Genomic DNA, 55,375 nt, shown 5'->3' on the forward strand with positions numbered 1-55,375 from the left:
GCCCATCCTTGATCAGCCCGCGGTCCTGGAGGAACGCCAAGACACTGGCCACCACCTTTTCGCCGCGGTAGTTATCCAGCACCTCCTTGCCCAGGCCGTTCGGGTGGGCGTGCAACAGGCGGGTGAGGACTTCTTTTTCAAGGTTTCTATCGACGTTCATGCGTACCTCTTCACTGGGAAATGATCGGGTGTTGGTGTTGCTATCGATCCATCAAGGCGCAGGCTGTTTCGGCGCGCCAGGCACGTTCGAGTCGTCGCCTTTGTTGATGTTGGGTTGATTGATCGCGGGGCCCATCTTGCCATTGCCGACGGCGGCCGGAGCCTGGCGTTGGGTGTCGTTGCCCTGGGTGCGCGGGTCTGCGCCTGGCTGGATGATCGCGCCGCCGTTGGTGTCCATGCCGGTGCCCATCGAGTCCTGGGACTCCTGGGTGGCAGGGTTTGGCGAGCTACCGGCCGGGTCAGTCTTGCCGGTGGACGAGGTGGCAGCGAAGGCGCCCAGCGATGTGGCAGACAACAGGCCGGTGAGGGCGAGGGCGGCAAACTTGGAATTCTTCATGAGGGTGTCTCCATATGATTAATGTCCTTACCCTCTATTGGTCCGCCCGGCTTCGGCGTTCGTGCCTTGATGGCGACGAACGGTATTAGCCCACCTGTAAGATTTTGTGTGTCGAGAGCCTGCGCGCGATCAGGCGTGCCACGGTGATCATCCAGTTCAGTGCGGCGATGGCCAGCACGCAGAGCATCAGGGTCGACAGGCCGTACTCGACGATGATCTTGCCCGCCAGCAGCGGAAAGCCAAACACGCCGACAAAGTACCCGAGGCTGAATAACAGCAGGGCCTGGGACGTGGTGCCGGGCGGTGCTTCATTGGCCACCAGCCCGTTGATTACCGAGTAGGTCAGGCCGTAACCCACGCCCAACGTGGCAGCCGCGAGCAGGTAGCTGAGGTTGCCGCTCACCCCAAAAGCAAACAGGGCGATCGACCCGAGCATCAACCCGGACAACACGCAGGCGGCGCGGTAGGCGTCACGCTTGACCACGAAGCCGGCGATCAACAGGCGGCTGGTAATGGCGGCACTCAGGAACCCGCCGAAGAACAGCGAATAGTCCAGGCCATGCGCGGCTGCGTAGCTGGTCTGGAAGGATGAAAGCCCACCAAATACGCACCCTCCCAAGCCGACCATCAGGATGGCGAACGCCGCCCTGGAAGACAGCACTCTGCGGCTGGCAGCCCAGGAAATACGGGCGGCAGGCACGTTCGCGTGATGCTTGAGCCGAGCGCCCATGCGCCAGAACATCACCACACCGGCGAGGCTGGCCAACCCGGCAATATAGAACGCGCTGGTCAGGGGCAGGTCCAGCGCGCTGGCGGCGCGCCCGAGCAGGGGGCCGGAGCCGATCCCACTCAGCATGCTGCCCGACAGCAGCGCAAAGTACTTGGCTCGCTGGCGTGGTTCTACCAGCAAGGTCACGATGATCGGACCCAGTGTGTAGAACACGCCCCAACCCAACCCCAGGGCCAGCCCGCACACCATCAAGCCTTGGCCAAACCCGGGCACTAGGGCAAAACCCAGGCACGCTACCACCAGCAACACGCCCATCCCGGCAATTGCCCGAGCCGCGCCCAGTGCATCGGCCAAATGCCCGGAGAGCACCACGGCCACGAAGGTGCTGAGCATCGCCATGGAAATCACGCTGCCGGCATCATGGTCGTTGCCGCCGCGCGCGTGAATCAGCAGCGACAGCAAAAACGTCGAACCGTAGGACAGGGACAGCAGGAAGCTGGCAAGGCAGAACAGCGCGAAAGTCTTCGCGCCCACCGGCGGAGTGGCGTGCATGGGCAAGTCTCGAATCGTTGGCGTTATGCCGACTGTTTACCATGGGCGGCCACGGCGATTGTTCTGTGGTTGGTGGTGCTCGGATCACTGCGCGACGGAGTAAAGCACCCGCACCCTCTCGAAATTGCACTGCAACTCGTCATGAAAGCGCCTTAGTATGTGTGCTTTGAAATTGCCCAAGGCTCGCCCATGACCATCGAGATTCGCCCCGCCGTGCCCAGCGATGCTGCGCAGATCCTGGCTTTCATCACCGAGCTTGCCGAGTACGAGAAGGCCCGGCATGAAGTGATCGCCAGTGTCGCGGACATCGAGCGCAGCCTGTTCAGCGAGGGCGCGACCGCCCATGGCCTGATCTGCTTGCGGGACGGCTTGCCGATCGGTTTTGCCGTGTTCTTTTTCAGTTACTCCACGTGGCTGGGCAGCAACTGCCTGTACCTCGAAGACCTGTACATCAACCCCGAGCAACGCGGCGGTGGCGCCGGCAAGAAGCTCTTGCGGCATTTGGCCAAGATCGCTTGCGACAACGGCTGCGGCCGTTTCGAGTGGAGCGTGCTGGACTGGAACGAGCCGGCGATTGCCTTCTACAAATCCATCGGCGCCCAGCCGCAGGAAGAGTGGGTTCGTTACCGCATGGAAGGCGATGCGCTGCGCGACTTTGCCCTCGGCTAGTCACCCAGCCTGTAGACACTGAAGATCAACAGGTGGGAGCGAGCTTGCTCGCGAATGCGCTGGATCAGTCAACTCATGTGTGACTGGCCACGGCATTCGCAAGCAAGCCTGCTCCCACATTTTTTTTGATTTTTGCTCGCTATATGGGATGCAAATTTATATATTGAGATATTTTAAAAGATGGGTTTATAGTCGCCTGCATCAGCACTCACTACCAAAAACAAAACAGGTGAAGCGATGCAGCCCCAACCGTTGTCGTTACCCGCTGTGCCCGAGCCCACCTATGGTGAACGGCTGAAGAACAAAGTGGTGATCATCACGGGCGCCGCCCAGGGCATTGGCGAGGCGATCGTCGCCTGTTTCCAGGCCCAGCAGGCATGCCTGGTGATTGCCGATATCCAGGGCGACAAGGTCGAGAAAGTCGCCGCCCATTGGCGCGAACGTGGCGCCGAGATCGTCGCGCAATCCATCGATATCACCTCCAAGACGCAGTGGCAGGCGTTGGTCCATGTCGCCATTGAACGCTTCGGTCGCGTCGATGTGCTGGTCAACTGCGCCGGGGTCAACGTGTTCCGCGACCCGCTGGAGATGACCGACGAGGACTGGCGCCGCTGCTTCGCCATCGACCTCGACGGCGCCTGGTACGGTTGCCGTACGGTGCTGCCGCACATGATCGAGCAGGGCATCGGCAACATCATCAACATCGCCTCCACCCATTCCAGCTACATCATTCCCGGTTGCTTCCCTTACCCGGTGGCCAAGCATGGCCTGCTCGGCCTCACCCGCGCGCTCGGCATCGAATACGCGCCCAAGGGCATCCGCGTGAATGCCATCGCGCCGGGCTACATCGAAACCCAGCTCAACGTCGATTACTGGAACGGTTTCCCCGACCCCCACGCCGAACGCCAGCGTGCGTTTGACCTGCACCCGCCCAAGCGCATCGGCCAGCCGATCGAAGTGGCGATGACTGCATTGTTCCTGGCGACTGACGAGGCGCCCTTCATCAATGCGACCTGCCTGATGATCGATGGCGGGCGCTCCGTGATGTACCACGACTAGAACTTGTAACGCTCAATAACAACAAGAGGTGGCTCATGTTCAAGAAGACACTAGGCACTCTGGCGCTCGCGATGGCGTTCAGCAGCGTGGCACTCGCCGAAGAAGTGAAGATCGGCTTCCTGGTCAAGCAGGCCGAAGAACCCTGGTTCCAGACCGAATGGGCCTTCGCCGAAAAGGCCGGCAAGGACCAGGGTTTCACCGTGATCAAGATCGCGGTGCCCGACGGTGAGAAGACCCTGTCGGCCATCGACACCCTCGCGGCCAACGGCGCCAAGGGCTTTGTGATCTGCCCGCCGGACGTATCCCTTGGCCCGGCGATCATGGCCAAGGCCAAGCTCAATAACCTCAAGGTGCTGGCGGTCGACGACCGTTTCGTCGACGCCAAGGGCAAGCCTATGGAAGACGTGCCCTACGTCGGCCTGGACGCTTACAAGATCGGCCAGAAGCAAGGCGAAGCCATGGCCACCGAAGCGAAAAAACGCGGCTGGGACTGGAAAGAAACCTACGCCGTGATCAACACCTTCGACGAGCTGGAAACCGGCAAGAAACGCACCGACGGCTCGGTGGAAGGTCTCAAGGCGGCGGGCCTGCCGGCTGACCATATCCTCTTCAGCGCGCAGAAAACCCTCGACGTCCCCGGCAGCATGGACGCCACCAACTCGGCGCTGGTGAAGCTGCCCAGTGGCGCGAAAAACCTGCTGATCGGCGGCATGAACGACAGCACCGTGCTGGGCGGCGTACGCGCCACGGAAAGCGCCGGCTTCAAGGCGGCCAACGTGATCGGCGTCGGCATCAACGGTACCGATGCAATCGAGGAATTGAAGAAATCCAATACCGGTTTCTACGGCTCGATGCTGCTGAGCCCGGATGCCTCGGGCTACAAAACCGCCAGCGCGATGTTCGAGTGGGTCACCAAAGGCACCGAGCCTGCCAAGTTCACCGCCCTGGACAATGTCACCCTGATCACCCGCGACAATTTCAAGCAAGAGTTGAGCAAAATCGGGCTGTGGAAATGAGCGGCGCGGCCCTGCGTTTCAATGGCATCGGCAAGGAGTTTCCCGGTGTGAAAGCCCTGGCGCAGATCAGCTTTGAAGCGCGGCCGCATTCGGTACATGCGCTGATGGGCGAGAACGGCGCCGGCAAGTCGACCCTGCTGAAGATTCTCGGCGGCGCCTACTTGCCGAGCAGCGGCACGCTGCAGATCGGCGAGCAGACCATGGACTTCAAATCCGCCGCCGACAGCATCGCCAACGGCGTCGCGGTGATCCACCAGGAACTGCACCTGGTGCCGGAAATGACGGTGGCGGAGAACCTGTTCCTCGGGCATTTGCCGACGCGTTTTGGCGTGGTCAATCGCGGGCTGTTGCGCCAGCAGGCGCTGGCCTGCCTCAAGGGCCTGGCCGATGAGATCGACCCCGACGAAAAGCTCGGGCGGCTGTCCCTCGGGCAGCGCCAACTGGTGGAAATCGCCAAGGCGCTGTCGCGGGGTGCGCATGTGATTGCTTTCGACGAGCCGACCAGCAGCCTGTCCGCCCGCGAGATCGACCGCTTGATGGCGATCATCACGCGGCTGCGCGACGAGGGCAAAGTGGTGCTCTACGTGTCCCATCGCATGGAAGAAGTGTTCCGCATCTGCAACGCCGTCACGGTGTTCAAGGATGGCCGCTACGTGCGCACCTTCGAGGACATGAGCACGCTGACCCACGATCAACTGGTGACCTGCATGGTCGGTCGCGACATCCAGGACATCTATGACTATCGCCCGCGCGAGCAGGGCGAGGTGGCGCTGAAGGTCGAGGGGCTGCTCGGCCCGGGCCTGCGTGAGGCGGTCAGCCTGCAAGTGCACAAGGGCGAGATCCTCGGGCTGTTTGGCCTGGTCGGTGCCGGGCGGACCGAGCTGTTCCGGTTGCTCAGCGGGTTGGAGCGCGCGACCGCCGGCCACCTGGAATTGAACGGGCAGGCGCTGCCCTTGCGCTCGCCCCGCGATGCCATCGCCGCTGGCGTGTTGCTGTGCCCGGAGGACCGCAAGAAGGAGGGCATCATTCCGCTGTCCAGCGTCGCCGAGAACATCAACATCAGCGCGCGTGGTGCGCATGCCACGTTTGGCTGGCTGCTGCGCGACGGTTGGGAGAAGGGCAACGCCGATAAGCAGATCAAGGCGATGAAGGTCAAGACGCCGAACGCCGAGCAGAAAATCATGTACCTGTCGGGGGGCAACCAGCAGAAGGCCATTCTCGGCCGCTGGCTGTCGATGCCGATGAAAGTACTGCTGCTGGACGAGCCGACGCGTGGCATCGATATCGGCGCCAAGTCGGAGATCTACCAGATCATCCACAACCTCGCCGCCAGCGGCATCGCGGTGATCGTGGTATCCAGCGACCTGATGGAAGTGATGGGCATCTCCGACCGCATCCTGGTGATGAGCGAAGGCGCCCTGACCGGCGAACTGACCCGCGATCAAGCGGATGAAGCACGGCTGCTGCAACTGGCGCTCCCGCGTTCGCGGGCTTGAAGAATAAGAGGGTTTGGCTATGTCTCAGGTAAAAACTGCAAAGGGCTTCTGGCCGGGTTTCAACCAGCGCAAGTTTCTCGATGACTGGGTGATGCTGCTGGCGGCACTCAGCATCTTTGTGCTCAGCGCGTTGTTTATCGACAACTTCCTCTCGCCGCTGAACATGCGCGGCCTGGGCCTGGCGATTTCCACCGTGGGCATCGCGGCGTGCACCATGTTGTTCTGCCTGGCGTCGGGGCACTTCGACTTGTCGGTGGGCTCGGTGATCGCCTGCGCCGGCGTGGTGGCGGGGATCGTGATCCGCGACACCGACAGCGTGGTGCTCGGTGTGTCCGCCGCCTTGGCCATGGGCCTGGTGGTGGGGCTGATCAACGGTATCGTCATCGCCAAGCTGCGCATCAACGCGTTGATCGCGACCCTGGCGACCATGCAGATTGTGCGCGGCCTGGCCTACATCTTTTCCAACGGCAAGGCCGTCGGGGTGATGGACGAAGGCTTCTTCGTGTTCGGCAACGGCCAACTGATGGGCGTGCCGGTGCCGATCATCATCACCGTGCTGTGCTTTGTGTTCTTCGGCTGGCTGCTCAACTACACCACCTACGGGCGCAACACCATGGCGATTGGTGGCAACCAGGAAGCGGCGCTGCTGGCCGGGGTGAACGTCGACCGCACCAAGATCATCATCTTCGCCGTGCACGGTTTGATCGGCGCGCTGGCCGGGGTGATCCTGGCCTCGCGCATGACCTCGGGCCAACCGATGATCGGCCAGGGTTTCGAGCTGACGGTGATCTCTGCCTGCGTCCTGGGCGGGGTCTCGTTGAGCGGTGGTATCGGCATGATCCGTCATGTGATTGCCGGGGTGCTGATCCTGGCGATCATCGAGAACGCGATGAACCTGAAGAACATCGACACCTTCTACCAGTACGTGATCCGTGGTTCGATCCTGTTGCTGGCGGTGATTATCGACCGCATGAAGCAACGCTAAAGTCGTGCCCTGTGAAGATCAAAATGTGGGAGCTGGCTTGCCTGCGATAGCGGTGTGTCAGCCTGCACATTTACTGGCTGACACGCCCTCATCGCAGGCAAGCCAGCTCCCACAGTGGATCTCCTCTGTTCAGGAGGGCTGCATTTGCCATAATGGCGCCGTTTTCGTACCACCACATAGGCCCGATATGCAGGAAAACGCCCACACTCCCGTCAAAGACGCTGCGCCTACCGGCACCCAGACCCTGCTGCGTGGCCTGGGCGTGGTGCAGGCGGTGGCGGCCGGTGCGCGGGATCTGAAAGAGATCGCCAAGCGCATCGGCACCACCCGCAGTACCACGCATCGCCTGGCCAGTTGCCTGGTGGAAGAGCGCTACCTGCGCGTGGTGCCGCAGGTCGGTTACCTGCTGGGGCCGAAGTTGATCGAGCTGGGGTTCCAGGCCCGCGAAGAGTTGCCGCTGGTGACCCTGGCCATCCCGTATCTGGATGAACTGTCGGCGCTGACCGGCGACACCATCCACCTGGCCATTCGCGAATACGATGACGTGCTCTACCTGCACAAGAATCCAGGCCGCAACGGTCCGGAAATGCGCTCGCGGGTGGGACATCGCATGCCTTTGGCGCGTACCGGAGTGGGCAAGGCGATGTTGCTGGATGACACCGCGCAGGAATGGCAGCGGCTGTACGAAGCCAGCCTGCCGGCGGGAGGCAAGAGCCTGCAATGGCCGCAGCACCCGGAACAGACCTGGGCGCAGTTCGAGCAGCGCATGCATGAATACGTGGTGGGGGGCTACGCGTTCGATCTGGAAGACAACGAACCGTCCATCCGTTGCGTGGCGGCACCGGTGCGCGATGCGAGCCGGCGAATCGTCGCCGGCATCAGCATCGCCAGTACCGTGCCCTACATGCCGCTGGAGAAAATGGCCGAGCTGATCCCTGTGATCAAACAGGTCGCGGCCCGGCTTTCCGCGGAGTTGGGCGCAAAGGCCTGATCAGGCCTTCAGGGTCGCCATGTCGATGACAAAGCGGTACTTCACATCACCGGCGATCATGCGGGCGTAAGCCTCGTTGATCTGGCGGATGTCGAGCATTTCGATGTCGCAGGTGATGCCATGCTCGGCACAGAAATCCAGGACTTCCTGGGTTTCGGCAATGCCACCAATCAACGAACCGGCCAGCACTTTACGCCCCAACACCAGCTTGGCCGCATTCACCGGCGGGTCTACCGGCTCGATCAGGCCGACCAGGATGTGCACGCCGTCAAAGCGCAGTACATCGAGGTAGGGGTTGAGGTCGTGTTGTACCGGGATGGTGTCCAGCAGGAAGTCGAAGCTGCCGGCGGCGGCCTTCATCTGCTCGGCATCGGTGGACACGATCACGTGATCGGCGCCCTGGCGACGGCCTTCTTCAGCCTTGCTCGCCGAACGGGTGAACAAGGTCACTTCCGCGCCCATGGCCTTGGCAAACTTGATGCCCATATGGCCCAGGCCGCCCATGCCCAGCACGCCGACCTTATCGCCGGCCTTGACGCCGTAGTGCTTGAGCGGCGAGTAGGTGGTGATGCCGGCGCAGAGGATCGGCGCGGCGCTGGCGAGGTCGAGCTTGGCTGGAATCTTGACCACGAAGTGCTCGCTGACCACGATGCTGTCGGAGTAGCCGCCCATGGTGTTGCTGCCGTCGACGCGGTCGGGGGTGGCGTAGGTCATGGTCGGGCCTTCGAGGCAGTATTGCTCCAGGTCCGATTTGCACGCGTCGCAGTGGCGGCAGGAGTCGACCATGCAGCCTACGCCGACCAGGTCGCCGACTTTGTGCGCGGTGACGCTGGCGCCGACGGCGGTGACTTTGCCGACGATCTCGTGGCCCGGCATCAGTGGGTACACGGCGATGCCCCACTCGTTGCGTGCCTGGTGGATGTCGGAGTGGCAGACGCCGCAGTAGAGAATCTCGATGGCCACGTCATCGGCACGTGGGCTGCGACGTTCAAACGACATGGGGGCGAGGGGAGTGGTGGCCGACTGGGCGGCATAACCGATAGCGGTGTACATGGATAAACCTCGCAAAAGCTTGGACTGGGGAGGTGGCGCATTCTGCGCGCCGACCCCGGGTGCGACCATGGCAAATGCTCCGAGTCTCATGCCTAAAGCTCCGGAGGAGCAGCTAAAAGCGGCAAGCTGCAAGCGGCACGCTATAAACTGCGGACATTCTTGCAGCCTGTGGCTTGAAGCCAGCTGGCCTGCACCAAGACGTATCTTTGCGAGAGCTGCTTTTATGTTGTTGACCCGCCATCTCGATGCCAACGCCACGCTGGTTTCCTTGATTGAGGGGCTCACGCCCTGCGACGGTTTCTCCCCGACCCACTTGCCCGGCGTGCAGGTCTTGCGCGCCAGTTGCGACGTGGCGCGCGGGCCGCAGATCTATGAACCGAGCCTGATGTTCGTGGCGCAGGGCAGCAAGGTCGCCTACCTGGGCCCGCGCACGCTGGAGTACGGCGCCGGTCACTACCTGATCCAGGCGATGCCGGTACCGTTCGAATGCGAGACCTTTGCCATGGCGCCCGACGCCCCGTTGTACGGGGTGACAGTGGGCATCGATCGGGTGGTATTGGGTGAGTTGGTCATGGCCATGGGCATGCAGGCCGGGCCGCCGCCGACGGCGCAGACCCTGGAATCGATGAGCTCGGTGGTGCTCGACGATGCGATGCGCGGCTGCGTCGAGCGGCTGTTGCAGTGCCTGCACGATCCGCTGGAAAGCCGGATCATGGGCCCGGCGCGGGTGCGCGAATTGTTGTTCACCGCCTTGCGCGGGCCCCAGGCCGATGTACTGCGCGCACTGGTGGAACAGCAGGGGCAGTTTTCGCGGATCGCTACCTCGTTGAATCACCTGCATGCCCATTACGCCGAGCCGCTGAATATCGAGACGTTGGCGGGGTATGCGCACATGAGTGCGTCGACGTTCCATGAGCATTTCAAGCGCTGCACCTTGCTGTCGCCGGTGCAATATCTGAAACGGCTGCGTCTGCTCAAGGCCCAGCAGTTGCTGCTGGTCGAAGGCATGGGCGTGGCGCAGGCGGCGCATAACGTGGGATACCAGAGCACGTCGCAGTTCAGTCGCGAGTACAAGCGCTACTTTTTGCGCAACCCCGGTGAAGAGCGGGCTGCATAATTCCATCAGGCACAACTGCGTAAATGTGGGAGCGGGCTTGCTCGCGAATACGCTGGGTCAGTTAACACATTCCTCAACAGACAGACCGCCTTCGCGAGCAAGCCCGCTCCCACATTTGACCGAGGTGACTGGTTTTTTTCGGGCCACAAAAAAGGCTCCCGATTGGGAGCCTTGTTTGTTCAAGCGACGGACTTACATGTTCGGGTAAGTCGGCCCGCCTGCGCCTTCCGGCGTGACCCAGGTGATGTTCTGCGAAGGGTCCTTGATGTCACAGGTCTTGCAGTGCACGCAGTTCTGGGCGTTGATCTGGAAGCGTTTTTCGCCGTCTTCCTTGGTCACCACTTCATACACGCCGGCCGGGCAGTAACGCTGTGCCGGTTCATCGTAGAGCGGCAGGTTGGTGCCGATCGGGATGCTCGCGTCTTTGAGCTTCAAGTGGCACGGCTGTTCTTCTTCGTGGTTGGTCCCGGAGATGAACACCGAGCTCAACTTGTCGAAGCTCAGCTTGCCGTCGGGTTTCGGGTAGTCGATCTTCTTGCTGTCCTTCGCGAGCTTGAGGCAGGCGTAGTCCGGCTTGGTGTCGTGCAGGGTGAACGGCATCTTGCCGCCGAGGATGTTCTGGTCGAACCAGTTGAAGCCGGCGCCGATGATCGGACCGAACTTGTGCATCGCCGGGCCGAAATTGCGGCTGGCGAACAGCTCTTCGTAGAGCCAGCTGGACTTGAAGCTGTCGACGTAGGCGGTCAGTTCATCACCGCCTTCGGACTCGGCAAACAGGCGGTCGGCCACGGCGTCGGCAGCGAGCATGCCGGACTTCATCGCCGTGTGGCTGCCTTTGATCTTGGCGAAGTTCAGGGTGCCGAGGTCGCAACCGATCAGCGCGCCACCTTTGAAGACCATCTTCGGCAGCGAGTTCAGGCCGCCTTTGCAGATGGCGCGGGCGCCGTAGCTGATGCGCTTGCCGCCTTCCAGGTACTGGGCCAGCACCGGGTGATGCTTGAGGCGCTGGAACTCGTCGAACGGCGACAGGAAGGTGTTGCTGTAGGACAGGTCGACGATCAGGCCGACGACCACCTGGTTGTTTTCCAGGTGATAAAGGAACGAGCCACCGGTGTTCTCGGCGCTCATGATGTCCAGCGGCCAACCGGCAGTGTGCACCACCAGGCCTGGCTGATGCTTGGCCGGGTCGATTTCCCAGATTTCCTTCAGGCCGATGCCGTAGTGCTGGGCGTCGGCGTCGCTGTCCAGGTTGAAACGCTGGATCAGTTGCTTGCCGATGTGGCCACGGCAACCTTCGGCGAACAGCGTGTACTTGCCACGCAGTTCCATGCCGGGGGTGTACAGGCCTTCTTTCGGATTGCCTTCGCGGTCGACGCCGAGGTCACCGGTGATGATCCCGCGGACCACGCCGTTTTCGTCGAACAGTGCTTCCTGGGCGGCGAAGCCTGGGTAGATTTCCACGCCCAGGTTCTCGGCCTGCTGGGCCAGCCAGCGGCACAGGTTGCCCAGGGAGATGATGTAGTTGCCCTCGTTGTGCATGGTCTTGGGCACAAAGAAGTCAGGCACCTTGGTGGAGGCGTCGGGGCTGCGCAGTACATAGATGTCATCGCGCACCACCGGGGTGTTGAGCGGGGCGCCGAGGGCTTTCCAGTCCGGGAACAGTTCGTTCAGGGCGCGGGGTTCAAACACGGCACCGGAGAGGATGTGGGCGCCGACTTCGGAGCCTTTCTCGACCACGCAGACGCTGATTTCCTTACCGGCTTCGGCGGCCTTCTGCTTCAGTCGGCAGGCGGCAGACAGTCCCGCCGGGCCAGCGCCGACGATGACCACGTCGAATTCCATGTATTCGCGTTCCACAGGCTATCTCCTACTCAAGGCTCAACAGGCTTTTTTTTCTAATGGGTGGAGGTTCGGTGTCGTATCCATCATCACTGTGCCAAATGGCAGGGGATGACCCACCTTTCTCTCTAGGTGGCGCATTATATCTACACCACTGTCAGCGTCCAATACAAACGTTTGTTTGAATTGCCCGCAGGCTAGGTAAATCAAAGAGGCGCGGCTTATGACTGGCTATTTTGCCGTATTGACCAGAATAGGTGTTCCGGTCAATATACGGTCGGTTTTGCGCTTACCGTAGGCAGACTGCAGGTTTCAAGAGCACGTCCAAAAGCAAGACAGGTGACGCGCGTCCAAACAATGGCGCTCAGTTTACACGCTGCGATAAAGAATGACCTCTCAGTCACCACTGACGAACGGTCGTCACTTCCCGTGAGCAAGGTCACTCGCCGAGGTTTTTGGAGGTGCCCTTGTGTGCCGATGAGCATCAACCGCCAGGTTCGCCTAGGCGACTTTCTTTTCACCGGAGAGTAACGAGGAATCCATGAAGGTTCTTGTAGCTGTCAAACGCGTTGTCGATTACAACGTGAAAGTTCGCGTCAAGGCGGACAATTCCGGCGTCGACCTCGCTAACGTCAAGATGTCGATGAACCCTTTCTGCGAAATCGCCGTGGAAGAAGCCGTACGCCTGAAAGAGAAGGGCGTGGCGACTGAAATCGTCGTGGTTTCCATCGGCCCTACCACTGCTCAAGAGCAGCTGCGTACCGCACTGGCACTGGGCGCCGACCGCGCCATCCTGGTTGAATCCGCTGAAGAGCTGACCTCCCTGGCCGTGGCCAAGTTGCTCAAAGCCGTTGTCGACAAGGAACAGCCTCAGCTGGTGATCCTTGGCAAACAGGCCATCGACAGCGACAACAACCAGACTGGCCAGATGCTGGCTGCACTGACCGGTTACGGCCAGGGCACCTTCGCCTCCAAAGTCGAAGTGAGCGGCGACAGCGTGGCTGTGACCCGTGAAATCGACGGCGGCGCACAGACCGTTTCGTTGAAACTGCCGGCCATCGTCACCACCGACCTGCGTTTGAACGAGCCGCGCTACGCGTCCCTGCCAAACATCATGAAAGCCAAGAAGAAGCCGCTTGAGTCGGTGACTCCAGACGCTTTGGGCGTTTCCACCGCCTCCACCAACAAGACCGTCAAAGTCGAAGCGCCGGCTGCACGCAGCGCGGGTATCAAGGTCAAGTCGGTGGCTGAACTGGTCGAGAAACTGAAAAACGAAGCGAAGGTAATCTAAACATGACTATCTTGGTAATCGCTGAACACGACAACAAGGTGCTGGCCCCGGCTACCCTGAACACTGTGGCTGCCGCTGCGAAAATCGGTGGCGACATTCACGTATTGGTAGCAGGTCAAGGCGCTGGCGCCGTGGCTGACGCCGCTGCGAAAGTGGCTGGCGTGAGCAAAGTACTGCTGGCCGACAACGCCGCCTACGCGCACCAACTGCCGGAAAACGTTGCCCCGCTGGTCGCGGAACTGGGCGCTGGCTACAGCCACATCCTGGCGGCCGCTACGTCCAACGGCAAAAACATCCTGCCACGCGTTGCTGCGCAGCTGGACGTTGACCAGATCTCCGAGATCATCTCGGTAGAAAGCGCTGATACCTTCAAGCGCCCGATCTACGCCGGTAACGCCATTGCCACCGTGCAATCGACCGCTGCCATTAAAGTGATCACCGTACGTGCCACCGGTTTCGACCCGGTTGCTGCTGAAGGGGGTTCGGCTGCGGTTGAAGCTGTTGCTGCTGCCCACGACGCTGGCACTTCGAGCTTCGTTGGCGAAGAGCTGGCCAAGTCCGATCGTCCTGAGCTGACCGCTGCCAAGATCGTCGTTTCCGGCGGCCGTGGCATGCAGAACGGTGACAACTTCAAACACCTGTACGCCCTGGCCGACAAGCTGGGCGCTGCGGTCGGCGCTTCCCGCGCTGCCGTCGACGCAGGTTTCGTACCCAACGACATGCAGGTCGGCCAGACCGGCAAGATCGTTGCGCCACAGCTGTACATCGCGGTCGGTATCTCCGGCGCGATCCAGCACTTGGCCGGTATGAAAGACTCCAAAGTGATCGTCGCGATCAACAAGGATGAAGAAGCACCGATCTTCCAGGTAGCTGATTACGGCCTGGTGGCGGACTTGTTCGAAGCCGTTCCCGAGTTGGAGAAGCTGGTCTAATCCAGTCGCTTCACTTATAAAGAGCCCGGTCCTTGTGACCGGGTTTTTTTTTGCCTTGGTAGATACCGACTTGCCGGCGCCTACAAGGGATGCGTTTGTGATGGGGAGAGTCTGTGATGGAATTGCGTCGTTGGGTGGTGCTGTTGCTGGGTGTGTCACTGCTTCCGAGCCTGACGCTGGCGGCGGGCAAATGTGAGCGCCTGGTCATCACCGGCAGCCCGGACGCACCGCCGTTGCTCTGGCGTGATCCCCAGGACCCCACGCACCTGATCGGCGCCACCGCCGATGTGTTGCAGCAAGTCGCCAAGGACCTCGGCTTGAAGGTCGACCTGCTCTACGGCGGCAAACGTTCCCTGGCCCTGGATGAAGTGCGCAGCGGGCGCATGGACATCCTCGCCGACGCACCGCTGAACCTGGGCGAGCTGGAGACCCTCGACTACATCCACCCGGCGCTGGTGCAGACCGACTATCTGGTGTGGACACGCAAGGACTCGGCACTGGTCTACAACACGGCCGCCGACTTGCACGGCCACAAGGGCGCAGTGTCGGAGCGGGCACGCTTGAGCCGTGAGTTCGAAACCCTCGCCGATCAGCAACTCACCCTGCAACGTCTACCGAGCCTGACCCCGGCCTTCCAGAAACTGCTGCTGGGCGAGGTGGATTATGTGCTGGCCGGGCGTTACTCCGGCATGGCCATGGCCCAGACATTGGGCATGAGCAACGACCTGGTCGCTCGCGAAACGCCGATCGATCAGCCCGGCCTGTACCTGGCGATTTCCCACAACTCGGCATGCAATGATCCGTGGTTGCGCGGACAGCTCGCCAAAAAGATGACAGAATTGCCCGGGTCTGGTGTGGCGGAAGCCGCGCTGCAGCGCAATCTCGAGCGTTGGAAAGCGCAATTGCAACAACCCGTCGGCACCCCAACAAAGTAGGGATTTTCAGTGACTCTTCGACCTCTTTTCGCGGCCCTCGCCGTTGTCGCTCTGGCGGGATGTGCAGCCGATCCTGCGCCGAATGAACAAATACGCCTCACCCAGCAAGCCTTGGAACAAGCCAGCGCCGTGGGCGCCAGTACTGATGACTCGCCCGAATTGAAACTGGCCGAAGACAAGTTCGCCCAGGCCAAGGCCGACATGGCCGATGAATCCTACAAAGACGCGCGCATGCAGGCCGAACAGGCTGAGCTGGATGCGCGCCTGGCTGAAGCCAGGATATTGACCCGCAAGAGCCAGGAACAACTCAACGTGCTCAACACCCGCATCACGCGTCTGCGCAAGCAATTGCAGTTGGGGGAAGCCCAATGAGCCCGATGATCCGTGCCGTGAGCTGTGTGTTGTTGCTGGGCAGCGCCGTGTTGGGCGGTTGTGCCAGCCATCCCAATGGCGAGCAGGCGCTGCAACAGGCCGGCAACGACTTCCAGAAGGTCAAGGAAGACGCCAATGTGCTGCGCTTCGCCCCCAAGGACGTGATTCGCGCCGGTGAGTCCCTGGCGCGTGCCGATCGCTTGTCCAGCTACTGGGGCAGCGGCGCCGACGTGGTGCATTACGCCTACCTGAGCCAGCGCTACAGTGCCATCGCTCGCGAGCACACTGAGCAGGCGCTCAACCAGGAGCGTGGCGCCAAGCTTGAATTGGAGCGCCAGCGCCTGCAGTTGGCCCTGCGTGAAAACAAGCTGATCAGCGTGCAGCAGCAGGGCAAATGGCTCGAAGAGCAGATCGCCAGCCTGGCCACCACCCAGACCGATCGCGGCCTGGTGATGACCCTGGGCGACGTGCTGTTCGATACCGGTGACGCCGAGCTGAAAAACTCCGCCAACCGCACAGTGCTGAAAATTGTGCAGTTCCTGCAACTGAACCCCAAGCGCGTGGTGCGCATCGAGGGCTACGCCGACAACACCGGTGGCGAGCAGGAAAACCTCAAGCTGTCGCGTGACCGTGCGCAATCGGTGGCCGATGTGTTGGTCGACCTCGGCATCGATGAAAAACGTATCCAGGTCGAAGGCTACGGCGACCAGTATCCGGTCGAGGCCAACGCCTCCGAGCGCGGCCGCGCGCAGAACCGTCGAGTGGAAATTGTATTCTCCGACGAGAAGGGCCAACTGGGCGCCGCCCGATAAGGCGCCAGCGCTGATCAAAATGTGGGAGCGGGCTTGCTCGCGAAGGCGGCGTATCAGTCACCCTTTAAGTGGCTGATGCACCGCCTTCGCGAGCAAGCCCGCTCCCACATTTCGTTTCGGTGCAGAGCTGAAATTCTATTCCCCCACCCCTACAGTTTTTACTGTCACTCCCGCCCGCGCTCGACTATTGTGGCAACTGTCCCCGTACACTTCTAAACTGTGCCGGTATGTTTCACACAAAAATAAAATACCCGTGAAATCGAGTGCTGCGTCATGACCAATCTGTTGCTTTACCAACGTATCGCCCAGCAACTGGCTGAGGACATCCGGCGCGGTGTCTATCAACCGGGTGAGCGCGTGCCTTCGGTGCGCAAGATGAGCTCCCAGCTCAACGTCAGCCATGCCACGGTGTTGCAGGCCTACGCCAACCTGGAAGACCAGGGGCTGATCCGGGCGCGGCCGCAATCGGGCTACTACGTGCACCAGACGCCGGCGCTGACGGCGCCAACGCCGGACATTGCCCGTGTCGAGCGTCCCGGGTTGGTCACCCGCAGCAGCATTATCCAGCAGGTATTGGGCGAGTCGCGCCGTGAAGGCGTGTTCCCGCTGGGCGCCGCCGTGCCGAGTGTCGACTACTTGCCGGTCCGCGCGCTGCACCAGCAGTTGGCCAAAGTCACCCGCTTCCAGAGCCCGCGTGCGTTCAGCTACATGTTCAGCCCGGGTTTTGAGCCGTTGCGCCGCCAAGTGGCGATTCGCATGCGCGACGCCGGCGTGGTGGTGGACCCTTCCGAGGTGGTGATCACCCACGGTTGCGTGGATGCGTTGCAGATGTCGCTGCGCGTGCTCACACGCCCAGGCGACCTGATTGCCGCCGAATCACCGACCTACTACGGTTTGCTGCAACTGGCCGACCTGCTCGGCCTCAAGGTCATCGAGATCCCCAGCGACCCGTCCACCGGCATGAGCCTTGAAGCCCTGCAACTGGCGGCCAACCAATGGTCGATCAAGGCCCTGGTGTTGACCACGCGCCTGAGCAACCCCCTGGGCGGCACCATGCCCGAGGAGCGACAGAAACAATTGCTGCGGCTGGCCTCGGACTTCGATATCCAGATTGTCGAGGACGATATCTACGGCGAGCTGATGTTCGAACTCGGTCGCACCAAGGCCCTCAAGGCCTATGACCGCCTGGACCGGGTCATCTACTGCTCGAGCTTTTCCAAGACATTGTCACCAGGGGTGCGCATTGGTTGGATGATCGCCGGCAAGTACCAGCAGGAAATCCAGCGCCTGCAGATGTTCAGTACCCATTCCGCCTGCAGCGTGACCCAGATGGGGGTGGCGGCGTACCTCGAGAACGGTGGCTACGACCGCCACCTGCGCTACATCCGCCAGGAATACCGCAAGAACCTCAGCGCTTTCCAGCTGGCGGTGCAGCAGTATTTCCCGGAAGGCACCCAGATGACCCGCCCGACCGGTGGCTTCATCCTGTGGGTCAGTTTGCCCGGACGGGTCAATACCCAGGAACTGCACGTGCGTGCCCTGCAACAGGGCATCAGCATTGCGCCGGGGTTGATCTTCAGCAATACCGAGCAGTTCAACCACTGCATCCGCCTCAATTGCGGCACGCCGTGGAACCGCGAGGCAGAGCGGGCGCTGATGACGTTGGGGATGCTGGCCAGCCAGTTGTGCCAGGAGACGGCAGCCGGCTTTTGAGCGGCGTATTGGGGACAACTCCGATAGCTGGCTAATCACCGCGCTTGTCATGCCGCGCACAACAAGCGAGCATATGGCCCTCTGCCGTTAATGCTGTAGGCGATATGACCTCAATTGTTCGTGCTGCTTTGGTGATTGGCCTGTTAAGCCTGTGTAACGTCAGCCCCGTGCTGGCGGCAACGCCTGTGACTGACGCCCAGCCCGCCGCCAGCAACCAGCAGAAAACGCCTGCAAAAAAACCGGCACCGGCGCAGAAAGCCGCCGCGACCAAGAAAAAAGCCGCCACGGTGAAAAAACGTGCACCGGTAGCGAGCAAGTCAAAATCGGCCCGCGAAGTGGCCCAGACCCAACTGGCACCGGCACAGTTGGACCTGACACTGCCTACGGACATGGTCCGGCACCTGCAGCCCCTGGGCACCATGCCCAAGCCCAAAAGCGTACCGCTGCTGCCGCCGATGTTTGGTGACAAGCCCACTGACAACAGTGCCTTCCAGATCAACGGGCGCCTGCTCAGCAATGAAATGAAACTGCAACTGCGCAACGAAGAGCGCCGCGATGTTGAAGGCGCTGCGTTGGAGTTCGAGTTCAAGCAATAAACTTTTCGCCCTAACGTGACGTCACCCCTCGACCATCTGTCGCAGACTGGTCAGTCACTTTTGTTTTCTGCGAAAAACCCCTGTTAGACCATTTTAAAACGGCTGTTTAAGGGCGTACTCTAGCCCGGCCATCCACATTGAGTCGTCGAGGACCTTTTGGTCATGAAATGCCGTGAAGGCTGTGGCGCGTGCTGCATCGCCCCCTCCATCAGTTCGCCATTACCGGGCATGCCACACGGCAAACCGGCCGGCGAACGCTGCCTGCACCTGTCTGTCGAACAGCTGTGCCAGCTGTTCGGCCGGCCGGAACGCCCGGCGGTGTGCAGTGATTTCAAGGCCGATATCGAGGTCTGCGGCACCGACCAGGCCGATGCAATCCGGTTGATCGGCTGGTGGGAGCAGATGACGGCGGCTTGATGGGCTTTACTATCGGAACTTCAACAATAAGGAATACAAACAATGGGTTCGCTGAAACGAATGGCTGTGTTGTGCGGTTTTACGCTGGTGTTTGCTGCCACTGCCCAGGCTGAGGATTGGCAAGTCGCCAAGGACGAAGACGGTATCAAAGTGTCCCTGAGCGAAATCGCCGGCTCCAAGTACAAGGCGTATCGCGGTGTGACCGTGATCAAGGCGCCCGTGGCCAAAATCGTCGCCCTGCAGGAAGACGTGGCCGGTGCCTGTGCCTGGATCCACGAGTGCAAGTCCCAGAAGCTGGTCGACAAGAAAGGCGACGAGAGCTGGACCTACACCCAATTCAAGGCCCCGTTCCCCGTGACGGACCGGGATTCCTACCTGCATATCACCACGACCAAGGCGGCCGACGGCACGCTGACCCGTAAGCTCGAGGGCGTCCCGACTTACAAGCCTGAAGAAAAAGGCTACGTACGGGTTGCCCAGGTCGATGGCTTCTGGAAGCTCGTGCCAAAAGGCGACAACCAGACCGAAGTCACTTACCAGGTGCACACCGAGCCAGGTGGCAGCGTGCCGTCGTGGTTGGCCAACAAGTTTGTGGTGGACGCGCCGTTCAACACCTTGAAAGCCTTGAAAGAACACGCTGAGAAATAAGCGCAGTTGATCTGGTGCCTCCTGACTTGAGTGGAACGTTTGGCGAACCCTCAAGGTCCAGATAGTGGTAAGCCCACACACGGGTTTTATCGAGGAGGCACCGATGCAAAAGTGGCAGATTACCTTCGTTGATGATCACGGCGTTCAGTCCGTCGAGCAGTTCACCTGCGATCAGAAGCCCAGCCTCGAAGATGCGGCACACATGATTCGCAACAAACTGGTGCCCATCGCCGCTGAACTGGACCTCAATGACCTGGAAGGCCGCAAGCCTGAGCCTACGGTCAAGATCCTCAAAGACCAGAACAGTATCCAGATCCTCGACATCTCTCCCGCCGCCTGAATATTCCCTGTACACACTTAAAGCGCCTCTGGTGGAGGTGATAGCTTCGCGCTACTCTGCAAGTGAGATCAGCGAACGAATCGCTAAGGTCTGGTCTTGTCAGCTACATGCTTGTTTTCCAGCGGTGATGTTTTTGCCGTAGCTCCCACGCCAGTACGGCGTGGGCTTCGGGAAGCACGGAAAGTCTATCCATCAATTCGAGGAGCACTTTTCATGAGCACAGCCTATCAAGAAGACATCAGCACCAACGTTCTGCGCCGCATGAAAGAAGGCGGCTTCGACTTCTCGCGTTTCCACCCCATTGAGTTCTACGCCATATTCCCGGATGAGGAACGGGCGCGCAGGGCTGCGGGTGAATTTCGTGGGGAATCCCTGAATGCCCAGGTCAGCGCGCGCGACGATGGCGCCTGGTACCTGGAACTGAGCAAAATCATGTTTGCAACCTACGACGGCATAGGAGACTTCGAGCAGGACTTCGAGGCGGTGGTCGAGCCTCTGGGCGGCATTATCGAGGGATGGGGCGTCAAGCAGGAGGTGCGTGGGTTACCCATGTAGCAGTATGAGAAACACAGCGTATCGGCTGACCTTCGGGTCGGCCGATTTTGTTTGTGGCCAGCCTTTATCGCTGCCCGGTTCGGCATCGTCGCCAACCTCACTATCACCCCACCTACACAGCATTTCTCCAGCCAAAAAAAAGCCACCCGAGCAGGGTGGCCTAAAGGGAAGAGCGTTGCGCTGAAGCGGTAGGACGCATCCTGTTCAGCAGATGGTTGCGATTATCCGCAAGCGCGACCGGGCAGTGAAATCAACTCTGACTATGCTGTTGATAGCCAAAGCGCGCATTGCGATGAAGCGTGCGCCTGTGCGCGGGGCATTCTGCGCACCAGGACGGTGCGAGCAGATCCCTTTGGTTATTCAACGCACTGATTTTTAAGTGTTTATGCCGCTGGCACGGGCCTTGCGAAGGTTCAAGCGTCCGGGTGACAAGGAGTTCGGCATGATCCGCACTTATTACGACGAAATGTACGACGGGGCAGGGCAGGTTCGCCCCCATTACCGCGAGTTCGCCCGCTGGTTGGCTGAAACCCCTGTTGAACTGCTGGCCCAACGCCGGCGCGAAGCCGATTTGCTGTTTCACCGCGCCGGGATCACCTTCACCCTGTACGGCGACGAGCAGGGCACCGAGCGCCTGATTCCCTTCGACACCATCCCGCGCAGTATTCCCGCCAGCGAATGGCGGATGGTCGAGCGCGGCTGCATCCAGCGGGTCAAGGCGCTGAACATGTTTCTCGCCGACCTGTACCACGAGCAACGCATCATCAAGGCCGGCATCATCCCCGCCGAGCAGGTGCTGGCCAACGAGCAATATCAACTGGCGATGCAGGGGCTGAACCTGCACCGCGACCTGTATTCCCACATCTCCGGGGTCGACCTCGTACGCGATGGCGACGGCACTTACTACGTTCTCGAAGACAACTTGCGGACACCGAGCGGCGTCAGCTACATGCTCGAAGACCGCAAGATGATGATGCGCCTGTTCCCCGAACTGTTCGCCGCCCAGCGCATCGCGCCCATCGATCATTACCCCAACCTGCTGCTCGATACCCTGAAAAGCTCCAGCCCCCTGGATAACCCCAGTGTGGTGGTGCTGACCCCGGGCCGCTTCAACAGCGCGTTCTTTGAGCATGCTTTCCTGGCCCGCGAAATGGGGGTGGAGCTGGTGGAGGGCGCCGACCTGTTCGTGCGTGATGACCGGGTGTTCATGCGCACCACCGACGGCCCCAAGGCCGTCGATGTGATCTATCGCCGCCTCGACGATGCGTTCCTCGACCCGCTGGCGTTCAACCCGGACTCCATGCTCGGCGTGCCCGGCCTGCTCGCCGCGTATCGCTTGGGCAATGTGGTGCTGGCTAACGCGATTGGCACCGGAGTGGCGGATGACAAATCGGTGTATCCCTTCGTCCCCGAGATGATCCGATTTTACCTGGATGAGGAACCCATCCTGCAGAACGTGCCTACCTTCCAATGCCGTAAACCCGACGAATTATCCCACGTGCTGGCCAACCTGCCGGACCTGGTGGTTAAGGAAACCCAAGGTTCCGGCGGCTACGGCATGTTGGTCGGCCCGGCTTCGACGGCGGCTGAAATCGAAGCCTTTCGCGCACGTATCAAGGCCAAGCCCCACGCCTATATCGCCCAGCCGACCCTGTGTTTGTCCACCTGCCCGACCTTCGTCGACAACGGCATCGCCCCGCGTCATATCGACCTGCGCCCATTCGTGCTGTCCGGCAAGGAAACCCGCGTGGTGCCTGGCGGGCTGACCCGCGTGGCGTTGCGCGAAGGGTCGCTGGTGGTCAACTCGTCCCAGGGCGGCGGCACCAAAGACACCTGGGTGGTCGAGGATTGAATTATGTTGAGTAGAACTGCCTCGGATTTGTACTGGATGTCGCGCTACCTGGAGCGCGCGGAAAACCTCGCGCGCATGCTCGATGTCAGCTATTCGCTGTCGTTGATGCCCCAGGATGGGCGCGGCGATGGCCTACATGAATTGGCCATGCCGCTGTTGATCACCGGCACGCTGGAAGATTACCGCGAGCGTCATGGTGAACTGCACGCTGAACACCTGCTGCATTTCTTCGCCCTCGACGCGGCCAACCCGGCAAGCATCTACAGTTGCCTGGGCGCTGCGCGGGCCAGCGCCCATGCCGTGCGTGGACGAATTACTGCGGACATGTGGGAAAACATCAACGCGACCTGGCTGGATATTCGCGATATCGCCCAGCAGGGCTTGAGCCGCTACGGCATGAGCCGGTTCTGCGAATGGGTCAAGGAGCGCTCCCACCTGTTTCGCGGGGCGACCTACGGCACCATCATGCGCAACGATGCCTTCCGGTTTATTCGCCTGGGGACGTTTATCGAGCGTGCCGACAACACCCTGCGCCTGCTCGATGCACGTTATGAAATGGCCGGCGACCGCGCCGAAGCTGTCACCGACGGCACGGCCCACGCCTACTATCAGTGGAGTGCCTTGCTGCGCGCGTTGTCGTCGTTCGAGGCCTACACCGAGATTTACCGCGACGCCCCCGGCGCGCGGCAAGTCGCGGAACTGCTGCTGTTGCGTGCCGATGTCCCGCGTTCGCTGCGCGCCTGCAGCGAAGAGATCGACCAGATCCTCGCCAGCCTGCCCGGCCTCAACGGCCGCCCGGCCCAGCGCCTGGCCGCCGAGATGGACGCGCGCCTGCGCTTTACCGCTATCGATGAGATTCTCGAGGAAGGCCTGCACGCCTGGCTGACCGACTTTATTCCCCTGGTCCGCCAACTCGGCGACGCCATCTACAGTTCCTACCTGGAGGCCGCATGAGACTCTCCATCAGCCACGAAACCACCTACCGCTATGAAGACCAGGTGCGCAACAGCATCCAGTACCTGCGCCTCACGCCCCACGACAGCGAGCGCCAGCATGTGCTCAGCTGGCAGTTGGACCTGCCACGCCCGGTGCGTGCGCAGGTGGACCCGTTCGGCAATATCCTGCATGTGCTGACCCTGGACGAACCCCACGACGCCATCATCATCGGCGCCCGTGGCCAGGTGGATATCGACGAACTGCGCGAGGCCGAACATGAGAGCCAGTCGGCCTTCCCATTCCTGCGTTGCACACGCCTGACCGAGCCCGACGAGGCCTTGCGCGGTTTTGCGCAACAGCATTGCCATCAGCGCCGCGATCGCACGGCGCTGATCGACCTGATGCACGCCCTGCACCAGTCGATGGTCTACACGCCGGGCTCCACCGAAGTCGACACCTGCGCCGCCCAGGCCTTTGCAGGGCATGCGGGTGTGTGTCAGGACCACACCCACGCGTTCCTGGCCTGCGCGCGCAGCCTGGGGATTCCTGCGCGGTATGTGTCGGGATATTTGTACACCGAAGACACCGCGCACCTGGCCAGCCACGCCTGGGCCGAAGCCTGGCTGGATGACGCCTGGTACAGCTTTGATGTGACCAACCAACTGGCCCGGCCGGAGCGGCACTTGAAACTCGCGGTGGGCCTGGACTACCTCGACGCCTGCCCGGTGCGCGGCATGCGCCGTGGCGGCGGGCATGAGCAGATGCATGCCAAGGTGTTCGTTGCGCCGACGCCGGTGATCTCGGTGCAGCAGCAGTAAGCGACTGCTCGAAGGGCTGCTGCTGATGTTTTGTGGTGAGCGGGCTTGTTGTGGCAAGCGGGCTTGTTGTAGTGAGTGGGCTTGTTCTGGCAAGCGGCTTGTTGTGGTGAGCGGGCTTGCCCCGCGTTGGGCTGCGCAGCAGCCCTAAAACCCTGCACTGAGTAGTGCCTGACACAGTGCATTCTGCTTTATCAGGGCTGCTGCGCAGCCCAACGCGGGGCAAGCCCGCTCGCCACAACAAGCCCGGTAGACACAACAATCTCAGTTGCCAGAACAAGCCCACCTACCCATCACCCAGCATTCACGGCTGCTGCTTACGCCCCGCCATATGCTTCAAATAACCCACCAATAAATCCAGCTCGCTGTCGGGTAACACGCTGGCGGCGAATGCTGGCATTTTTGCCTGTGGCCAATGCCGCAGGCTCTGCGGGTCGCGGATATAACGTTTGAGGAAGTCGGCGCCGAAATACTCGGTGGGGTTGTAGGGAATATTCAGGTCCGGCCCCACCTGCGCATCGCCGGCGCCATTGAGGCGATGGCAGGCCAGGCAGTTTTTCTGGAACAACGCGAAGCCCTGATTGACCGGGTCGTTCGCGGCCAGCGCCGGGTCGGGCAACAGCGCGGGGAAGCGTTCGGCCACCGTCTTCAACTGTTTGATCGTGGAGATCTGGAACGGCCACTGCTCAGGGCTGATATGCCCGGTTTGCGGATCGGTCCACACCAGGTAGAACGGCCCTGCACTCGGCTTGCCGTCGGCCAGCGCGGGCCAGGGGTGAGCCGGGTCCTCCACGGCCAGCCAGGCGCGAGCGCCGCGGGTTTGCTGCAACGGCGCCGCCGCCAGTTCGGCGGCAAACCCATCCAGGGCAACGGCTTGCAGATGAGCTTCAGGCGTGAGACCCGGTAGGAGCACGGCCAGCGGTACCGCGCGATAAGTCATATTGCGCTTGTAGGAAACGTCATCGACGATCTGCACGGTCTGCGCGTCCGGATGCTTGAGCAGGTCGGTGGTCTGCCAGGTCTTGCGCGTGTGGTCGAGTTCGATGCTCAACGAGGCTGCCGTGGCAGGTACGGCAATGAACAAGGCGAGAAGGGCGAGGATGAATTTCAACGGATAAGCCCGATGCGAGGGGACGATGGGGCTCACGATAGCGCAAATTCGCACGCAAAACGGCAGCGCCTGCAACAGGACCGCTATACGCAATGTCCCGGCAGGTGCTGCCAAAAACTGCAGTCCTGGTGCTGTGTGTGCACGGAATGTGGGGAGTGAGTGGTCACCCAATGACCTTGGTCAGGTTGGGCAGGATCAGAATCAGTGTGGTGGCGAAAAGAATGAGTCCCGCCTGACGTACTTTCGAATGTTTGAACATGGCTGACTGCCTTTTGTTGTTATTCCTGAGCGTCAAATGCGTGCCGGTAAAATCTACTATGCCGTTATGACGTGTCGCTTTTCTTACAGTTGCTCCAGCAAAACCCGGCAGCAACTTCCTACTGATTGAACCTTAGAGCCCTCGTTCTGCGTGGCTTAGATCCATTTAATATCAGCTAATCAGGATTTCAGCTTAAAACGCTATGAGGCCTATCGCCATCTTGGCGCCAATGCCTTGGCTAGACAGCTAAAACGATTAATCAAGCAATACGCGCGTAAGCCTACCGTTCGTCCGAGCGTGGTGGTCAAAAGCAATGAGCGCATCCGTCATTGAAACCGTGTCAATCGGGCCTAAGGTAGGGGCACACATGCACAGCGGTTCGAGGATGTCATGACCCAAGCTTTGATCTTTGATGCGATACGCACGCCCCGGGGCAAAGGCAAGGCCGATGGTGCCTTGCACAGTGTCAAGCCGGTCGACCTGGTGGCCGGTCTGCTGACAGCGCTGGCGCAACGCAGCGACCTCGACACGCACCAGGTGGATGACATCGTGCTCGGCTGCGTCACGCCCGTGGGGGACCAGGGCGCGGACATCGCCAAGACCGCCGCGCTCGTCGCGGACTGGGCCGTCAGCGTCGCCGGTGTACAGGTCAACCGCTTCTGCGCCTCGGGCCTGGAAGCGGTCAACCTCGGCGCGATGAAAGTGCGTTCCGGCTTTGAGGACCTGGTGGTGGTCGGCGGCGTCGAGTCCATGTCCCGCGTGCCCATGGGCAGTGATGGCGGCGCCTGGGTACTCGATCCGCACACCAATATGCACAGCCACTTCACGCCCCAGGGCATCGGCGCCGACCTGATTGCCACCCTCGAGGGCTTCACGCGCGAGGACGTCGATACCTTTGCCCTGCAGTCCCAGCAGAAAGCAGCCAGGGCGCGCGCCGACGGTTCATTCAGCAAGTCGCTGATCGCGGTGCAGGACCAGAACGGCATTGTGCTGCTCGACCAGGATGAATTTATCCGCGGTGACTCCACCCTCGAAGGCCTCGGCAAGCTCAAGCCGAGCTTCGAAATGATGGGCCAGATGGGCTTCGACGCCACCGCGCTGCGGGTCTACAGCCATGTGGAACGCATTCACCATGTGCACACGCCGGGTAATAGCTCCGGGATTGTCGACGGCGCTGCGCTGATGTTGATCGGCTCCGAGGCCAAGGGGCGTGAGCTGGGCCTGCAACCGCGGGCGCGCATCGTCGCCACGGCGGTGACCAGCACCGATCCGACCATCATGCTCACCGGCCCGGCGCCGGCTACCCGCAAGGCCCTGGCCAAGGCGGGTTTGCGCGTTGAAGACATCGACCTGTTTGAAGTCAACGAAGCGTTTGCGTCTGTCGTGCTCAAGTTCATCAAGGACATGCGCATCGACCCCGCGCGTGTCAACGTCAACGGCGGCTCCATCGCCATGGGCCATCCGCTGGGCGCCACCGGTTGCGCGATCCTCGGCACCCTGCTCGACGAACTGGAGGCGCGCCAGCAACGTTACGGCCTGGCCACCCTGTGCGTGGGCGGTGGCATGGGCATCGCCACCATTATCGAACGCCTCTGAGCCGAAGGAATTTGTCATGACCGAAGCCATTCGTTACGAAAAAGGCCAGGACCAGATCGTGGTGCTGACCCTCGACATGCCCGGCCAGAGTGCCAACACCATGAACGGCGTGTATCGCGAGGCCATGGCGGCCACCGTCACGCGCCTGGAAGCGGAAAAGGAGCAGATTGCCGGCGTGATCATCACCTCGGCCAAGAAAACCTTTTTTGCCGGCGGCGACCTCAATGAACTGATCAAGGTCGACAAGGCCCACGCCAAGGATTTCTACGACGGCGTGCGGGTGCTGAAGGCGCAATTGCGACGCCTGGAAACCCTGGGCAAACCGCTGGTCGCCGCGATCAATGGCGCCGCGTTGGGCGGCGGCTGGGAGATTTGCCTGGCGTGCCACTACCGCGTCGCGCTGGATGACAAATCGGTGCAGCTCGGCTTGCCGGAGGTGACCCTCGGCCTGCTGCCGGGCGGCGGCGGGGTGGTGCGCATGGTGCGCATGCTCGGCCTGGAAAAAGCCCTGCCGTATCTGCTGGAAGGCAAGAAAGTCCGCCCACAACAGGCGCTGCAGGCTGGTTTGATCCAGGCGCTGGCGCTGAACCGCGATGAGCTGCTGGCCAAATCCCGCGCGTGGATTCTGGCTAATCCAGAGGCCAGGCAGCCGTGGGACACCAAGGGCTATCAGCTTCCAGGCGGCACGCCGTCGAACCCCAAGGTTGCGCAGATGCTGGCAATAGCGCCGTCAATTTTGCGCAGTAAGACCCAGGGCTGCTTCCCGGCCCCGGAGAAAATCCTCTGCGCCGCCGTCGAGGGCGCCCAGGTGGATTTCGACACCGCGCACCTGATCGAAACCCGCTATTTCACCGAGCTGGTCACCGGGCAGGTGGCGAAAAACATGATCGGCACCTTCTGGTTCCAGCTCAATGAGATCAACGCCGGCCGTTCCCGACCCGAGGGCTTTGCGCCTTATGTGACGCGCAAAGTCGGCGTGCTCGGCGCCGGGATGATGGGCGCCGGCATCGCCTATGTCAGTGCTTGCGCCGGCATTGAGGTGGTGCTCAAGGACATCAACCAGGCGGCGGCCGACAAGGGCAAGGCGCACTCAGCGGCGTTGTTGGACAAGAAGGTCAGCCGTGGGCAACTGACCCCGGATCAGCGCGAAAGCACCCTCGCGCGCATTCATCCTACGCAGGATGACGCCGACCTGGCCGGTTGCGACCTGATTATCGAAGCCGTGTTCGAAGACCGCGAACTCAAGGCCAGGGTCTCTGCGGCTGCTCAGCAAGTCGTCGGTGCCGAAGCGGTGATCGCCTCCAACACCTCGACCTTGCCCATCAGCGGCCTGGCCACGGCGGTGCCCGACCCAGGCAAGTTTGTCGGCCTGCATTTCTTCAGCCCGGTGGACAAGATGCCCCTGGTAGAAATCATCAAGGGCGCGCGCACCTCGGACGAAACCCTGGCCCGGGGGTTCGATTTCGTACTGCAGATCAAGAAGACCCCGATTGTGGTCAACGACAGTCGCGGCTTTTTCACCTCGCGGGTGTTCGGCACTTTCACGAATGAAGGCATTGCCATGCTCGGCGAAGGGGTGGCCGCCGCCATGATCGAGACCGAGGCGCGCAAGGCGGGGATGCCGGTGGGGCCGTTGGCGGTGTCTGACGAAGTGTCTCTCAGCTTGATGAGCCATATCCGACAGCAGGCGGCCAAGGATCTGCAGGCGGAAGGTAAAAGCGTGCCGAGCCATCTGGCGACGGTGGTGATTGACCTGTTGGTGAACGAGTACAAGCGCGCGGGCAAAGCGGCGGGGGGCGGCTTTTACGAGTACCCGGCGGGCGGGCAGAAGTATCTCTGGCCGGAATTGAAAAGCCGCTTTGAACAGCCCGGGCAACGGATTTCAGCACAGGATGTACGCGACCGTTTGCTGTTTATCCAGGCTATCGAAACCGTGCGCTGCGTGGAGGAGGGCGTGTTGCTGTCCACCGCCGACGCCAACATCGGATCGATTTTCGGCATCGGCTTTGCGGCCTGGAGCGGTGGCGCGTTGCAGTTTATCAACCAGTACGGCCTGAACGACTTTGTCGCCCGCGCCCGTTATCTGGCCGAGCAATATGGCGAGCGGTTCTCGCCGCCGGCGTTGTTGCTGGAGAAAGCGGCACAGAACGCGACGTTCTGACGGTTTTGGGTATGCGCGGGGCTTGCCTTGTCAGGGTATTTCAAGGCAGGCTCTGGGGTGTGCATTATTCCCATCACCGTGTCAGGTATTTTTTATGTCGCTACGCGTCTGTATCCTGGAAACCGATATCCTGCGTCCAGGCTTGATCGATCAATACCAAGGGTACGGGCAGATGTTCAAGCGCCTGTTCTCCAAGCAGCCGATTCCCGCCGAGTTCGTCGTGTACAACGTGGTGCAGGGCGAATACCCCGCGGACGATGAAGTGTTTGACGCCTATCTGGTGACCGGCAGCAAGGCCGACTCCTTCGGTACCGACCCGTGGATCCAGACCCTCAAGACCTACCTGCTCGAACGCTACGAGCGTGGCGACAAGTTGCTCGGCATTTGCTTCGGCCACCAATTGCTGGCGCTGCTGCTGGGCGGCAAGACCGAGCGTGCCGGCCAGGGCTGGGGCATGGGCATCCACGACTACAAACTCGATGCCAAGGCGCCGTGGATGAGCCCTGAAGTGGAAGAGCTGACGCTATTGATCAGTCACCAGGACCAGGTCACCACGTTGCCGGACAACGCCACGGTCATTGCCTCCAGCGATTTTTGCCCGTTTGCCGCGTACCACATCGGCGACCAGGTGCTGTGCTTCCAAGGCCACCCGGAGTTTATCCACGACTATTCCCGCGAACTGCTGGAAATTCTTCAGACGACCCTGGGCGAAAAGGTCTACACCAACGGTGTGTCCAGCCTGGAGCGTGACCACCACGGCGTGACCGTGGCGGAATGGATGATGCGCTTCGTGGCGCACAAGCCCGAGGCCCGGGTTTAAAGCCAGCCCGAGCGCTTGAAACTGGCCCACAGGCTGGTACAGCCCACCGCGATAAACCCGAGCACGGCAAAATAGCCGTAGTGCCATTGCAGTTCGGGCATGTTCTGGAAGTTCATCCCGTAAATCCCCGCCACCGCGGTGGGGAACGCGAGGATCGCCGCCCACGCGGCGAACTTGCGCTGCACCACGCTCTGGCGCGACGCCTCCAGCAACACCCCGATTTCAATGGTCTGGCTGGCGATGTCGCGCAGGGTGGTGAGATCTTCCATCTGCCGCGTCACGTGGATTTGCACATCACGAAAATACGGGCGCATGTTCTTGTCGATAAACGGGAAGCTCAGCTTCTGCAGCTCCTGGCTGATCTCCACCATCGGCGCCACATAGCGCTTGAGCCGCAGCACGTCGCGGCGCAGGCCGTGGAGGTTCTGGATATCGACTTCACTGAGGGAGTTGCACAGCACATTGCGCTCCAGCTCATCGATCTCGGCATGGATCGCCTCGCTCACGGGCTGGTAGTTTTCGGTGACGAAATCGAGCAGCGCATAGAGGACGAAATCTTCGCCATGCTCCAGCAACAGCGGCCGCGCCTCACAGCGCTGGCGCACATAGCCGTAGGACGCCGAGTGGCCGTTGCGTGCGGTAATGATGTAGCCGTTGCCGGCAAAAATATGTGTCTCGATAAACTCCAGCTTGCCGTTGTCGCGCACCGGTGAATAAGTGACGATAAACAGCGCATCGCCGAAGGTTTCCAGCTTGGGGCGGCTGTGTTTTTCCAGGGCGTCTTCGATGGCCAATTCATGCAGGTTGAACTGGCGTTGCAGGTTGGCCAGCTCCTGTGCGCTGGGTTCTTCCAGGCCGATCCACACAAAGTGGTCGGGTTTGGCGGCCCAGGCCGCGCCTTCGTCGAGAGTGATGTCAGTGACTTTCTTTCCGGCGCTGTAGACAGCGGCCGCAACAACTCTACCCATGATACTGATCACTTCTTATTGGGAGGACAGGTGTTGGGCAGCTTAGCCTGAATGGCGTTCCCTTGTGGCCGTTGGCGCAGCGTGCATTTTTATCCGCAGCATAGGGGAATTACAGAGGCGCGGGTGTCCAGGCGGTTTGCAGTTCGCGGTCCATCCCTGCAATGCATTCATCCATCTGCGCCTGGCAGGCCTGCATCAACTGCGGGATGTCGTCTGCAGTCAGGCCTGTCGTAGGAATCGGCGGCAGCGAGCGTATGAGCACATCACCACTGTTCCAGCGATTGAGCTGCATGTGGGTGACGTAATTGCTCACGCACACCTGCACGATCGGTACACCGGCGGCAATCGCCATATGGAACGCACCTTTCTTGAACGGCAACAGGCCTTTGCCCAGGTTGCGCGTGCCTTCCGGAAACACCCAGATCGACGTGTCCTCATGCTGCAAGGTGTGAGTAGTGGTAAGCATCGCGCGGCGCGCCTTGTGCGCGTTGCCGCGATCAATCAGCACATTGCCCGCCAGCCAGAACAGCTGGCCGAACAGCGGCACCCACTTGAGGCTTTTCTTGGCGATACACACCGTGCGGTGCGGCACCACGGTGCCGAACACAAACAGGTCGTAGTTGGACTGGTGGTTGGCAATGATCACGCATGTACCGGGCTTGTTGCGCAGCGAGTCCACGTCGGCCTTCACATTCAGGCGCAGGATCCACATGGCTGGCAGCGCGTAGAGGCGAGCACATAAACGGCTGTTATCCGGGTTGAACGGCCGGCAGACACCGATCAGCACGCCCAGCACGCCGGCGACCATAAAATGCAGGCCCATCAACAACATACGCAACAGAAAAAGCATCGAAACAGCCCATCGGGACAAAAGGTGGCGCAGTGTACGGTTGTGCACTGTATTCGGCAATTACCCCTGTAGAGGGAGGAGATAGGCGATGTTTAAGTACATGTTTCAACATCTGCTGACATCGGCAGGCTAGAGCGGCTGAGGATGATTCGAATTTATCTGTAAGAAAAAGCCCGACTCAAGGTCGGGCTTTTTTATTCGGCTGCAGGCTTTAGCTGAGGATATGGCCCTGGTCCTGGATGATCGCATCGTCCAGTGCTTCCAGCAGCGCCTTGCGCACCTTCAACTTGGTGTGTTTGTGGGCGTTCATATTCAGCTTCTTCAACTGGCGGGCCGCTTCCAGCGCTGCAGCATGCAGCTCTTGCGGTGCGACCACCTTGTCGAGGAAGCCTGCGCCCAAGGCGCCTTGCGGGTCGAACATCTCGGCATTGATCACCGAACGGTGAAACGCGGATTTGCGCAAGCGATCCCGCGCCAACTCGATCCCGGCGTAGTGCATGGTCATGCCGATTGCCACTTCATTCAGGCCAATGCTGAACGGGCCTTCCACACCAATCCGATAATCCGCCGACAACAACAGGAACGCGCCCTTGGCGACGGCATGCCCTGGGCACGCCACAATCACCGGAAACGGGTGCGACAACAGGCGACGCGCCAACGTCGAGCCCGACGTCACCAGGCCGATTGCCTCTTTAGGGCCGGCCGTCATCACTTTCAAATCATAACCACCCGACAAAATCCCCGGCGTCCCGGTGATGATCACCACCGCGCGGTCCTTCTCGGCCTGGTCCAGCGCTGTATTAAACGCACTGACCACATCGGGAGAAATGGCATTCACCTTGCCGTTGCTCAAGGTCAGGGTCGCGATACCGTCTTCGAGGTGGTAAGCAATCAACTCACTCATGACGCGGTTCCTTGTAGGACTTGTTATAGATAGGCTGTTTATAGAAGCGTATGCACAGACGTTACCCACCACGCCCGCCCCGGTAAAGCGCCGTGACTGACTACCCAGTCAGACTTTTCCGGCATGCCGGTCGCCCAATAGCCTAGGGCAGGGCGCAATCGCCGTTCCAGACGCGTGCTGCCCATGCCCAAGAATGGCAGAATCACCACCCCTTGCCGGGCACCTCCCGGTATAGCGGTCTAAGCGCATGAAAATTCTGAAAAAAACCTTTGCCATCAGAAAGGCTTTCGACTACATTAGCGCGCCTCGACAGACTGAACTGGTTTGACGAGATACGGTGAAGTGTCCGAGTGGCTTAAGGAGCACGCCTGGAAAGTGTGTATACAAGAAATTGTATCGAGAGTTCGAATCTCTCCTTCACCGCCACATTAAGAAAAGCCCGTGAATTCAGTTACTTAGAGTTCGCGGGCTTTTTCGTTTGCACTACTTATTTGTACTACTCCCCTCGTATCGCATCCCCTTCGCTATAACCCTGCCCCTCTGCGTCACAACCTAGTTATGTTCTCGCGCCCAGAGAAGGCGGTTCACGCCTGTCGGAATTACCGTTCGTCTCGCCGAATGGAAAATAGTTGCTTTAGTTGTTGGGGTGTGCTTAATAAGTGGCGTATGTCATGGTAATCTTAGGCACTAGCTAATAGTTTTTCTAAGAACTTCTTTGCCCCCCCGCGACACCCTGAATTTCTCCTCGACTTCCGCAAGGGAGTCACTGGCCCGGTTTCCATGCCGTCCGACCGCTAGCACTCGTCGAGCCATAACTGTTGGACAAGCTGGTTCCTTGTCGCATCGCAGCCCCTCGATCTAGTGGAATGGGGCAACTAATTCAGCAAAAACTGAAAACAAGCATCGGCTACATCTTAAAGGCGAGAACCTTAAAACTCTCGCCTTTCTTTTTGCCTTTCATTCAATAACGAAACTTTCGAAACAACTATATCACCTAAATATGAGACCTACTCTATGTGCCGGCAAGGCATCTACAGGCTCTTCTAGGGCGATTGGTGAGATTGCCTTCCCTGGTGTGGCAGATAGCTATAGGGATCCTGTAATCGCCTCTCGGGAGCTTGCGGGCGACATGGTTCCTGTGTTTGAAGATATACCGCTTGAAGCGTACATAGATACGCCACCACAAGCTCCTGTAGTCGTGCATAAGCGATTGCAGTTGTTCGTGGATACATTGGATGAAGTGGTAGATGTTACCGTTCCTATAATCGGGCAAGGTGCTAAAATTGAATACGTATATGACGACCCTCTGCCCTGGTAATGGCGGCAGAGGGTTGAAAGCAGCAATGTCGTTAATGCATTGCATTCACGCTCTACAATGGTGGTCGAGATACTCTCTCGCTAGCTTCAACTTGTCCTGCTAGATTTCTGTCAGTGATCCTGCGGACTGCTTCAGCGGCAATGAATAACGCTCTCATTGCCAATGACATGAGTTGCAATCTGGTGAGGCCGTGGTCTGAATATCGACTGTTTACGTAATTCGGGAAGCCCTTGCTCGCTTCAAGTAAACGATCATCGTTGCTGTTTGAGTAGTATTTCACTAGGCTCTCTGAGAGCGCTACTAGATTGTGATTTAGCTTTCTCACTTCTTTTTCATCTACTCCAAGTCGCAGTAGTGCACCTTTCATAGCCAGTTCGGCAGCTAAGCAACAAGTTTGTATTGCAGAGTCTGTGTCTGTAGCCTGAAAAAGCGTGCGTGCGGTTGATGAAATAGCTGACTTCGCATTGTTCAGGTGCTGAACTGCTGCGCTATCTTCAAATCGTAAGTCATCAACCCCATATGCCAAATCCCAAAGGTCACAGGCGCTGTAAAGTGACTTCCAACCTAGTTCTGGGTAGTGCTTGAAGATATTCTCAAGCTCGGCTTTGGTGATTTCAATTATATCCAGAGGTGTGACGCCGAAGGTTCCAAATCCGACATTCACCCTAGCAGGGTACATCGTGTCACGGATTGCAACCCCTGCATCTACAAGACCGGGTATTGAAAAATCCCCGCTGGGATATAGGGCTCGGTAGTCTTCCATGAGCGGGGTCCAGATACGCTCATCTAGAAAGTTACCTTCTATGTTGTTGCTCTTCATCCATTCCGCTACGACATGAAAAGGGCGCTGATGCAGGCTTAAGCCCTCGTTCATCAACTCGTCATCCAATCGCCTTAGGAACTCCTTGTCTATCCTTTCCATTTTCACTCTCCTTGATCTGTAGGGGGGGGGCATGCGTGCCAAGACAGGATCATTCGTCATAACGGCATTGCCCTAAGCCTAACCTCCCTGCCATGCTGGTGGCGAACTGATTCCACAGTCCGTGGCTCAGTCGCCAACCCAAGAAAGGATGCATGGAATGTTGCATGTAATTGTTTCACTAGACCTCGCCAATGCAAAGAAAGACCGACCTGACTTCAACAAGTATCTAGACGATAAAAGCTGGATGAAACTCAGTAACGTTGACACGGTATGGGCTATTCGTTTTCCGAAAGCTCACGAGGTAAACACTCAATTGATAATTGATACCATCGAGAAAACTCTATTGTCGGCGGCGACTGAGCTTAAACTTGATCGAATCGACTATGTTGCTCAGGTGGGGAATGGTGACGCTTTTGGGCGGCATATTCTTAAGAGGAATGGTGTGTATACCGTCCGCGAATTTGACCCGCGTAAACCCGCCGTAAACCCAGCATAACCCCCCCCTTTCCCGTAAGCGCTGGGCAGAACAGCACCTAGGGTGGCATTGGTGTAGCCCAGCGTGGCCGTGGACTGTGAAGTGGTGTGGCTAAGCTTTTTACGGTGGCTGCGCTCAACTGGAGGTTTTCACACCAAAACGCTCGTTTGAACTGGAATCGCCGGTTGTCAGCGAGACGGCAGCACCCAGCCCAGACCGACCCTTGGCTATGGAGCAATATTCACCGGTTGAGGTTTGTAACCTTCACTAAAGGCGCCCATTCCGGGTATCAGGGAGAGCCGTATGACTGAGATGAGTACAAAGGTGTTCCAGGCGTTACTGATCAAGCTTAACGAGGGGCAAGATACTGTTTCGTGTGATGAAGTGGCTGTGTTTGAAAGGCTCCTGGCGTACGACTACGCAACCTACAGAGAGAAGACCGCTACCGGGTACACAGGTGTGGCTCCCACAGGCAGAGGAACGACTCTGGCTTTGACGGGCGTAGTGACCTAACCCCGATGCATTAGTATCATCAAACGACCGTTAAGCGATACCGCTTGTCAGATGGGTAGGCTGGTATCATCAAGTATGGGTTTACAGGTTGTTGATACCATATTATTATGATCCCTCCATTTTTGATACCTAAGAGGGAAGCAAATGAGCCGCCTGTTTGGATATGGTCGTGTCAGTACGACGGAGCAAAACACCGATAACCAATTGGTGGCTCTCACCTCCAAGGGTTTTGAAATAAAGCCCACTCGCTGGTTCTCTGAGCAAATCAGCGGAGGCGTTCCCGCTCTACAGCGGCCTCAGTTCAGTAAGATGGTTGAACGCATGGAAGCAGGTGATACGCTCGTGGTGTTGAAGTTGGATCGACTCGGACGGGACGTACAGGATGTGCTGGCTACCGTGTCCCACCTCGCCACTATAGGTATCCACGTTCGTAGCATGGACCTCGATGGCGTAGACCTCACCAGCGCAGCCGGGAAGCTACAGCTAACCGTTCTCGCAGCTGTTGCAGCCTTTGAGCGTGATCGCATCAGAGAGAGGACCAAGGAAGGGCTTGCCCGATCTACCAAGAAGGCTGGGCGTCCAGTAGCCACTGCTACCACAGTCGTAGTTCAGCGCCGTAAGGCAATGGGTCAAACACAATCCCAGGTAGCAGCCGAACTAGGTATGGGGATTGCCACGGTCAAGAGACATTGGAACAAGGAATGAATACAGCTGTAGTGCCTTATAGAGCCCGCCATGAGCGGGCTTCGTTATGTCTGATAACACCCACAGCGCCACGCTCTACGCCTGCCAGAAGCGAACCTAGTGGCACCCAGCCCAACTTATTTGTAGAAAACAGCAGCTTGCAATGAGTCCTCTCACAGCCCGCTTAACAGCTCGGGCAAGTCGCCATGCCCTGTGGATTATTTTCCTAGCTGAAACTCCAATCGCCCATCGAGTTGCGGTCCTGCCGTCGCGGCGGGGCATGTATTCCAGTAAAAATAGCTCAACGGCATGGGTATGCCTCTCTAAAGGCTCGATGGACAAGGAACATTGCGTGATCCTGCAACTCTTCCGGATGGTCTTGAAGGTATTTCAGAACGATACGTACACCCTGTCCATTCGTGATGCCTTCGGGAAAACAAGTGCGGTACTTCGCTGGAAGCTCATCGTTCTGATACTGCATGGTCTGTCTAACGCCTTGCGTTAGGCCTAAGCAGTAACCCACGTCATAGTACCGATCAACTGGAGCGCCTTCCCCGGCCTTGACGGCAATGGTGCACTGCATTATCAGCTGATTTCCGTCTCCGCCCACAGCTATGGCACTGCCGCTCTTCATCGCCATTAATAATGCAATCGCTACCGCTGTCCCTGCTTTCATGGTTGCTTCCTATCTATGTAGTCTTGCGATACTACCGCTTGAAATAGCCTAGTGCCATCACGCTGGGAGACCTGCTAGCATCCTCCCACTCAATGGGATGTGGTGTTTTATGATGGACGATGAAGGCGATTTCAAGAAGGCACGTGGCTTCCTTCTCACGTATTCGGCGTTGGTTTTGGCGCTGTGGTATTTCGGCGCCGATCTCACACAGTTCAAGCTTATGGGCAACGAAATCAAGCTTTACCAGCGTACCGAAAGCGTGTGGTTAGTGCTTGCAGCCCTGAATGCCTATTTCTGGTTTCGCTTCTACCAGCGTATCCCTACCGACGGTCTGTATTTTGATAACGTAATGAGCGGCATTTACGAAGCGTCGTTGCGGAATCTAGCGTTGACTTTGACTCGCCGAAAATTAAGGAAAAAAATTACGAGTGAATTTTGTTCACGAGAGTTGGCGAATGCTCAATTCAAAGTAGAGTCTTATTCGTCACAAATTAGTTATCGACCAACTCGCGATAAAACGAAAAGGTTGAAAAGTGCTGGCCTGAAATCGCGTATTCTCCTAGAGGAGTATCGAGTGCAAGTGTTAACGTCGGCGCGGTACGGATATAGGATGGATGAGGGGTGGCAGTCTTCGACTGTTCATGAGTATCGCTTCTTATACGCGCATTTTACTTGGTTGGTGAAATTTTTTTCAATTTTTAAGGGGGCGCTTGTGACCCCTTGGTTTACTGATCACATTGCACCTCTGCTCCTAGGGGCGGTTAGTACGTCGTTTGCATTGTGGAAGTGGTACGGCATAAATTTCCTTGCCTCTTCTCTTCAATATCATAAGTTGATGTGTGCTGGCATATCCGCAGTGACTCATGGGCAGATACATTTACTGGTGTAGTGGCATGTATCCACTATCTATATAGTGGGCAGCTTCGATATGGCATCGAGCTTTTGCTGAGCGGATGCACCGTGACTATACGTGTCGTGAGTCTCGCTGCCGTTCGCATGTCCAACTATTTCTTGGACAATGTAGTCTGGTACGCCAGCTCGCAACAGCGTGGTGATCACGCCGTTTCGCATTGAGTGGAAAACATGCAGCGGGCCGAATCCCAGCTTCTCTTTCAGCTTGCCGAAAGCTCTTGATAGAGTGTGCGATCTTTTTTGATAAAGGCTCTCGGTTGCTGGAATCAAGAATCCGTCCGTTGAATCTTTTATCAGGCGCTCAACCACACTCTTGAGCGCTGGGTGAATCGGTACTACCCGTCTCTTTTTTTTGTTTTTACCTTTCAAGAAGTTGAAGCTAGTCACTCCGTCTTCTTCGATAATGTGTTCCACCTTTAACTGACAGAGTTGTTCGACACGGCAGCCGGTGTATGCACCCAGCAGGATCAAATCAGCGAGTGACGTGTTCCCGGCGTCCTGTGCAGCCCTGTGAAGCCTCCCTAGCTCGGCAACAGTGTATGCCTCCCGTTTTTCCCCTGCAGTCGCTTTACCTCCTCCTTTGGGTAGCTCATGGCCTTTGAATGGATCTGCCTTATCCTTGTATTCCACACGCCATGCCGCGTCATAGCGGATCGCCCATTTCCAGAACGCTGTGCCTGACATCAAATGCTGGCTTAAGGTCGCTGGTGCTCGATCAAGCGATTTTATCCATGCGTCAACCGAATCAAATTCCAGTGGTAGCGACTCTTCCTTAAGGAATTTGGATAAGCGCTCCATTCGTCCCACTTGCTGATCGACGTGTTTGGGAGCACCGCCACGGCTTTCCCTGAACTCTCGGAATGCTTTGAGTCTGGTAGTCGTAATTGGCGATTTCGGTTGATGTGCCTTCGGATCGTTGAGGATCAACTGTGCTTCTTCTTGTTCATCAGGGGAGAGTTCCTGTGTCACCCCGAATACCTTTGCCATCACCTCTAAGGCCATTTCCTTTGCGAATTCGACATTCGCTAACTCTCCCTCAAGCCCTGTCATGGCGTACACACGATCCGCTTTTTCTCTGCGTAACTGTCCCTCTGGGGAGTCGTCAAACAAGCCCTGATACAGCGCCTGTATCTCGTCTGCATCAAATGTAGTCTTGTCGTCCTTCTCTCCGAGAGCAACGTCAGTCTTCAGCTTGCGTGTAGCCTGAGCAATACCCAGGGCCGCTGTCGCAATTGGATCTTTCCAAGTGTCGCCACGTGCAGCACGTTTTCCTCTCGCTCTATCAAACGCTGCCTTCCACTCAGCGATCACCGCATGGCGCCGTTCCATCGCTTCACCGCGTAGCCCGGTTTTCAATCAGCGAATGAGTACGGTCTTTCCCCCCAAAGCTGCACGGACATCGGCGGGCACAGCCAACCGCACATACCACGTGTATTCGCCTTTTTTCTGAATCAGATGGTCTGCCATGGTGGTGCCGTAGGAGGGGAGTAGTACGGTCGAGTGTATTACTCAGTTGTACTACTATTCAAGCTGAAAGCCCCGTAATACGGCGTCTAAAGGGCTTGAGAGGTGGTACTTTCGAATCTCTCCTTCACCGCCACATTAAGTAAACACAAACCCCCGGTTTTCCCAGAGAAAACCGGGGGTTTGTGGTTTCTGGCGTCTGAAAACTACCTCGCTTTCGAAATCACGCCACTCATGTACCGATTCAAATCACGCAGATCCTGGATGCTCCAGGCGTGCGGCGCCAGCTTTACGCCGTTCTCTCGTAACGTTCTCGGGATCAAGTCGCCGTTAGGGCGAAGTATTATCGAAGAGACGATAACGCCCGGATAATCACTCAGGCGCTTCTTGAAAGCGGCCGTCGTGAGGTCAGGTGTGGGAGGCGTGCTTTTATGCGCCAGCGGGCCTGTTGCCTTGATGTCTGCGCCGTGACACATCGCGCATCGTTGCAAGTAGAGGTTTTTCCCGTTGCTGTTTTCCGCGACGGCCAGGGGTGTTTGGGCCAGCGATAAGAGCCCCAGCGAAGCGATGACCAAGATTTTCATTTTTATCAGGCCTTATTGCATGAAAAAGCCGCTTTCTCTTGAAGAGATAAGCGGCTTTTTTACGTCGTGTGCGCTTACTGTGCGGTTTTCAGCTTGATCACATCACCGGAAATCTTGGTGGTGTAACCGCTCAGTACCCAAGCCCAGAACCAGTTTTCCTGGACTTGGGTGTTGATCAGCGCGTCGCCGCCTTTTGCCTTGATTGCGGCATCCTGGGCGCGGACGAAGCGGCTGTTCTGGCCGATCGGGATGACGCCGAAGAGCATGATGCCGGTGGCGCTGGCTTCGCTGTGACCGAGAACGGTGTATTGGCTGCTGTCGTATTGCGGGGATTTGATGGCGGTGCCGGTGCAGCCTGCGAGGGTGAAACCGAGAACAGCTGCTGCAACCACTTTACTGACGTACTTCACGGGGTAACTCCATGGGCTAAAAATCGAGATTCAATTCTCGAAGGCGCGCCACTCTAATCTCCGGCCTGTGAGATTGAAATCATTTACCGGAAATTTCATCTTCAGGCTTGTACATACACCCATGCCGTCAGGCCTGACGCCAGCGCCACCGACACGCGCTTGTAGTCCGCCACTTCATACGCATCGGCGGCGGCCAATTCCTGCTCGGTTATCTGAAACACACTGCCCTCGACTTGGGCGTCTGGCTCTTTGGTCGGCGCCACGATCGGGTGATGGGTCTTGCCACTGCTTGCCAGCACCTCTGGGTCGGTGATCTCGACCCAGCTTTGCGAATAGCCGAGCATGGCGTCCTGCTGGCCTGTCAGTTCGCGGCCGAAGTTGGCCAGTTGCACGGCTTTGTCTTGCAACGTGCCGTAGGAAAACAGCAGCACGGGGTGTTCGGTGGAGCGGTCCATGGATGTTCCTTAAAGGGTCAGGCGAGTAAGTCTTCGTAGAAGGCGCCATAGGGCTTGGTCGGGTGGGCGATCTGGATTTCCAGGATCCACAACCCGGCGTTCGGGTAGTGTTCGAAGTCGCCCAGGTCTCCGCCGCGATGGACGGCGTGGGGGAAATCGCTGACGCGATGGCCCTTGATGTCGAGGTTGAGTCGCCAGCCCATGGCCTGGGCTTGTTCTTCGGCGTAGCGGTACAGCTCGAGGCCGACGACCTTGGCGTTTTTCCAGCGGGCCTGCACGCGGTCGAACAGCTCTTTGGCGGCGCTGGCGCAGGCGAGCATTTGCGGATCGTTGCCGGTGGCGAAGGTCGCGCCGGCATCACCTTCGTGGCCTTGCCACACGGCGCCCATGTCGATGAAGAAGATATCGTTTTCGCCCAGCACCGGGTCGCCGTCGGAGCGTTGGTTGAAGGCCTTCAGGGTGTTGGCGCCGAAGCGTACCAGCAGCGGGTGCCAGATGCGTTGCATGTCGAGGTCGGCGAGCACCTGCTTGCCCAGCTCGCGGGCTTCGGACTCCAGCATGCCGGGGCGGATGCGCTGGGAAAGCTGTTCGATGGCTTGCCAGGTCATGGCCTGGGCAAAACGCATGGAGTCGATACTGTAGGCGGCGCCCACGGCTTCTTTGGGTTGTGTGGACACCGGCTTTTCCTCGCGTTGAGCAGCATCAGGCGCTGTGCATTTTACTATATAGCGATAGAGCGGCGCAGCCAAAGTGCAAACGCGCTGTGTGCCGACATTTTCTGTCGACAGCACACTGCTTGCGCCTGCAGGTTCAGACGTGCAGCCACGCCAGGCCGCCCAGTACCAAGGCGATGCCGCCGGCCGTGTAGGACATCCGTTTAAGCCACTCCTTGCGCGTCAGCAAGGTGATCGCGGCCAGCGAAATCGCGATCTGGATCGCGGTCATCGCCTGGGCCCAGCGGTGATGCTGGTGCAGCGCCTGTTCGGATTTCTCGTCCCATTCCTTCGAGGTGGCTTCAAGTTTCTCCGCCTGCTTGCGCACGTCTTCCTTCTGGCTTTTGTAGCGCTCGATCTCATCCTTGTAATGCGCAGCGTCCACACCGGGGATATGCGTGGCCAGTTCCGCCAGGTTTTGTCGGCTGGATTTGGCCTGGTAGTAGTTCCATTGGTTGGCCGCTTCAGTCTTGATGATGGCGGCGTTGTTCTTGTCCATCGCCGCTTCGCTTTCGGTGGAACCGGCCTGGTAGCTGAGCATGGCACCGAGGGTGGCCATGAGCGCGGTCATCACGGCGATGCGGCTGGCGAAATTATCCCCGCGGCCGTGGGCATGTTCGGTGGTGTGTTCGAGGTGTTTTTCGTGGGGGCTGGGGACTTCGAAGGCTTCGGACATGGGGGCGTCTACGAACGGAATGAGGGAGTCTGATTCTTCACCACGCCAGCTGTCTCAATCCTGTACGTAATGCTGCAAATTTCCTACCTGCGCCTGATCAAGCGCACATACACCGCCGCGTTGATCAGCAGCACCAGCGCGCCCAGCCCCAGTTGGATCTGTGGCGTCAGCCCGGCCGGGTAGATCAGTGTGAGGATGTAATGCTCGATGAATCCGCCGGCATAGCCGTCCTGTCCGGCGAGGTGGCGAAACAGGTTTTCCCAGCGGGTCAGCGGGCAGGGCAGGTGGAACACTTCCACCGCCACGCCCCACGCGGCGGCGGGCAGGTGCAGCCACATCACGGGCCGCCACTTGAGGGCCAGCAGCCCGCCGAACAGCACGAACAGGATGAAGCACAGGTGAAACAGCACGAGGCCGTCGGCTATAACGCGATAGAGCATGATGGGTTCGCTTTTAAGGGGGCCTGGGTCAGTCGCCGAGTTGTTGTTGCAGGTAGTCGATAAACACCCGCAGTTTCTTTGGCGTGTTGCTGCGGTTGAAGTAGTACAAATACAACGCGCTGTGGGTAATCCAGTCGCCGAGGACTTCCACCAACTCGCCGCTGTGCAAATACGCCTCGACACTGGAGCGCGCCACGTAGGCAAAGCCGAAGCCGTCGAGTGCGCCCCTGATCATCAGTTCGATGTCATTGGTCGCCAGTCGGCCCTTGACCGTGACCCGCAGCGGTTTGCCGTCTTTTTCGAAATCCCAGCGGTGCATCAGGCCGGTTTGCGCACTGCGGTAGTTGACGCATTCATGCTCGAGCAAATCGTGAGGATGCGTCGGCACGCTGCGCCCCTGCAAGTAGCCGGGAGTGGCGACAATCACAAAGCGCAGTTGCCGGGCCACCGGGATCACCACCATGTCCTCGGCCAGCACGTGGTCGTAGCGGATTCCCGCGTCGAAGCCCTGGGCCACGATATCGACCAGCGCGTTATCCACGGCCACTTCCAGATTGATCCCCGGGTGTTTGTGCAGGAAACCCTGCAACAGCGGTTGCAGCACCATGCGGCTGGCGGTGGAGGGGATGTTGAGGCGCAAGGTGCCGCTGGCCTCGACGGTAGCGGCGGCGACACTGTGCAAACTGGTTTCCAGCTCTTCGAGCAGCGGCGTGATTTTTTCCAGCAGCTGTGTGCCGGCCTCGGTCAGGCTGACGCTGCGGGTGGTGCGATTGAGCAGGCGCACACCCAGCTGTTTCTCCAGGGCGCCGACGCGCTGGCTGACGGTCGACACCGACAGGCTGACGGCATCCGCCGCCTGGGTGAAGCTTTTGGTGCGCGCGACTTGTAGGAACAGGCGCAATTGCTGGAAATCCGGCGCGTCCATTGTGTGGTTTTTCCGAAAGGGGCTTGCGGATTATGCATCTTTTTAACAAGAACACCCGCGCGCATACTTTTTTCCTCACCTCACGAAGAAGGCCCTTCATGACCGATTCAACTGCAAAACCTGTCTGGTTTATCACCGGTTGCTCCACCGGTTTCGGCCGTCAATTGGCGTTGCACACCTTGAGCCTCGGCTACCCGACGGTGGTGACCGCGCGCAATCCGCAACAGGTGCAGGACATCGTTGCCGGTCACGAAGACCACGCATTGGTGCTGACCCTGGACGTGACGGAACAGGCCCAGGTCGAGGCGGCGGTGCAGGCGGCGCACGCGCACTTCGGGCATATCGATGTGCTGGTCAACAATGCCGGGATCGGCTACTTCGGCGCGTTCGAAGAAAGCCAGCTGGACGAAGTGCGCCGCATGTTCGAAATCAACGTGTGGGGCCTCAGCGCCATGACCCGCGCGGTACTGCCTGGCATGCGTGCGCGGCGCTCGGGCACGGTGGTGAATATTTCTTCGGTGGGCGGTATTGCTGCGTTCCCCTCCCTGAGTTTCTACAACGCCACCAAGTTTGCCGTGGAGGGTTTGTCCGAAGCGCTGTCCCAGGAAGTCGCGCCGCTGGGGATCAAGGTCCTGCTGGTGGAGCCGGGGCCGTTCCGTACCGACTGGGCTGGACGTTCGGCCAACGAGGCCGCGCACGCCATCGACGACTACCGCGATACCGCGGCGGCCCGTGCCAGCACCGTGCGCAATTACAGCGGCAAGCAACCGGGTGATCCGGTGCGCGCGGCGATTGCCATCGTCAAGGCGGTGGAGGCCGAGCAGCCGCCCCTGCGCTTGCTGCTGGGCAAGGCTGCACTGGGCTTTGCACGCTCCAAGGTCAAGGCATTGAGTGCCGACTTTGAAGCGTGGGCGGACGTGACGCAGGGGGCGGATTTTCCTGAGTGAGCCTTGGGGGGGACGAAGGTAATCGTGGCCGCGGTGGTTGCTTGCAGGCAACCCGGGCCGCTATTGTGCTGAATCCTTTTAGTCCTTCCCCAGGGTGTTTTACTGATGAATGCACCGCGTACTGCAGTCGGTCCGATCAAGGCCGTGATTTTTGATATGGACGGATTGTTGCTGGACACGGAAGGCATCTACACCGAAGTCACGCAGATCATCGCCGAACGCTACGGGCGTACCTACGACTGGGGCATCAAGCAGCACATCATCGGGCGCGGTGCCCAGGACCTGGCCGATTATGTGGTCAAGGCGCTGGACCTGCCGATCACCCCGGCCGAGTTTCTCGAGATCCGCGAACCGCTGATGAGCGAGCGCTTTCCCAAGGCCCTGGGCATGCCTGGCGCCGAAGCGCTGGTGCGGCACTTGAAGGCACACAACATCCCGATTGCCGTGGGCACCAGTTCGTCGCGTAATTCGTTTGGCCACAAAACCACGTTGCACCGCGAGTGGTTCGGGTTGTTCGACACGATTGTGACGGCTGACGACCCGGAAGTCGGTGCCGCCAAGCCTGCGCCGGATATCTTCCTCACCGCCGCGCGCCAACTCGGCGTGGCGCCTGAAGATTGCCTGGTGTTCGAGGATTCGCCGTTCGGTGTGACCGCCGCGAAGGCCGCCCACATGACTGCCATTGCGGTGCCCGACGAAGCCATGGCCGACAGCAAGTACCACCACGCCGACCAGATCATCCGCAAACTCGCGGAGTTTGACCTGGCTGCGTATGGCCTGCCGCCGTTCAATTAAATCCCACAATCAAATGCAGGAGCCCGGCTTGCCGGCGATGGCGTCCTCAAGACCGCCATCGCCGGCACGCCGGGCTCCTGCAAGGGTTATGCGCTGAAACCGCCATCAATGGTCAGGCTTGCCCCGGTGATGTAACCGGCCTCAGGCCCGGCGAGATACGCGACGAAACTCGCAATCTCTTCGACATGCCCGTAACGGCCCACGGCCATCAAGCCGATCAGGCTTTCGGCGAAGTCACTGTCTGCAGGGTTCATGTCGGTGTCCACCGGACCCGGCTGCACATTATTGATGGTAATGCCCCGTGGCCCCAGGTCGCGCGCCAGGCCTTTGGTCAGTCCCACCAGCGCCGCCTTGCTCATCGCGTACGGGCCACCGCCGCCAAACGGCATGCGCTCGGCATTGGTGCTGCCGATATTGATCACCCGGCCGCCTTCGCCCATGTGCCTGGCCGCTTCCTGGGTTGCGATAAATACACTGCGCACGTTGATCGCCAGGGTCTGGTCGAAATCTTCCAAGGTGAAATCTTCCAGCGGCGCGATGGCCAGTACGCCGGCGTTGTTCACCAGGATATCCAGGCGCCCGAAGGCTTCGACGGTGGCATTGACGGCGTTGCGAATCGCCGTGGCATCGGCGCTGTCGGCGTGAATCGCCAGGGCCTTGCCGCCCTCGCTGATTACGCTGTCCTGCAGGGCTTGCGCCTTGGCGGCCGAGCTGACGTAAGTAAAGGCGACCGCCGCGCCCTGTGCGGCCAGGCGCTTGACGATGGCGGCGCCGATGCCGCGAGAACCGCCCTGGATCAAGGCGACTTTGCCGGTGAGGTTTTGTGTGGTCATGTCGATCTCCGAGTAGTTGATGAGGCGAGTATCGACCTCACCCCGGCCACCCGGTAGACCGTGATTGCTATAGTCTGTGTAAACCAAAAGTTTTGAATGGGTTGATATGGAAAGCTTTGGCAGTATCGAATGCTTCGTGCGCAGCGCCGAGGGCGGCAGTTTTGCCGAGGCGGCGCGACACCTGAGCCTGACCCCGGCAGCGGTCGGTAAAAGCGTCGCCAAGCTGGAAGCGCGCCTCGGCGTGCGCCTGTTCCAGCGCAGCACCCGGCGCCTGACCCTGACCGAAGCCGGCAAACTGTTCCTCGAAGAAGTCAGCGCCAGCCTCACCACCATCCAGAATGCCGTGGCCAACCTGGCCAGCGCCGAAGGGCGGCCGGTGGGCACGCTCAAGGTCAGCATGGGCACGGTGTTCGGCAATCGGTATGTGGTGCCGCTGCTGGGCGAATTCATGCGGCGCTTTCCGGACATCAGCCCGGACTGGCATTTCGATAACCGCCAGGTCGACCTGATCGGCCAAGGCTTTGATGCCGCGATCGGCGGTGGTTTCGAGCTGCCGCAAGGGGTGGTCGCGCGCAAGCTGTCGCCGGCGCATCGAGTGCTGGTGGCCTCGCCGGATTACCTGGCGCGGCGCCCGCCGGTCCTTTCGCCTGAAGACCTGGCCCGCTGCAAGGGCATCCTGATCCGCTCGCCGCAAACCGGGCGCATACGGTCCTGGCAACTCACCAGTATCGGGCGCGAACAGCGCCCGTTGGTGCTCAAGCCCGGCATGACCATGAGCGACTCGGAAGCCGCCTGCTGCGCCAGCGCCCAAGGCCTGGGCATCGCGCTGGTGAGCATGCCGATGGCCGTGCCGTTCCTCGACAGCGGCGCGGTCGTGCGGGTGCTGCCCGACTGGTACGTCGATGACGGCACTATCTCGATCTACTACGCCGAACACAAACTGCTGCCCGGCAAGACCCGGGCGTTTGTGGACTTCATCATCGAGCAGTTTGCCGAGCTCCAGCTGGGCCAGCGATTCAGCGCGATTTGACCCGACCTTGAACCGCGGTGACGCCATCGCGGGCAAGCCCGGCTCCCACAACCGACCCCATTCCTATGTAGGAACTGGCTGGCCAGCAATACCCCGACCTCGCCCTACCGACCAAGCCTGCCCGACCGATCCCATTCCAATGTAGGAGCTGGCTTGCCTGCGATACCCCCACCTCGGCCTACCGATCAAACCTGCCCTGTCGACACCATTCCTATGTGGGAACTGGCTTGCCAGCAATACCCCGACCTCGGTCTACCGACCAAATCTGCCCGGTCGACCCCATTCCAATGTGGGAGCTGGCTTGCCTGCGATAGCCCCACCTCGGTCTACCGACCAAGCCTGCCCGGCCAGCCGATAACTTTCTTCGGCCGCGGCGTGGCATACGTGCGAATCTTCGACGTCGACAACCCCAGCCGCACCAGGGATTCGGCGATGGTCACCGCCGCCGTCACGCCATCCACCACCGGCACCCCGGTGCGCTGGCGAATCTGCTCATCCAGCCCGGCCATGCCGCCGCAGCCCAGGCAGATCACCTCGGCCTTGTCCTCGCTGATGGCCAACTCTGCCTGGCGCACAATGGCTTCCATGGCCGCCAGCGGGTTTTCTTCCAGCTCCAATACGGCCATGCCACTGGCGCGCACCGAGGCGCAGCGCTGGTACAGGCCGGCGAGTTTCAGGCGGTCCTCGATCAGCGGCACGGTACGGTCCAGGGTGGTCACCACCGAATAGGCATGACCGAGGAACATCGCGGTGCTGGCGGCCGCTTCGGTGATGTCCACCACCGGCACGTTCAACAATTCCTGCAAGCCTTCACGGCCGTGTTCGCCGTAGCCGGCCTGGATCACCGCATCAAACGGCTGGTCGTAGGCCATCACGCGGTCCATCACGGCGATGGCGGCCAGGTAGCTTTCAAAGTTGCCCTCCACCGATTCCGCACCGAAGTACGGCGTGAGCCCGACAATCTCGGTGCCCGGTGCCGCCACAGCGCGTGCCTGCTGGGCAATGGTCTCGGTGATGGATTCGGTGGTGTTGACGTTGACCACGAGGATACGCATGGAAGGTCCTTGATTTAATGACTGACGTTATCGACTGCAATGCTTTCGCCGCTGACATCGGCGTAGAACGCCTGGCGCTTGGCGATCAGCAGGTACAGCAACCCTGCAATACCGGCGCCAAACAGCCAGGAAAACGGCGAGACGCTGGCAAATCCCGGCAACAGCGCCAACAGGATGGCGATCACCGCTGCAGGAATGAACGCCGCGACCGCGCGCATATTCACCCCACGGCTGTAGTAATAAACGCCTTTCGGGTCTTCGCTATACAGCTGGGGCACGTCCACCTGGCTTTTACGGATCAACCAGTAATCGACCATGATCACCCCGTACAACGGCCCCAGCAGCGCGCCCAGGCCAGAGAGGAAATACACGATCACCAGCGGGCTGTTGTAGAGGTTCCACGGCAGGATCAGTACCGCCACCGTGGCGCTGATCAGCCCGGCGCGGCGGAAGTTCAGGTACTTGGGCGCCAGGTTGCTCAGCACAAAGGCGGGCGCGACAAAGTTGGCCATGATGTTCACCGCCACGGTGACGATCAGGAATGCGAGGCAACCGAGCACCAGGAAAAACGTATTGGGGATGGCGGCGATGATTTCGGTCGGGCTTTCGATCACCCGGCCATTGAGCTGGAACTGCCCGCCGCAGAGCAGCACGGTGATCGCCGCGAACACCAGGATATTCACCGGCAGGCCCCAGAAGTTGCCGACCAGGATGGTCTTGCGGCACGGCGAGGAGCGGGCGAAGTCGCAGAAGTTGAGGATCAGCGTGCCGTAGATCGCCAGCCACAGCGCGCCACCGGCAAAGATATTGCGCCACATCTCGCCGCCGCTCAGCGGTTCACGGATCGACCAGGCAATGTTGCCGCCCGCCTGGAAGTACATCCAGCCGGCCAGCGAGGCCACGGTCAGCAGAATCACCGGCCCGGCGAAGCCTTCATAGCGCCGCACCATCTCCATGCCGTAGGCCAGGATCACCAGCTGTACCAGCCAGATCGCGACAAAACACGCCCAGCCAAGGGACGACAGGCCCAGGATCGAGTTGTGGTCATAGGCGGCGAAGCCTGGATGAATGGCGGTAAGCAACACGCGGAAAACGACCGAGGCCAGGTAGGTCTGGATTCCGAACCAGGCAATCGCAATCACCGCGCGGATCAGTGCCGGGATCTGCGCGCCATGGATGCCGAAACTGATACGGCTGATCACGGGAAACGGCACGCCGGTCTTCTGCCCCATGTACCCCGACAGGTTCATGAAGAAATACACCAGCGCTGCGCCGATCCCCAGGGACAACAGGATCTGCCAGCCACCCAGGCCCAGGGCGTACAAGCCAATGGCGAACGAGTAGTTGGCGATGTTGTGCACATCGTTGGTCCACAGCGCAAAGATGCTGTAGCGGCCCCAGCGCCGGCCTTCGACCTTGGTGGGCGCCAGGTCTTTGTTGTGCAGGCGCGGGCTCAGTACCAGCGGGCCGGGACCTGTGGTCTCGGGGCTCAGGGAGGAGGACAGATCCAGTGCGATATTATTGGAGAGACTAGTACGCATTCCGGCAGGCTCCAGCACATCGGCAGGCAAGCCGCTGATGGCAAAGTGTATGTAGGTTTTGTATTTATTGTATACAAAGCGTTTTTCACCTTAAGCCACATGCGTGCCAGTTTTCGTTCTATGAAAACGGCGGGTAATTTCGTTTTTGCAGGGTTGGCAAATAACTAGCTGAATCTAAAGCGATATAAATTGACCGTTCGAACAGCTATTTATTTTTACGCTGCCTGGGGTCGATTCAGGAGGGGAAGGGAAGGGCGTGTAGAGGTGTTACGTTATGGTGCGGGCTCAGAAATATTGCACACATAAATGGCACCGATGGTTACATCTGTGTGTACATGATTACTGACAACAATGAACAAATATAGGGCGGGCTTGCTACGGCGAGCCCGCTCCCAGATTTTTAACCAAGTCGGCCCTCAGGCCTTGCTGATGATGTTCCCGGCGTGCAGCCCGCATTCCTTCTGCGTGGCTTCTTCCCACCACCAGCGGCCTTCGCGCTCGTGCTGGTTCGGCAGCACCGGGCGGGTGCAGGGTTCGCAGCCGATGCTGATGAAGCCGCGTTCGTGCAGGCTGTTGTAGGGCAGTTCGAGCATGCGGATGTAGCCCCAGACTTCTTCGCTGGTCATCTGGGCGAGCGGGTTGAACTTGTACAGGGTGCGTTCCGGGGTGGAAAACGCCGTATCAATTTCGAGTGCCGCCACCTGGCTGCGTGTGCCAGGGCTCTGGTCACGGCGCTGGCCGGTAGCCCAGGCGCTGACGCCTGAGAGCTTGCGACGCAACGGCTCGATCTTGCGCACGCCGCAGCATTCGCCATGGCCGTCCTTGTAGAAGCTGAACAGGCCTTTCTCTTTGACGAAAGGTTCCAGTTTGCTCTGGTCCGGCGAGATCAGTTCGATATCGATCTTGTAGAAATCGCGCACCTGCTCGATGAACCGATAGGTCTCCGGGTGCAGGCGGCCGGTGTCGAGGCTGAACACCTTGACGTTCTTGTTGAGCTTCCAGGCCATGTCCACCAGCACCACGTCCTCAGCGCCGCTGAAGGAAATCCACAGGTCATCAGCGAACTGGCTGAAAGCTAGCTTGAGAATATCCTGGGCGGATTTGTTGGCGTAAGTCGCGGCGAGTTCAGCGACGTCGAAGGCTTGGTTCATCAGGACGGTTCCTACAGGTCAGTGGCGCTGAGCGCTCTATAGGGAAGTGATGGTATCAAAATCCGCCCTGCGTTGCGGCGGCGGGCTTGAATCGCTAGAGTTCGGCAGTCCTTTTTTGCTGGCTCAATTCAATAAAACCAATGGGAGCGTCTTGTGGAAATTGCCTGTCTTGACCTGGAAGGAGTGTTGGTTCCGGAAATCTGGATCGCCTTCGCCGAAAAAACCGGTATTGAATCTTTGCGGGCCACCACCCGGGACATTCCCGACTACGACGTGCTGATGAAGCAACGCCTGCGCATCCTCGACGAACACGGGCTGAAACTCGCCGACATCCAGGAAGTGATCGCCACCCTCAAGCCGCTGGACGGCGCCATTGAGTTCGTCAATTGGCTGCGCGAACGCTTCCAGGTGGTGATCCTGTCCGACACCTTCTACGAATTCTCGCAGCCGCTGATGCGTCAGCTGGGCTTCCCGACGTTGTTGTGCCACCGCCTCATCACCGACGAAAACGACCGCGTGGTCAGCTACCAACTGCGCCAGAAAGACCCCAAGCGCCAATCGGTACTGGCGTTCAAGACGCTCTACTACCGCGTGATCGCCGCTGGCGATTCCTACAACGACACCAGCATGCTGGGCGAAGCCGACCGTGGGATTTTGTTCCATGCGCCGGAGAATGTGATTCGAGAGTTCCCGCAATTCCCGGCGGTGCATACGTTCGAGGATTTGAAGAAAGAGTTCATCAAGGCCTCGAATCGGCAGTTGAGCCTGTAACGACTATCCCTGGCAAGCCGGCGCCTGCAGGTCATGTGTAATCCATGTAGGCGCCGGCTTGCCGGCGCAAGATTCTAGGCCCCGGCCAACAGCCGCTCATAAGGAATGCACAGGCCTTCATGCAAGCGCTTGATCATCGAGAGGCTCAGCTTGCGCTTGTGATTCAGCACTTCGGAGACTCGCCCGCTCGTCCCAATGAAGGGCTCAAGATCACGGGCGGTCATGCCCAGTTGCTCCATGCGAAATTTGATCGCTTCCACCGGGTCCGAAGGCGGCATTGGAAAATGCTCCGCCTCGTACTTTTCGATGAGTATTGCGAGGATTTCCAGCTCGTCACCCTCAGGTGAGCCCATCGCTGCTCCCCAGATCTGTTCCACGCGGGCAAGCGCAGCGGTCAGGTCCTCCTGGGAATGTATCGGTTTGATGTTCATCACACGGTCTCCGCATTGATCTGGTCGTAGGGCGATTATCCGCATCGCTGCAACCTCCCAATTTGGGAGATCGTAGGTGCAGGCGGGCAGAGATGCAATCACGGAAATGATTTCTGACGAACTCGCAGTCGCTTCCTGTGATCCTTCACAGTGGGCTGGTGGGCGGTTGACGCTATCCGCCCGCCCATGCGCCGTCCACAACGGCTCTGATTCAGGTTTTTGCCAGGGTGGCCAGGAGGCCGGAAAGACCGCCCTACAGGTTTTCCAAAGTGTGTAACAACACCCGTACCTTGGTCAGCGACTCTTGATATTCTGCCTCCCACTGCGAGTCCGCGACGATCCCGCCGCCGCCCCAGCAGCACACCTGCCCGTCCTTGACCAGCAAACTGCGGATGGCGATGGAGCTGTCCATCTCGCCGCGCACGTCCAGGTACACCAGCGAGCCGCAGTACAGGCCGCGTCGGGTCGGTTCCAGCTCGTCGATGATCTGCATTGCGCGAATCTTCGGGGCGCCGGTGATGGAGCCGCCGGGGAAACTGCCGGCGATCAGGTCGAGGGCATCCTTGGTGTCGGCCAATTCGCCGGTCACGCTGCTCACCAGGTGGTGCACGTTGGGGTAGCTTTCCAGGCTGAACAGTTCCGGGACATGTACCGAGCCGGTACGGCAGGTGCGACCGAGGTCGTTGCGCAGCAGGTCGACGATCATCAGGTTCTCCGCGCGATCCTTGGGGCTGGCCAGCAGTTCGGCGGCGTTGGCCGCGTCTTCCTCGGGCGTGAGGCCCCGGGGGCGGGTGCCCTTGATCGGACGGGTTTCGACGCGGCGTTCGCTGATGTGCACGAAACGCTCCGGCGACAGGCTGAGTAGCGCGCCGTCATCCGGCAGGCTCTGGAACCCTGAGAATGGCGTGGGGCAGGCTTCGCGCAGCGCGCAGTAGGCCACCCAGGGATCGCCGCTGCACGGCGCGCGGAAACGCTGGGCGAAGTTGACCTGGTAGCAGTCGCCGGCCTGGATATAGTCCTGGATGCGCACGATGGCTTGGCGATAAGCCTCGGCGCTGAGGTCCGGTGCCATTGGCCCCTGGAGTTTGAAGGTCGCGGCGGTGTCGACAACGCCCTGGCTGAACAGCGCCGTCAGCCGTTGGCGCTCGCTGTCGGCCAGCGAGGGATGAAACACCAGTTGGCTGGTCTGCTTCAGGTGATCACTGATCAGTGCCCAGGCGTACAGCCCAAAGCGTGCGTCCGGCAGGTGCAAATCGTCCACGGCCAGCTGCGGCATGTGTTCCAGGTGCCGGCCAAAGTCGTAACTCAGGTAGCCAATCAGGCCCCCGGCAAACGGCAGCTCCAGACCCTGGGGGATCGCCGCCTCACCCAGCTGTGTCAGGTTTTCGCGTAGACGCTGCAGGAAATCGCTGCCGCTTTCGTCAGGTTGTACCGTCAACGTCGCCAGTGGCCAGGCGCTGAGCACGTCGTAACGACCGCGCTCGGCTGAGGGGCGGCCGCTGTCGAGCAGCACCGCGCCAGGGGCATGGCGGATCGCCGCAAAATACTCGGCGGGGTTGGCCCGGTAGGGCACTGGGTGTACGGAGCAGGTCGACATGCGGGGTGGATCAGCCGTTGGCTTGGGGGGAGGGGATTGTAGTCTTCTGTAGGATCTCGTCCTAGGGGGGATGTCGGGGATAGTTAGATCGAGGACCTATCCTGAGCGCTTCATTGCTACCCAGGCTGCTATCGCCGGCAAGCCGGCGATGACGCCCTCAGCCTTCCACCAGCGGTATATGCCCGAACATCTCCTGCACAAACTTCACCCGTTCCTCGGCGGTTTCCGTCACGCCGGCGGCTTTGAGTGTTTCCAGTCGCGCTTCGACCGCGTGGGTGCGCAGGGTCAGGCCGCAGTCGTTGGCGATCTGGATATTCAGCCCCGGCCGCGCATTCAGTTCCAGAATCAGCGGGCCTTTCTCCTGGTCCAGCACCATGTCCACGCCGATATAACCCAGCCCGCACAGCTCATAGCAGCCGGCCGCGAGCTTCATGAAACCGTCCCAGTTGGGCAGTTGCACGCCATCCACCGCGTTGGTGGTGTCGGGGTGTTTGGTGATGATGTTGTTCAGCCAGGTGCCGCGCAGGGTCAGGCCGGTGGCCAGGTCGACACCCACACCGATCGCGCCCTGGTGCAGGTTGGCCTTGCCGCCGGACTGGCGGGTCGGCAGGCGCAGCATGGCCATTACCGGGTAGCCCATCAGCACGATGATGCGGATATCCGGCACGCCTTCGTAGCTGATGCTCTTGAAGATCTGGTCGGGCACCACGCGGTATTCGATCAGCGCGCGGTCGCGGTGGCCGCCCAGGGAGTACAGGCCGGTGAGAATGCTGGAAATCTGGTGCTCGATCTCTTCATGGCTGATGATCTTGCCCGACACCGTGCGGTAGCGGCCCTCAAAACGGTCCGCCACCACCAGGATGCCGTCGCCGCCGGCGCCCTGCGCCGGCTTGATCACGAAGTCGCTGCGCCCGCCGATGATCTCGTCGAGCTTGTCGATTTCCTTCTCGGTGGAAATCACCCCGTACATTTCCGGCACGTGGATGCCGGCAGCCATGGCCCGTTCCTTGGTGATGATCTTGTCATCCACGATCGGGTACAGGCTGCGCTTGTTGTACTTGAGCACGTAGTCGGCATTACGCCGGTTGATGCCCATGATCCCCCGCGCTTC

Annotated in this window: 57 protein-coding genes and 1 tRNA gene (2 of these 58 running past the window's edge); 32 read left to right on the plus strand and 26 right to left on the minus strand. The window is 59.7% G+C overall.

From position 1 onward, the window contains the following. The 3 genes from AC07OJ_RS15575 to AC07OJ_RS15585 all read right to left on the minus strand — a co-directional run. On the minus strand, positions 1-160 hold the 5' portion of the coding sequence (locus tag AC07OJ_RS15575; RefSeq protein WP_065909322.1) for a hypothetical protein. The gene continues 107 nt to the left of window position 1, outside the view; 160 of the gene's 267 nt are visible here — the first part of the coding sequence; the start codon lies at positions 158-160; the stop codon falls past the left edge of the window. Between the two features lie 51 nt (positions 161-211). Further along, positions 212-556, minus strand: coding sequence for a hypothetical protein (locus AC07OJ_RS15580; RefSeq protein ID WP_065909324.1), 345 nt, complete (start codon positions 554-556; stop codon positions 212-214). Positions 557-641: 85 nt separating this feature from the next. Then, positions 642-1,838: an MFS transporter gene (locus tag AC07OJ_RS15585; RefSeq protein ID WP_495006775.1), complete on the minus strand. Its 1,197-nt coding sequence runs from the start codon at positions 1,836-1,838 to the stop codon at positions 642-644. 189 nt (positions 1,839-2,027) lie between these two features. On the opposite strand from AC07OJ_RS15585, the gene AC07OJ_RS15590 reads away from it, so the two are divergent. From AC07OJ_RS15590 to AC07OJ_RS15615, 6 genes are all read left to right on the plus strand, one after another. Then, positions 2,028-2,507: a GNAT family N-acetyltransferase gene (locus tag AC07OJ_RS15590; RefSeq protein WP_106802872.1), complete on the plus strand. Its 480-nt coding sequence runs from the start codon at positions 2,028-2,030 to the stop codon at positions 2,505-2,507. 237 nt (positions 2,508-2,744) lie between these two features. Continuing rightward, positions 2,745-3,566, plus strand: coding sequence for an SDR family oxidoreductase (locus AC07OJ_RS15595; RefSeq protein ID WP_495094769.1), 822 nt, complete (start codon positions 2,745-2,747; stop codon positions 3,564-3,566). Positions 3,567-3,601: 35 nt separating this feature from the next. After that, the gene (locus AC07OJ_RS15600; RefSeq protein WP_065909335.1) at positions 3,602-4,582 is read left to right on the plus strand and encodes a substrate-binding domain-containing protein; all 981 of its coding nucleotides are present in this window, start codon (positions 3,602-3,604) and stop codon (positions 4,580-4,582) included. Next, positions 4,579-6,078 (plus strand): L-arabinose ABC transporter ATP-binding protein AraG, encoded by a 1,500-nt coding sequence (gene araG / locus AC07OJ_RS15605; protein ID WP_106802875.1) that lies wholly within the window; start codon positions 4,579-4,581, stop codon positions 6,076-6,078. Before AC07OJ_RS15600 ends, araG begins: the two co-directional genes overlap by 4 nt. A 19-nt stretch (positions 6,079-6,097) precedes the next feature. Further along, positions 6,098-7,063, plus strand: coding sequence for an L-arabinose ABC transporter permease AraH (gene araH / locus AC07OJ_RS15610; protein WP_025854166.1), 966 nt, complete (start codon positions 6,098-6,100; stop codon positions 7,061-7,063). Positions 7,064-7,250: 187 nt separating this feature from the next. Continuing rightward, positions 7,251-8,054 carry an IclR family transcriptional regulator gene (locus AC07OJ_RS15615; protein ID WP_065909342.1) on the plus strand — a complete coding sequence of 268 codons (804 nt, stop codon included), beginning with the start codon at positions 7,251-7,253 and terminating at the stop codon, positions 8,052-8,054. Here the strand turns inward: AC07OJ_RS15615 and AC07OJ_RS15620 are convergent, their stop codons facing one another. After that, complete coding sequence (locus AC07OJ_RS15620) at positions 8,055-9,107, minus strand: NAD(P)-dependent alcohol dehydrogenase (RefSeq protein ID WP_106802876.1); 1,053 nt, start codon at positions 9,105-9,107, stop codon at positions 8,055-8,057. It lies immediately after the preceding gene. Positions 9,108-9,330: 223 nt separating this feature from the next. On the opposite strand from AC07OJ_RS15620, the gene AC07OJ_RS15625 reads away from it, so the two are divergent. Then, complete coding sequence (locus tag AC07OJ_RS15625; RefSeq protein WP_065909348.1) at positions 9,331-10,224, plus strand: AraC family transcriptional regulator; 894 nt, start codon at positions 9,331-9,333, stop codon at positions 10,222-10,224. Positions 10,225-10,416: 192 nt separating this feature from the next. Here the strand turns inward: AC07OJ_RS15625 and AC07OJ_RS15630 are convergent, their stop codons facing one another. Beyond that, on the minus strand, positions 10,417-12,081 hold the full coding sequence (locus tag AC07OJ_RS15630; RefSeq protein WP_065909350.1) for an electron transfer flavoprotein-ubiquinone oxidoreductase: 1,665 nt from the start codon (positions 12,079-12,081) through the stop codon (positions 10,417-10,419). 523 nt (positions 12,082-12,604) lie between these two features. Between AC07OJ_RS15630 and AC07OJ_RS15635 the strand changes: the two genes are divergently transcribed. The 14 genes from AC07OJ_RS15635 to AC07OJ_RS15700 all read left to right on the plus strand — a co-directional run bounded on the left by AC07OJ_RS15635 (position 12,605) and on the right by AC07OJ_RS15700 (position 24,280). Beyond that, a complete protein-coding gene (locus tag AC07OJ_RS15635; RefSeq protein WP_016973648.1) occupies positions 12,605-13,354 on the plus strand; it encodes an electron transfer flavoprotein subunit beta/FixA family protein in 750 nt (249 codons plus the stop codon). Positions 13,355-13,356: 2 nt separating this feature from the next. Next, on the plus strand, positions 13,357-14,286 hold the full coding sequence (locus AC07OJ_RS15640) for an electron transfer flavoprotein subunit alpha/FixB family protein (RefSeq protein WP_065909352.1): 930 nt from the start codon (positions 13,357-13,359) through the stop codon (positions 14,284-14,286). 116 nt (positions 14,287-14,402) lie between these two features. After that, the gene (locus tag AC07OJ_RS15645; protein WP_495094770.1) at positions 14,403-15,221 is read left to right on the plus strand and encodes a substrate-binding periplasmic protein; all 819 of its coding nucleotides are present in this window, start codon (positions 14,403-14,405) and stop codon (positions 15,219-15,221) included. A 9-nt stretch (positions 15,222-15,230) separates the two neighbouring features. Then, positions 15,231-15,593: a DUF4398 domain-containing protein gene (locus AC07OJ_RS15650; protein ID WP_065909356.1), complete on the plus strand. Its 363-nt coding sequence runs from the start codon at positions 15,231-15,233 to the stop codon at positions 15,591-15,593. Continuing rightward, complete coding sequence (locus AC07OJ_RS15655; protein WP_065909360.1) at positions 15,590-16,405, plus strand: OmpA family protein; 816 nt, start codon at positions 15,590-15,592, stop codon at positions 16,403-16,405. The genes AC07OJ_RS15650 and AC07OJ_RS15655 overlap by 4 nt, the downstream gene beginning before the upstream one ends. Before the next feature lie 273 nt (positions 16,406-16,678). Further along, complete coding sequence (locus tag AC07OJ_RS15660) at positions 16,679-18,118, plus strand: aminotransferase-like domain-containing protein (protein WP_017527404.1); 1,440 nt, start codon at positions 16,679-16,681, stop codon at positions 18,116-18,118. A 104-nt stretch (positions 18,119-18,222) separates the two neighbouring features. Continuing rightward, entirely contained in the window at positions 18,223-18,714 is a 492-nt protein-coding gene (locus AC07OJ_RS15665) for a translation initiation factor 2 (RefSeq protein ID WP_120449515.1), read from the plus strand. 162 nt (positions 18,715-18,876) lie between these two features. Further along, positions 18,877-19,131 carry a YkgJ family cysteine cluster protein gene (locus AC07OJ_RS15670; protein ID WP_065909363.1) on the plus strand — a complete coding sequence of 85 codons (255 nt, stop codon included), beginning with the start codon at positions 18,877-18,879 and terminating at the stop codon, positions 19,129-19,131. Positions 19,132-19,173: 42 nt separating this feature from the next. After that, positions 19,174-19,779 carry an START domain-containing protein gene (locus tag AC07OJ_RS15675; RefSeq protein ID WP_065909364.1) on the plus strand — a complete coding sequence of 202 codons (606 nt, stop codon included), beginning with the start codon at positions 19,174-19,176 and terminating at the stop codon, positions 19,777-19,779. Positions 19,780-19,882: 103 nt separating this feature from the next. Continuing rightward, positions 19,883-20,119 carry a hypothetical protein gene (locus tag AC07OJ_RS15680; RefSeq protein ID WP_065909365.1) on the plus strand — a complete coding sequence of 79 codons (237 nt, stop codon included), beginning with the start codon at positions 19,883-19,885 and terminating at the stop codon, positions 20,117-20,119. A 213-nt stretch (positions 20,120-20,332) separates the two neighbouring features. Further along, the gene (locus tag AC07OJ_RS15685) at positions 20,333-20,674 is read left to right on the plus strand and encodes a ribonuclease E inhibitor RraB (protein WP_015885395.1); all 342 of its coding nucleotides are present in this window, start codon (positions 20,333-20,335) and stop codon (positions 20,672-20,674) included. 442 nt (positions 20,675-21,116) lie between these two features. Then, positions 21,117-22,526, plus strand: a complete 1,410-nt coding sequence (locus AC07OJ_RS15690; RefSeq protein WP_065909367.1) for a circularly permuted type 2 ATP-grasp protein — start codon at positions 21,117-21,119, stop codon at positions 22,524-22,526. A 3-nt stretch (positions 22,527-22,529) separates the two neighbouring features. Further along, the gene (locus AC07OJ_RS15695; RefSeq protein WP_065909369.1) at positions 22,530-23,480 is read left to right on the plus strand and encodes an alpha-E domain-containing protein; all 951 of its coding nucleotides are present in this window, start codon (positions 22,530-22,532) and stop codon (positions 23,478-23,480) included. Continuing rightward, the gene (locus AC07OJ_RS15700; protein WP_065909371.1) at positions 23,477-24,280 is read left to right on the plus strand and encodes a transglutaminase family protein; all 804 of its coding nucleotides are present in this window, start codon (positions 23,477-23,479) and stop codon (positions 24,278-24,280) included. Before AC07OJ_RS15695 ends, AC07OJ_RS15700 begins: the two co-directional genes overlap by 4 nt. A 301-nt stretch (positions 24,281-24,581) precedes the next feature. Here AC07OJ_RS15700 and AC07OJ_RS15705 read toward each other — a convergent pair whose 3' ends face one another. Next, positions 24,582-25,388: a c-type cytochrome gene (locus AC07OJ_RS15705; RefSeq protein ID WP_495094771.1), complete on the minus strand. Its 807-nt coding sequence runs from the start codon at positions 25,386-25,388 to the stop codon at positions 24,582-24,584. A 649-nt stretch (positions 25,389-26,037) separates the two neighbouring features. Here AC07OJ_RS15705 and AC07OJ_RS15710 point away from each other — a divergent pair. The 3 genes from AC07OJ_RS15710 to AC07OJ_RS15720 all read left to right on the plus strand — a co-directional run bounded on the left by AC07OJ_RS15710 (position 26,038) and on the right by AC07OJ_RS15720 (position 30,224). Continuing rightward, positions 26,038-27,243, plus strand: a complete 1,206-nt coding sequence (locus AC07OJ_RS15710; RefSeq protein ID WP_106802880.1) for an acetyl-CoA C-acetyltransferase — start codon at positions 26,038-26,040, stop codon at positions 27,241-27,243. 16 nt (positions 27,244-27,259) lie between these two features. Next, positions 27,260-29,404 carry a 3-hydroxyacyl-CoA dehydrogenase NAD-binding domain-containing protein gene (locus AC07OJ_RS15715; RefSeq protein WP_495094772.1) on the plus strand — a complete coding sequence of 715 codons (2,145 nt, stop codon included), beginning with the start codon at positions 27,260-27,262 and terminating at the stop codon, positions 29,402-29,404. Positions 29,405-29,498: 94 nt separating this feature from the next. Next, a complete protein-coding gene (locus AC07OJ_RS15720) occupies positions 29,499-30,224 on the plus strand; it encodes an amidotransferase (protein WP_065909379.1) in 726 nt (241 codons plus the stop codon). Here AC07OJ_RS15720 and AC07OJ_RS15725 read toward each other — a convergent pair. The 3 genes from AC07OJ_RS15725 to AC07OJ_RS15735 all read right to left on the minus strand — a co-directional run bounded on the left by AC07OJ_RS15725 (position 30,221) and on the right by AC07OJ_RS15735 (position 32,946). Continuing rightward, positions 30,221-31,192 carry a magnesium and cobalt transport protein CorA gene (locus tag AC07OJ_RS15725; RefSeq protein WP_065909380.1) on the minus strand — a complete coding sequence of 324 codons (972 nt, stop codon included), beginning with the start codon at positions 31,190-31,192 and terminating at the stop codon, positions 30,221-30,223. The two genes, AC07OJ_RS15720 and AC07OJ_RS15725, sit on opposite strands and share 4 nt — an antisense overlap. 109 nt (positions 31,193-31,301) lie before the next feature. After that, positions 31,302-32,042, minus strand: coding sequence for a lysophospholipid acyltransferase family protein (locus AC07OJ_RS15730; protein WP_106802882.1), 741 nt, complete (start codon positions 32,040-32,042; stop codon positions 31,302-31,304). A gap of 211 nt (positions 32,043-32,253) precedes the next feature. Next, positions 32,254-32,946: a crotonase/enoyl-CoA hydratase family protein gene (locus AC07OJ_RS15735; RefSeq protein WP_495094773.1), complete on the minus strand. Its 693-nt coding sequence runs from the start codon at positions 32,944-32,946 to the stop codon at positions 32,254-32,256. A gap of 336 nt (positions 32,947-33,282) precedes the next feature. Here AC07OJ_RS15735 and AC07OJ_RS15740 point away from each other — a divergent pair. Further along, positions 33,283-33,372, plus strand: a tRNA-Ser gene (locus tag AC07OJ_RS15740). 944 nt (positions 33,373-34,316) lie between these two features. Here AC07OJ_RS15740 and AC07OJ_RS15745 read toward each other — a convergent pair. Beyond that, on the minus strand, positions 34,317-35,186 hold the full coding sequence (locus AC07OJ_RS15745) for a HEPN domain-containing protein (RefSeq protein WP_495094774.1): 870 nt from the start codon (positions 35,184-35,186) through the stop codon (positions 34,317-34,319). A 157-nt stretch (positions 35,187-35,343) separates the two neighbouring features. On the opposite strand from AC07OJ_RS15745, the gene AC07OJ_RS15750 reads away from it, so the two are divergent. Together AC07OJ_RS15750 and AC07OJ_RS15755 are read left to right on the plus strand one after the other, a co-directional pair. Continuing rightward, a complete protein-coding gene (locus AC07OJ_RS15750) occupies positions 35,344-35,682 on the plus strand; it encodes a hypothetical protein (RefSeq protein ID WP_495094775.1) in 339 nt (112 codons plus the stop codon). A 636-nt stretch (positions 35,683-36,318) separates the two neighbouring features. Beyond that, a complete protein-coding gene (locus AC07OJ_RS15755; RefSeq protein ID WP_495094776.1) occupies positions 36,319-36,879 on the plus strand; it encodes a recombinase family protein in 561 nt (186 codons plus the stop codon). Positions 36,880-37,159: 280 nt separating this feature from the next. Here the strand turns inward: AC07OJ_RS15755 and AC07OJ_RS15760 are convergent, their stop codons facing one another. Further along, positions 37,160-37,534: a Rap1a/Tai family immunity protein gene (locus AC07OJ_RS15760; protein ID WP_495094777.1), complete on the minus strand. Its 375-nt coding sequence runs from the start codon at positions 37,532-37,534 to the stop codon at positions 37,160-37,162. Between the two features lie 109 nt (positions 37,535-37,643). Here AC07OJ_RS15760 and AC07OJ_RS15765 point away from each other — a divergent pair, with 109 nt between their 5' ends. Continuing rightward, positions 37,644-38,423: a hypothetical protein gene (locus AC07OJ_RS15765; protein ID WP_495094778.1), complete on the plus strand. Its 780-nt coding sequence runs from the start codon at positions 37,644-37,646 to the stop codon at positions 38,421-38,423. A 17-nt stretch (positions 38,424-38,440) separates the two neighbouring features. Here the strand turns inward: AC07OJ_RS15765 and AC07OJ_RS15770 are convergent, their stop codons facing one another. The 8 genes from AC07OJ_RS15770 to AC07OJ_RS15805 form a co-directional block, all read right to left on the minus strand. After that, on the minus strand, positions 38,441-39,775 hold the full coding sequence (locus AC07OJ_RS15770) for a tyrosine-type recombinase/integrase (protein WP_495094779.1): 1,335 nt from the start codon (positions 39,773-39,775) through the stop codon (positions 38,441-38,443). 341 nt (positions 39,776-40,116) lie between these two features. Then, a complete protein-coding gene (locus tag AC07OJ_RS15775) occupies positions 40,117-40,494 on the minus strand; it encodes a c-type cytochrome (RefSeq protein WP_495094780.1) in 378 nt (125 codons plus the stop codon). A gap of 74 nt (positions 40,495-40,568) precedes the next feature. Further along, complete coding sequence (locus tag AC07OJ_RS15780; RefSeq protein ID WP_065909457.1) at positions 40,569-40,904, minus strand: hypothetical protein; 336 nt, start codon at positions 40,902-40,904, stop codon at positions 40,569-40,571. 101 nt (positions 40,905-41,005) lie between these two features. Then, the gene (locus AC07OJ_RS15785) at positions 41,006-41,359 is read right to left on the minus strand and encodes a gamma-glutamylcyclotransferase family protein (RefSeq protein WP_106802920.1); all 354 of its coding nucleotides are present in this window, start codon (positions 41,357-41,359) and stop codon (positions 41,006-41,008) included. A gap of 17 nt (positions 41,360-41,376) precedes the next feature. Then, positions 41,377-42,036 (minus strand): M24 family metallopeptidase, encoded by a 660-nt coding sequence (locus tag AC07OJ_RS15790; RefSeq protein WP_106802921.1) that lies wholly within the window; start codon positions 42,034-42,036, stop codon positions 41,377-41,379. A gap of 133 nt (positions 42,037-42,169) precedes the next feature. Then, on the minus strand, positions 42,170-42,748 hold the full coding sequence (locus AC07OJ_RS15795; RefSeq protein WP_065909463.1) for a DUF4337 domain-containing protein: 579 nt from the start codon (positions 42,746-42,748) through the stop codon (positions 42,170-42,172). An 83-nt stretch (positions 42,749-42,831) separates the two neighbouring features. Continuing rightward, the gene (locus AC07OJ_RS15800) at positions 42,832-43,188 is read right to left on the minus strand and encodes a DUF2784 domain-containing protein (protein WP_106802922.1); all 357 of its coding nucleotides are present in this window, start codon (positions 43,186-43,188) and stop codon (positions 42,832-42,834) included. Positions 43,189-43,216: 28 nt separating this feature from the next. Further along, positions 43,217-44,113 carry a LysR family transcriptional regulator gene (locus AC07OJ_RS15805; protein WP_262133418.1) on the minus strand — a complete coding sequence of 299 codons (897 nt, stop codon included), beginning with the start codon at positions 44,111-44,113 and terminating at the stop codon, positions 43,217-43,219. A 98-nt stretch (positions 44,114-44,211) separates the two neighbouring features. On the opposite strand from AC07OJ_RS15805, the gene AC07OJ_RS15810 reads away from it, so the two are divergent. Both AC07OJ_RS15810 and AC07OJ_RS15815 read left to right on the plus strand, forming a co-directional pair. Next, the gene (locus tag AC07OJ_RS15810; protein ID WP_495094781.1) at positions 44,212-45,060 is read left to right on the plus strand and encodes an oxidoreductase; all 849 of its coding nucleotides are present in this window, start codon (positions 44,212-44,214) and stop codon (positions 45,058-45,060) included. Positions 45,061-45,165: 105 nt separating this feature from the next. Then, complete coding sequence (locus AC07OJ_RS15815) at positions 45,166-45,855, plus strand: HAD-IA family hydrolase (RefSeq protein WP_495094782.1); 690 nt, start codon at positions 45,166-45,168, stop codon at positions 45,853-45,855. A gap of 86 nt (positions 45,856-45,941) precedes the next feature. Here the strand turns inward: AC07OJ_RS15815 and AC07OJ_RS15820 are convergent, their stop codons facing one another. Then, a complete protein-coding gene (locus AC07OJ_RS15820; RefSeq protein WP_106802926.1) occupies positions 45,942-46,688 on the minus strand; it encodes a 3-oxoacyl-ACP reductase family protein in 747 nt (248 codons plus the stop codon). A 106-nt stretch (positions 46,689-46,794) separates the two neighbouring features. Here AC07OJ_RS15820 and AC07OJ_RS15825 point away from each other — a divergent pair, with 106 nt between their 5' ends. Continuing rightward, on the plus strand, positions 46,795-47,718 hold the full coding sequence (locus AC07OJ_RS15825; RefSeq protein ID WP_495094783.1) for a LysR family transcriptional regulator: 924 nt from the start codon (positions 46,795-46,797) through the stop codon (positions 47,716-47,718). A 326-nt stretch (positions 47,719-48,044) separates the two neighbouring features. On the opposite strand, the gene AC07OJ_RS15830 is transcribed toward AC07OJ_RS15825, so the two are convergent. The 3 genes from AC07OJ_RS15830 to AC07OJ_RS15840 all read right to left on the minus strand — a co-directional run bounded on the left by AC07OJ_RS15830 (position 48,045) and on the right by AC07OJ_RS15840 (position 51,465). Beyond that, complete coding sequence (locus AC07OJ_RS15830; protein WP_201145713.1) at positions 48,045-48,773, minus strand: aspartate/glutamate racemase family protein; 729 nt, start codon at positions 48,771-48,773, stop codon at positions 48,045-48,047. A gap of 14 nt (positions 48,774-48,787) precedes the next feature. Continuing rightward, positions 48,788-50,314 carry an NCS1 family nucleobase:cation symporter-1 gene (locus AC07OJ_RS15835; RefSeq protein ID WP_495094784.1) on the minus strand — a complete coding sequence of 509 codons (1,527 nt, stop codon included), beginning with the start codon at positions 50,312-50,314 and terminating at the stop codon, positions 48,788-48,790. Between the two features lie 416 nt (positions 50,315-50,730). After that, a complete protein-coding gene (locus AC07OJ_RS15840; protein WP_065909478.1) occupies positions 50,731-51,465 on the minus strand; it encodes a phosphoadenylyl-sulfate reductase in 735 nt (244 codons plus the stop codon). A gap of 153 nt (positions 51,466-51,618) precedes the next feature. Here AC07OJ_RS15840 and thrH point away from each other — a divergent pair, with 153 nt between their 5' ends. Beyond that, positions 51,619-52,236 (plus strand): bifunctional phosphoserine phosphatase/homoserine phosphotransferase ThrH, encoded by a 618-nt coding sequence (thrH, locus tag AC07OJ_RS15845; RefSeq protein WP_106802930.1) that lies wholly within the window; start codon positions 51,619-51,621, stop codon positions 52,234-52,236. A gap of 74 nt (positions 52,237-52,310) precedes the next feature. Here the strand turns inward: thrH and AC07OJ_RS15850 are convergent, their stop codons facing one another. From AC07OJ_RS15850 to AC07OJ_RS15860, 3 genes are all read right to left on the minus strand, one after another. Beyond that, positions 52,311-52,667: a helix-turn-helix domain-containing protein gene (locus tag AC07OJ_RS15850; RefSeq protein WP_106802931.1), complete on the minus strand. Its 357-nt coding sequence runs from the start codon at positions 52,665-52,667 to the stop codon at positions 52,311-52,313. 253 nt (positions 52,668-52,920) lie between these two features. Next, positions 52,921-54,264 (minus strand): aminodeoxychorismate synthase component I, encoded by a 1,344-nt coding sequence (pabB, locus tag AC07OJ_RS15855; protein WP_495094785.1) that lies wholly within the window; start codon positions 54,262-54,264, stop codon positions 52,921-52,923. Between the two features lie 157 nt (positions 54,265-54,421). Next, a protein-coding gene (locus AC07OJ_RS15860) for an alpha-L-glutamate ligase-like protein (protein ID WP_106802933.1) crosses the window boundary here: on the minus strand, positions 54,422-55,375 show its 3' portion. It continues 33 nt past the right edge of the window; only the last 954 of its 987 coding nucleotides appear in the window; the start codon falls outside the window, past its right edge — the gene reads right to left on this strand; its stop codon occupies positions 54,422-54,424.

It is taken from the genome of Pseudomonas sp. GW821-FHT09C08, assembly GCF_059418125.1.

Excerpts from the sequence above, each read along its gene's own strand:
- AC07OJ_RS15810 (WP_495094781.1), top strand. The coding sequence starts at position 44,212 with ATGACCGATTCAACTGCAAAACCTGTCTGGTTTATCACCGGTTGCTCC.
- AC07OJ_RS15715 (WP_495094772.1), top strand. The coding sequence starts at position 27,260 with ATGACCGAAGCCATTCGTTACGAAAAAGGCCAGGACCAGATCGTGGTG.
- AC07OJ_RS15680 (WP_065909365.1), top strand. The coding sequence starts at position 19,883 with ATGCAAAAGTGGCAGATTACCTTCGTTGATGATCACGGCGTTCAGTCC.
- AC07OJ_RS15590 (WP_106802872.1), top strand. The coding sequence starts at position 2,028 with ATGACCATCGAGATTCGCCCCGCCGTGCCCAGCGATGCTGCGCAGATC.
- AC07OJ_RS15700 (WP_065909371.1), top strand. The coding sequence starts at position 23,477 with ATGAGACTCTCCATCAGCCACGAAACCACCTACCGCTATGAAGACCAG.
- AC07OJ_RS15660 (WP_017527404.1), top strand. The coding sequence starts at position 16,679 with ATGACCAATCTGTTGCTTTACCAACGTATCGCCCAGCAACTGGCTGAG.
- AC07OJ_RS15825 (WP_495094783.1), top strand. The coding sequence starts at position 46,795 with ATGGAAAGCTTTGGCAGTATCGAATGCTTCGTGCGCAGCGCCGAGGGC.
- AC07OJ_RS15600 (WP_065909335.1), top strand. The coding sequence starts at position 3,602 with ATGTTCAAGAAGACACTAGGCACTCTGGCGCTCGCGATGGCGTTCAGC.
- AC07OJ_RS15675 (WP_065909364.1), top strand. The coding sequence starts at position 19,174 with ATGGGTTCGCTGAAACGAATGGCTGTGTTGTGCGGTTTTACGCTGGTG.
- AC07OJ_RS15725 (WP_065909380.1), bottom strand. The coding sequence starts at position 31,192 with ATGGGTAGAGTTGTTGCGGCCGCTGTCTACAGCGCCGGAAAGAAAGTC.
- AC07OJ_RS15820 (WP_106802926.1), bottom strand. The coding sequence starts at position 46,688 with ATGACCACACAAAACCTCACCGGCAAAGTCGCCTTGATCCAGGGCGGT.
- AC07OJ_RS15585 (WP_495006775.1), bottom strand. The coding sequence starts at position 1,838 with ATGCACGCCACTCCGCCGGTGGGCGCGAAGACTTTCGCGCTGTTCTGC.
- AC07OJ_RS15580 (WP_065909324.1), bottom strand. The coding sequence starts at position 556 with ATGAAGAATTCCAAGTTTGCCGCCCTCGCCCTCACCGGCCTGTTGTCT.
- AC07OJ_RS15830 (WP_201145713.1), bottom strand. The coding sequence starts at position 48,773 with ATGCGTATCCTCGTGGTCAACGTCAACACCACCGAATCCATCACCGAG.
- AC07OJ_RS15595 (WP_495094769.1), top strand. The coding sequence starts at position 2,745 with ATGCAGCCCCAACCGTTGTCGTTACCCGCTGTGCCCGAGCCCACCTAT.
- AC07OJ_RS15795 (WP_065909463.1), bottom strand. The coding sequence starts at position 42,748 with ATGTCCGAAGCCTTCGAAGTCCCCAGCCCCCACGAAAAACACCTCGAA.
- AC07OJ_RS15695 (WP_065909369.1), top strand. The coding sequence starts at position 22,530 with ATGTTGAGTAGAACTGCCTCGGATTTGTACTGGATGTCGCGCTACCTG.
- AC07OJ_RS15840 (WP_065909478.1), bottom strand. The coding sequence starts at position 51,465 with ATGAACCAAGCCTTCGACGTCGCTGAACTCGCCGCGACTTACGCCAAC.
- AC07OJ_RS15850 (WP_106802931.1), bottom strand. The coding sequence starts at position 52,667 with ATGAACATCAAACCGATACATTCCCAGGAGGACCTGACCGCTGCGCTT.
- AC07OJ_RS15670 (WP_065909363.1), top strand. The coding sequence starts at position 18,877 with ATGAAATGCCGTGAAGGCTGTGGCGCGTGCTGCATCGCCCCCTCCATC.
- AC07OJ_RS15690 (WP_065909367.1), top strand. The coding sequence starts at position 21,117 with ATGATCCGCACTTATTACGACGAAATGTACGACGGGGCAGGGCAGGTT.
- araG (WP_106802875.1), top strand. The coding sequence starts at position 4,579 with ATGAGCGGCGCGGCCCTGCGTTTCAATGGCATCGGCAAGGAGTTTCCC.
- AC07OJ_RS15745 (WP_495094774.1), bottom strand. The coding sequence starts at position 35,186 with ATGGAAAGGATAGACAAGGAGTTCCTAAGGCGATTGGATGACGAGTTG.
- AC07OJ_RS15785 (WP_106802920.1), bottom strand. The coding sequence starts at position 41,359 with ATGGACCGCTCCACCGAACACCCCGTGCTGCTGTTTTCCTACGGCACG.
- AC07OJ_RS15645 (WP_495094770.1), top strand. The coding sequence starts at position 14,403 with ATGGAATTGCGTCGTTGGGTGGTGCTGTTGCTGGGTGTGTCACTGCTT.
- AC07OJ_RS15750 (WP_495094775.1), top strand. The coding sequence starts at position 35,344 with ATGTTGCATGTAATTGTTTCACTAGACCTCGCCAATGCAAAGAAAGAC.
- AC07OJ_RS15835 (WP_495094784.1), bottom strand. The coding sequence starts at position 50,314 with ATGCGTACTAGTCTCTCCAATAATATCGCACTGGATCTGTCCTCCTCC.
- AC07OJ_RS15760 (WP_495094777.1), bottom strand. The coding sequence starts at position 37,534 with ATGAAAGCAGGGACAGCGGTAGCGATTGCATTATTAATGGCGATGAAG.
- AC07OJ_RS15800 (WP_106802922.1), bottom strand. The coding sequence starts at position 43,188 with ATGCTCTATCGCGTTATAGCCGACGGCCTCGTGCTGTTTCACCTGTGC.
- AC07OJ_RS15710 (WP_106802880.1), top strand. The coding sequence starts at position 26,038 with ATGACCCAAGCTTTGATCTTTGATGCGATACGCACGCCCCGGGGCAAA.
- AC07OJ_RS15770 (WP_495094779.1), bottom strand. The coding sequence starts at position 39,775 with ATGGAACGGCGCCATGCGGTGATCGCTGAGTGGAAGGCAGCGTTTGAT.
- AC07OJ_RS15635 (WP_016973648.1), top strand. The coding sequence starts at position 12,605 with ATGAAGGTTCTTGTAGCTGTCAAACGCGTTGTCGATTACAACGTGAAA.
- AC07OJ_RS15655 (WP_065909360.1), top strand. The coding sequence starts at position 15,590 with ATGAGCCCGATGATCCGTGCCGTGAGCTGTGTGTTGTTGCTGGGCAGC.
- pabB (WP_495094785.1), bottom strand. The coding sequence starts at position 54,264 with ATGTCGACCTGCTCCGTACACCCAGTGCCCTACCGGGCCAACCCCGCC.
- AC07OJ_RS15805 (WP_262133418.1), bottom strand. The coding sequence starts at position 44,113 with ATGGACGCGCCGGATTTCCAGCAATTGCGCCTGTTCCTACAAGTCGCG.
- AC07OJ_RS15755 (WP_495094776.1), top strand. The coding sequence starts at position 36,319 with ATGAGCCGCCTGTTTGGATATGGTCGTGTCAGTACGACGGAGCAAAAC.
- AC07OJ_RS15620 (WP_106802876.1), bottom strand. The coding sequence starts at position 9,107 with ATGTACACCGCTATCGGTTATGCCGCCCAGTCGGCCACCACTCCCCTC.
- AC07OJ_RS15775 (WP_495094780.1), bottom strand. The coding sequence starts at position 40,494 with ATGAAAATCTTGGTCATCGCTTCGCTGGGGCTCTTATCGCTGGCCCAA.
- AC07OJ_RS15815 (WP_495094782.1), top strand. The coding sequence starts at position 45,166 with ATGAATGCACCGCGTACTGCAGTCGGTCCGATCAAGGCCGTGATTTTT.
- AC07OJ_RS15720 (WP_065909379.1), top strand. The coding sequence starts at position 29,499 with ATGTCGCTACGCGTCTGTATCCTGGAAACCGATATCCTGCGTCCAGGC.
- AC07OJ_RS15625 (WP_065909348.1), top strand. The coding sequence starts at position 9,331 with ATGTTGTTGACCCGCCATCTCGATGCCAACGCCACGCTGGTTTCCTTG.
- AC07OJ_RS15765 (WP_495094778.1), top strand. The coding sequence starts at position 37,644 with ATGATGGACGATGAAGGCGATTTCAAGAAGGCACGTGGCTTCCTTCTC.
- AC07OJ_RS15730 (WP_106802882.1), bottom strand. The coding sequence starts at position 32,042 with ATGCTTTTTCTGTTGCGTATGTTGTTGATGGGCCTGCATTTTATGGTC.
- AC07OJ_RS15615 (WP_065909342.1), top strand. The coding sequence starts at position 7,251 with ATGCAGGAAAACGCCCACACTCCCGTCAAAGACGCTGCGCCTACCGGC.
- AC07OJ_RS15640 (WP_065909352.1), top strand. The coding sequence starts at position 13,357 with ATGACTATCTTGGTAATCGCTGAACACGACAACAAGGTGCTGGCCCCG.
- AC07OJ_RS15685 (WP_015885395.1), top strand. The coding sequence starts at position 20,333 with ATGAGCACAGCCTATCAAGAAGACATCAGCACCAACGTTCTGCGCCGC.
- araH (WP_025854166.1), top strand. The coding sequence starts at position 6,098 with ATGTCTCAGGTAAAAACTGCAAAGGGCTTCTGGCCGGGTTTCAACCAG.
- AC07OJ_RS15735 (WP_495094773.1), bottom strand. The coding sequence starts at position 32,946 with ATGAGTGAGTTGATTGCTTACCACCTCGAAGACGGTATCGCGACCCTG.
- AC07OJ_RS15665 (WP_120449515.1), top strand. The coding sequence starts at position 18,223 with ATGACCTCAATTGTTCGTGCTGCTTTGGTGATTGGCCTGTTAAGCCTG.